This window comes from Brevibacterium renqingii, assembly GCF_017808105.1.
GTDB lineage: Bacteria > Actinomycetota > Actinomycetes > Actinomycetales > Brevibacteriaceae > Brevibacterium > Brevibacterium renqingii.
This window is the reverse complement of the sequence record NZ_JADBHF010000007.1, coordinates 115343-171661: the sequence shown is the minus strand read 5'-3', so window position 1 is coordinate 171661 and position 56319 is coordinate 115343. Positions and strand designations below refer to the sequence as shown.

Annotated in this window: 53 protein-coding genes and 1 tRNA gene (2 of these 54 only partly in view); 38 read left to right on the top strand and 16 right to left on the bottom strand. The window is 66.0% G+C overall.

Features of this window, described 5'->3' with window-relative positions; genetic code table 11:
* The 7 genes from IHE57_RS09190 to IHE57_RS09160 form a co-directional block, all read left to right on the top strand.
* Positions 1 to 663, top strand: the 3' portion of a protein-coding gene (locus tag IHE57_RS09190) for an MATE family efflux transporter (RefSeq protein ID WP_209372606.1). The gene continues 654 nt to the left of window position 1, outside the view; the window shows 663 of its 1317 coding nt (coding positions 655-1317); the start codon falls outside the window, past its left edge; its stop codon occupies positions 661 to 663.
* The gene (locus tag IHE57_RS09185) at positions 660 to 1433 is read left to right on the top strand and encodes a GNAT family N-acetyltransferase (RefSeq protein ID WP_209372603.1); all 774 of its coding nucleotides are present in this window, start codon (positions 660 to 662) and stop codon (positions 1431 to 1433) included. The genes IHE57_RS09190 and IHE57_RS09185 overlap by 4 nt, the downstream gene beginning before the upstream one ends.
* A 217-nt stretch (positions 1434 to 1650) precedes the next feature.
* Positions 1651 to 2865, top strand: a complete 1215-nt coding sequence (locus IHE57_RS09180; RefSeq protein WP_209372601.1) for a metal-dependent hydrolase family protein — start codon at positions 1651 to 1653, stop codon at positions 2863 to 2865.
* A gap of 208 nt (positions 2866 to 3073) precedes the next feature.
* On the top strand, positions 3074 to 3607 hold the full coding sequence (locus IHE57_RS09175; protein WP_209324665.1) for a DedA family protein: 534 nt from the start codon (positions 3074 to 3076) through the stop codon (positions 3605 to 3607).
* A gap of 202 nt (positions 3608 to 3809) precedes the next feature.
* On the top strand, positions 3810 to 5201 hold the full coding sequence (locus IHE57_RS09170) for a sodium:proton antiporter (protein WP_209372600.1): 1392 nt from the start codon (positions 3810 to 3812) through the stop codon (positions 5199 to 5201).
* 50 nt (positions 5202 to 5251) lie between these two features.
* The gene (locus IHE57_RS09165; RefSeq protein WP_209372696.1) at positions 5252 to 6529 is read left to right on the top strand and encodes an MFS transporter; all 1278 of its coding nucleotides are present in this window, start codon (positions 5252 to 5254) and stop codon (positions 6527 to 6529) included.
* Positions 6530 to 6789: 260 nt separating this feature from the next.
* Positions 6790 to 7572, top strand: coding sequence for a hypothetical protein (locus IHE57_RS09160; protein WP_209372598.1), 783 nt, complete (start codon positions 6790 to 6792; stop codon positions 7570 to 7572).
* Between the two features lie 83 nt (positions 7573 to 7655).
* Here IHE57_RS09160 and IHE57_RS09155 read toward each other — a convergent pair whose 3' ends face one another.
* Positions 7656 to 7859, bottom strand: a complete 204-nt coding sequence (locus tag IHE57_RS09155; protein ID WP_366933917.1) for a helix-turn-helix domain-containing protein — start codon at positions 7857 to 7859, stop codon at positions 7656 to 7658.
* A 123-nt stretch (positions 7860 to 7982) separates the two neighbouring features.
* Between IHE57_RS09155 and IHE57_RS09150 the strand changes: the two genes are divergently transcribed.
* Together IHE57_RS09150 and IHE57_RS09145 are read left to right on the top strand one after the other, a co-directional pair.
* Positions 7983 to 8873, top strand: coding sequence for a PASTA domain-containing protein (locus IHE57_RS09150; protein ID WP_209372594.1), 891 nt, complete (start codon positions 7983 to 7985; stop codon positions 8871 to 8873).
* A gap of 12 nt (positions 8874 to 8885) precedes the next feature.
* Entirely contained in the window at positions 8886 to 9578 is a 693-nt protein-coding gene (locus tag IHE57_RS09145) for a hypothetical protein (RefSeq protein WP_209372592.1), read from the top strand.
* Here IHE57_RS09145 and IHE57_RS09140 read toward each other — a convergent pair.
* The 7 genes from IHE57_RS09140 to IHE57_RS09110 all read right to left on the bottom strand — a co-directional run bounded on the left by IHE57_RS09140 (position 9551) and on the right by IHE57_RS09110 (position 17457).
* Positions 9551 to 11086: a terminase large subunit domain-containing protein gene (locus IHE57_RS09140; protein ID WP_209372589.1), complete on the bottom strand. Its 1536-nt coding sequence runs from the start codon at positions 11084 to 11086 to the stop codon at positions 9551 to 9553. The two genes, IHE57_RS09145 and IHE57_RS09140, sit on opposite strands and share 28 nt — an antisense overlap.
* A complete protein-coding gene (locus IHE57_RS09135) occupies positions 11083 to 11715 on the bottom strand; it encodes a hypothetical protein (RefSeq protein ID WP_209372581.1) in 633 nt (210 codons plus the stop codon). Before IHE57_RS09135 ends, IHE57_RS09140 begins: the two co-directional genes overlap by 4 nt.
* A gap of 105 nt (positions 11716 to 11820) precedes the next feature.
* Entirely contained in the window at positions 11821 to 12783 is a 963-nt protein-coding gene (locus IHE57_RS09130; protein WP_209372579.1) for a hypothetical protein, read from the bottom strand.
* 122 nt (positions 12784 to 12905) lie between these two features.
* Positions 12906 to 13193, bottom strand: coding sequence for a WhiB family transcriptional regulator (locus tag IHE57_RS09125; RefSeq protein WP_209372577.1), 288 nt, complete (start codon positions 13191 to 13193; stop codon positions 12906 to 12908).
* Positions 13186 to 13566, bottom strand: a complete 381-nt coding sequence (locus tag IHE57_RS09120) for a hypothetical protein (RefSeq protein WP_209372576.1) — start codon at positions 13564 to 13566, stop codon at positions 13186 to 13188. The genes IHE57_RS09125 and IHE57_RS09120 overlap by 8 nt, the downstream gene beginning before the upstream one ends.
* Positions 13567 to 14541: 975 nt before the next feature.
* On the bottom strand, positions 14542 to 16776 hold the full coding sequence (locus IHE57_RS09115) for a bifunctional DNA primase/polymerase (protein WP_209372573.1): 2235 nt from the start codon (positions 16774 to 16776) through the stop codon (positions 14542 to 14544).
* A 525-nt stretch (positions 16777 to 17301) separates the two neighbouring features.
* Positions 17302 to 17457 (bottom strand): excisionase family DNA-binding protein, encoded by a 156-nt coding sequence (locus tag IHE57_RS09110; protein ID WP_209372694.1) that lies wholly within the window; start codon positions 17455 to 17457, stop codon positions 17302 to 17304.
* A gap of 143 nt (positions 17458 to 17600) precedes the next feature.
* Here IHE57_RS09110 and IHE57_RS09105 point away from each other — a divergent pair, with 143 nt between their 5' ends.
* From IHE57_RS09105 to IHE57_RS16715, 3 genes are all read left to right on the top strand, one after another.
* Complete coding sequence (locus IHE57_RS09105; protein WP_209372571.1) at positions 17601 to 18167, top strand: hypothetical protein; 567 nt, start codon at positions 17601 to 17603, stop codon at positions 18165 to 18167.
* Between the two features lie 77 nt (positions 18168 to 18244).
* Complete coding sequence (locus tag IHE57_RS09100) at positions 18245 to 18526, top strand: hypothetical protein (RefSeq protein ID WP_209372570.1); 282 nt, start codon at positions 18245 to 18247, stop codon at positions 18524 to 18526.
* 113 nt (positions 18527 to 18639) lie between these two features.
* Positions 18640 to 19866, top strand: coding sequence for a tyrosine-type recombinase/integrase (locus tag IHE57_RS16715; RefSeq protein WP_209372568.1), 1227 nt, complete (start codon positions 18640 to 18642; stop codon positions 19864 to 19866).
* Between the two features lie 112 nt (positions 19867 to 19978).
* Here IHE57_RS16715 and IHE57_RS09090 read toward each other — a convergent pair.
* A tRNA-Pro gene (locus IHE57_RS09090) sits at positions 19979 to 20055 on the bottom strand.
* Positions 20056 to 20286: 231 nt separating this feature from the next.
* On the opposite strand from IHE57_RS09090, the gene gcvH reads away from it, so the two are divergent.
* Genes gcvH through IHE57_RS09070 form a run of 4 tightly spaced genes read left to right on the top strand, consistent with a single transcriptional unit; the run spans position 20287 to position 23614 of the window.
* On the top strand, positions 20287 to 20691 hold the full coding sequence (gcvH, locus tag IHE57_RS09085; RefSeq protein WP_209372566.1) for a glycine cleavage system protein GcvH: 405 nt from the start codon (positions 20287 to 20289) through the stop codon (positions 20689 to 20691).
* Positions 20691 to 21713 carry an FHA domain-containing protein gene (locus IHE57_RS16710; protein ID WP_209372564.1) on the top strand — a complete coding sequence of 341 codons (1023 nt, stop codon included), beginning with the start codon at positions 20691 to 20693 and terminating at the stop codon, positions 21711 to 21713. Before gcvH ends, IHE57_RS16710 begins: the two co-directional genes overlap by 1 nt.
* Before the next feature lie 10 nt (positions 21714 to 21723).
* Positions 21724 to 22209, top strand: coding sequence for a bifunctional nuclease family protein (locus tag IHE57_RS09075; RefSeq protein WP_209372562.1), 486 nt, complete (start codon positions 21724 to 21726; stop codon positions 22207 to 22209).
* A gap of 10 nt (positions 22210 to 22219) precedes the next feature.
* Positions 22220 to 23614 (top strand): class II 3-deoxy-7-phosphoheptulonate synthase, encoded by a 1395-nt coding sequence (locus IHE57_RS09070; RefSeq protein WP_436627485.1) that lies wholly within the window; start codon positions 22220 to 22222, stop codon positions 23612 to 23614.
* A 162-nt stretch (positions 23615 to 23776) separates the two neighbouring features.
* Here the strand turns inward: IHE57_RS09070 and IHE57_RS16705 are convergent, their stop codons facing one another.
* The gene (locus IHE57_RS16705; RefSeq protein ID WP_209372558.1) at positions 23777 to 25960 is read right to left on the bottom strand and encodes a protein kinase domain-containing protein; all 2184 of its coding nucleotides are present in this window, start codon (positions 25958 to 25960) and stop codon (positions 23777 to 23779) included.
* Positions 25957 to 27162, bottom strand: a complete 1206-nt coding sequence (locus IHE57_RS09060; protein ID WP_253720098.1) for a lytic transglycosylase — start codon at positions 27160 to 27162, stop codon at positions 25957 to 25959. The genes IHE57_RS16705 and IHE57_RS09060 overlap by 4 nt, the downstream gene beginning before the upstream one ends.
* A gap of 156 nt (positions 27163 to 27318) precedes the next feature.
* Between IHE57_RS09060 and IHE57_RS09055 the strand changes: the two genes are divergently transcribed.
* A complete protein-coding gene (locus IHE57_RS09055) occupies positions 27319 to 27669 on the top strand; it encodes an Rv2175c family DNA-binding protein (RefSeq protein WP_209324673.1) in 351 nt (116 codons plus the stop codon).
* Between the two features lie 129 nt (positions 27670 to 27798).
* On the opposite strand, the gene IHE57_RS09050 is transcribed toward IHE57_RS09055, so the two are convergent.
* Entirely contained in the window at positions 27799 to 28986 is a 1188-nt protein-coding gene (locus IHE57_RS09050; protein ID WP_209372554.1) for a polyprenyl synthetase family protein, read from the bottom strand.
* Entirely contained in the window at positions 28983 to 29528 is a 546-nt protein-coding gene (locus IHE57_RS09045; protein ID WP_253720096.1) for a hypothetical protein, read from the bottom strand. Before IHE57_RS09045 ends, IHE57_RS09050 begins: the two co-directional genes overlap by 4 nt.
* Before the next feature lie 58 nt (positions 29529 to 29586).
* Here IHE57_RS09045 and dinB point away from each other — a divergent pair, with 58 nt between their 5' ends.
* From dinB to IHE57_RS09030, 3 genes are all read left to right on the top strand, one after another.
* Entirely contained in the window at positions 29587 to 30825 is a 1239-nt protein-coding gene (gene dinB, locus IHE57_RS09040; RefSeq protein WP_209324675.1) for a DNA polymerase IV, read from the top strand.
* A gap of 128 nt (positions 30826 to 30953) precedes the next feature.
* Complete coding sequence (locus IHE57_RS09035; RefSeq protein ID WP_209324676.1) at positions 30954 to 31361, top strand: DUF3040 domain-containing protein; 408 nt, start codon at positions 30954 to 30956, stop codon at positions 31359 to 31361.
* 37 nt (positions 31362 to 31398) lie between these two features.
* Entirely contained in the window at positions 31399 to 32034 is a 636-nt protein-coding gene (locus IHE57_RS09030) for a YdcF family protein (protein WP_366933911.1), read from the top strand.
* 36 nt (positions 32035 to 32070) lie between these two features.
* Here the strand turns inward: IHE57_RS09030 and IHE57_RS09025 are convergent, their stop codons facing one another.
* Genes IHE57_RS09025 through IHE57_RS09015 form a run of 3 tightly spaced genes read right to left on the bottom strand, consistent with a single transcriptional unit; the run spans position 32071 to position 36741 of the window.
* The gene (locus IHE57_RS09025) at positions 32071 to 34596 is read right to left on the bottom strand and encodes a transglutaminase TgpA family protein (RefSeq protein WP_253720094.1); all 2526 of its coding nucleotides are present in this window, start codon (positions 34594 to 34596) and stop codon (positions 32071 to 32073) included.
* Entirely contained in the window at positions 34593 to 35747 is a 1155-nt protein-coding gene (locus IHE57_RS09020; protein WP_209372549.1) for a DUF58 domain-containing protein, read from the bottom strand. The genes IHE57_RS09025 and IHE57_RS09020 overlap by 4 nt, the downstream gene beginning before the upstream one ends.
* A 4-nt stretch (positions 35748 to 35751) precedes the next feature.
* Entirely contained in the window at positions 35752 to 36741 is a 990-nt protein-coding gene (locus IHE57_RS09015) for an AAA family ATPase (RefSeq protein WP_209324679.1), read from the bottom strand.
* Between the two features lie 482 nt (positions 36742 to 37223).
* On the opposite strand from IHE57_RS09015, the gene mraZ reads away from it, so the two are divergent.
* From mraZ to IHE57_RS08925, 18 genes are all read left to right on the top strand, one after another.
* On the top strand, positions 37224 to 37655 hold the full coding sequence (gene mraZ / locus IHE57_RS09010) for a division/cell wall cluster transcriptional repressor MraZ (protein WP_135809778.1): 432 nt from the start codon (positions 37224 to 37226) through the stop codon (positions 37653 to 37655).
* Positions 37656 to 37821: 166 nt separating this feature from the next.
* Positions 37822 to 38784: a 16S rRNA (cytosine(1402)-N(4))-methyltransferase RsmH gene (gene rsmH, locus IHE57_RS09005; RefSeq protein ID WP_209324680.1), complete on the top strand. Its 963-nt coding sequence runs from the start codon at positions 37822 to 37824 to the stop codon at positions 38782 to 38784.
* Positions 38781 to 39347 carry a cell division protein FtsL gene (gene ftsL / locus IHE57_RS09000; RefSeq protein WP_209324681.1) on the top strand — a complete coding sequence of 189 codons (567 nt, stop codon included), beginning with the start codon at positions 38781 to 38783 and terminating at the stop codon, positions 39345 to 39347. Before rsmH ends, ftsL begins: the two co-directional genes overlap by 4 nt.
* Before the next feature lie 81 nt (positions 39348 to 39428).
* Complete coding sequence (locus tag IHE57_RS08995) at positions 39429 to 41210, top strand: peptidoglycan D,D-transpeptidase FtsI family protein (protein WP_253720092.1); 1782 nt, start codon at positions 39429 to 39431, stop codon at positions 41208 to 41210.
* Positions 41210 to 42793 carry a UDP-N-acetylmuramoyl-L-alanyl-D-glutamate--2,6-diaminopimelate ligase gene (locus tag IHE57_RS08990; protein WP_246475823.1) on the top strand — a complete coding sequence of 528 codons (1584 nt, stop codon included), beginning with the start codon at positions 41210 to 41212 and terminating at the stop codon, positions 42791 to 42793. The genes IHE57_RS08995 and IHE57_RS08990 overlap by 1 nt, the downstream gene beginning before the upstream one ends.
* A 1-nt stretch (position 42794) precedes the next feature.
* Positions 42795 to 44261, top strand: a complete 1467-nt coding sequence (locus IHE57_RS08985) for a UDP-N-acetylmuramoyl-tripeptide--D-alanyl-D-alanine ligase (RefSeq protein WP_209324683.1) — start codon at positions 42795 to 42797, stop codon at positions 44259 to 44261.
* Positions 44258 to 45346, top strand: coding sequence for a phospho-N-acetylmuramoyl-pentapeptide-transferase (gene mraY / locus IHE57_RS08980; protein WP_209324684.1), 1089 nt, complete (start codon positions 44258 to 44260; stop codon positions 45344 to 45346). Before IHE57_RS08985 ends, mraY begins: the two co-directional genes overlap by 4 nt.
* On the top strand, positions 45318 to 46862 hold the full coding sequence (murD, locus tag IHE57_RS08975) for a UDP-N-acetylmuramoyl-L-alanine--D-glutamate ligase (RefSeq protein WP_209372547.1): 1545 nt from the start codon (positions 45318 to 45320) through the stop codon (positions 46860 to 46862). The genes mraY and murD overlap by 29 nt, the downstream gene beginning before the upstream one ends.
* A gap of 1 nt (position 46863) precedes the next feature.
* Positions 46864 to 48384 carry a putative lipid II flippase FtsW gene (ftsW, locus tag IHE57_RS08970; RefSeq protein ID WP_209372545.1) on the top strand — a complete coding sequence of 507 codons (1521 nt, stop codon included), beginning with the start codon at positions 46864 to 46866 and terminating at the stop codon, positions 48382 to 48384.
* 1 nt (position 48385) lies between these two features.
* Positions 48386 to 49486: a UDP-N-acetylglucosamine--N-acetylmuramyl-(pentapeptide) pyrophosphoryl-undecaprenol N-acetylglucosamine transferase gene (locus IHE57_RS08965; RefSeq protein WP_209372543.1), complete on the top strand. Its 1101-nt coding sequence runs from the start codon at positions 48386 to 48388 to the stop codon at positions 49484 to 49486.
* A gap of 2 nt (positions 49487 to 49488) precedes the next feature.
* A complete protein-coding gene (gene murC, locus IHE57_RS08960; RefSeq protein WP_209324688.1) occupies positions 49489 to 50889 on the top strand; it encodes a UDP-N-acetylmuramate--L-alanine ligase in 1401 nt (466 codons plus the stop codon).
* A 5-nt stretch (positions 50890 to 50894) separates the two neighbouring features.
* Positions 50895 to 51650, top strand: a complete 756-nt coding sequence (locus IHE57_RS08955; protein WP_209372540.1) for a cell division protein FtsQ/DivIB — start codon at positions 50895 to 50897, stop codon at positions 51648 to 51650.
* A gap of 217 nt (positions 51651 to 51867) precedes the next feature.
* Positions 51868 to 53055, top strand: coding sequence for a cell division protein FtsZ (gene ftsZ / locus IHE57_RS08950; RefSeq protein ID WP_209372538.1), 1188 nt, complete (start codon positions 51868 to 51870; stop codon positions 53053 to 53055).
* 1 nt (position 53056) lies between these two features.
* Positions 53057 to 53815 carry a peptidoglycan editing factor PgeF gene (pgeF, locus tag IHE57_RS08945; RefSeq protein ID WP_209372536.1) on the top strand — a complete coding sequence of 253 codons (759 nt, stop codon included), beginning with the start codon at positions 53057 to 53059 and terminating at the stop codon, positions 53813 to 53815.
* A gap of 77 nt (positions 53816 to 53892) precedes the next feature.
* Positions 53893 to 54411: a cell division protein SepF gene (locus IHE57_RS08940; RefSeq protein ID WP_209324692.1), complete on the top strand. Its 519-nt coding sequence runs from the start codon at positions 53893 to 53895 to the stop codon at positions 54409 to 54411.
* A 94-nt stretch (positions 54412 to 54505) separates the two neighbouring features.
* Positions 54506 to 54805: a YggT family protein gene (locus IHE57_RS08935; protein ID WP_209324693.1), complete on the top strand. Its 300-nt coding sequence runs from the start codon at positions 54506 to 54508 to the stop codon at positions 54803 to 54805.
* Between the two features lie 298 nt (positions 54806 to 55103).
* The gene (locus IHE57_RS08930; protein ID WP_209324694.1) at positions 55104 to 55925 is read left to right on the top strand and encodes a DivIVA domain-containing protein; all 822 of its coding nucleotides are present in this window, start codon (positions 55104 to 55106) and stop codon (positions 55923 to 55925) included.
* A 145-nt stretch (positions 55926 to 56070) separates the two neighbouring features.
* Positions 56071 to 56319, top strand: partial view of a signal peptidase II gene (locus IHE57_RS08925; RefSeq protein ID WP_209372534.1) — the start only. The gene runs 288 nt beyond the window's last position; 249 of the gene's 537 nt are visible here — the first part of the coding sequence; its start codon is at positions 56071 to 56073; the stop codon falls past the right edge of the window.

Below are 56319 nucleotides of genomic sequence, written 5' to 3'. Positions count from 1 at the left end.
GACTGGTCCGGAGTGTTCACCTCGGCGAAGACCTCCGGTTGGCTGCTCGTGCGCAATGCCTCTCTGCGCGCGGCACTGATCATCCTCGTGTTCATCGCGACCTCCTTAGGCACCACCGACCTCGCCGCGATCCAGGTCGCACAGAGCCTGTTCTTCGCCCTTGCGCTCGCCCTGGATTCGCTGGCGATCGCGGGACAGGCGATGATCGGCCTCGAACTGGGGGCAAAGAACATCGACGCGGTGGCAGCGATCAACCGTCGCCTGTGCCTATGGGGGATCGTCTTCGGAATCGTCGTCGGCATCGTCCTCTTCGCCGGATCGGGCATCATCCCGCGCGCCTTCGCCTCCGACCCCCAGGTCGTGGATGCACTCGGCGCGCTCCTGCCGGTCCTCGCGCTGAGCATGCCGATCGCCGGATACGTCTTCGTCCTCGACGGTGTCCTCATGGGAGCCGAGGACGCGCGGTACCTCGCTCTGGCACAATTGGTCGCTGTGGTCGGATACGCCGTCCTGCTCGTTCCGGTCGTTGCCATCTGGCCTGGGGCACCGGGGCTCTGGGCCGCATTCTGCATCGGATTCGTCGGTTTCCGGGCTCTGACCCTGGGGTGGCGCGTCCGCAATCGGGCGTGGATCGATCGCGCCGTAGAGAAAGGAATCTCATGAACGCTGGGCCGAACGACGCTCATGGATCGGAGCCCAAACCCGCCGAGACGGGTGCCGCCACGCTGCGCGGACGGATCCGTCCTCTGCCTGCCGAGACCGACGAAGAGACCTTCCTGCCGTTCCTCGACCTGTGCTTCAACTGGTCCATGGACAGGCCCCGCATCGAAATCGCGGAGATCCGTCAGCGCACCGATGCGGCCTTCTACTATCGCGGGTGGGGCAGGCACGGGGACATCGCCGTGGCAGCCCACGCCGAAGCCGATCCCGGATCGCCGATCATCGGATTGGCCTGGGTGCGTCTGGCCGATATCACCGACGTCGTCGGAAAGGCCGATGACGGTGTAGGCGGTGACTTCGCCGCAGCGCTGGGCAAGACCGGCGCCGAGGTGGTCCGCAGCGAGACCGTGCCCGCCGATGCATCCGGTGACGTTGCCGCTGATTCCGCCGCGAACTCGGATGACGCCGCTGCTGCCGACAGTGCTCCCGACCTCAGCGATGCCGACGAGACCCCGTTCACCGGCTACGGCTGGGTCGCCGCCGACATTCCCGAACTGTCCGTCGCGGTGCTGCCCGAGCATCAGGGGCAGGGGATCGGCGGTGTGCTCGTCGACACCGTCTGCACACTCGCACGGATGAGCGGATTCCCCGCCGTGAGCCTCTCCGTCGAAGACGGGAACGGAGCGGCGAAGCTCTACGCCGATCACGGGTTCGTCTCCGTCGGCCGCAGCGGAGACTCCGACGTTCTGGTGCGCAGCCTCGCCCGGGACTGACACACGAGCAGTCGGCCGGTCGGGTCGAGCACGGCATCTGCTCGCTCGTTCTCCGCTGGCCGCTTCAGGTGCGCAGCCGTGAGCGTCCGTGATAGATGTGGAAGACCGAATGCATCACCTCGGTCTGCGGGCCGTCGATGACGGACAGCCGCGAGGCGTCCGGGACCCGAGGCACGCGCGGTCACCCCTTTGGCTTTCAACGATGAGGAGCACGCCCATGGTCACAGTCCTTTCCCACGCCACGGTCTTCGACGGCACCCGTTTCCTGCCCGGCACTCGCGACGTCGTCATCGACGGCGGGCAGGTCGCCGCAGTGAAGGAAGGCGGTCAGGGTTCGCACCATGCCGAAGACGAGTTCATCGACTGCGCGGGGAAGACGATCATTCCGGGGGCCATCGACTGCCACGTCCATCTGACGAGTTCCGGAGCGGCGGCCACCTCGAACTTCCATGACCCCTTCTCCCTCCAGTTCTACAATTCCGTGGCCCACATGGAGGCCACCCTCAAAGGCGGAGTGACCACCGTGCGGGATGCCGGCGGCACCGACCTCGGCGCGAAGGTCGCCGTGGAGACCGGGATCGTACGCGGACCGCGTCTGTCCATCGCGGTGAACATCATGTCCCAGACCGGCGGGCACGGAGACTTCCGCCTCGTCTCCGGTGCCGAATCGCCGTTTCTGTCTCCGCACCCGGGCCGGCCCTCCGGTGTGGCCGACGGCCTCGAAGGCGTCCAGCGCAAGGTCCGCGAACTGCTGCGCGCCGGCGCCGACCACATCAAGATCTGCTCCACCGGCGGAGTGCTCTCACCGCGGGACGATCCGCGGCATTCCCAGTTCACGGAGGCAGAGATCGCCGTCATCGTCGCCGAGGCGGCCTCCCAGGGAGCACATGTGATGTCCCACGCGCAGGGAGCGCCGGGAATCAAGAACGCCGTCCGCGCCGGTGTCCGCTCGATCGAACACGGGATCTATCTCGATGACGAGGCCATCGACCTCATGCTCAAGCACGGCACGTTCCTCGTCCCGACCCTGCAGGCCCCACAAGCCGTGATCAAGGCCGCTGAGGCGGGGGCGAGCCTGCCGGTCTCGGTCGTGGACAAAGCCCACAGCGTGGTCGAGGCGCACCGGAACTCGATCGTGCGTGCGCATGAGGCAGGAGTGCCGATCGCCATGGGCACCGATGCCGGCGTCGGCCCGCATGGTGAGAACCTCGAAGAGATCAGCCTGCTCGCCGAGGTGGGGCTCTCGACCGAGGAGGCGCTCGCCGCAGGAACCTCGGTGGCCGCACGCGTGCTCGACGATGACCGCATCGGTCACCTCGGTGCAGGCGGGGTGGCCGATCTGGTCGTCGTCGACGCCGATCTGCGGACGGCCGGCGTGCGGGGGATCGAAGACCGAGTGGACGCGGTCTACCTCGCCGGCGAACTCGTCTGACCCGGCGGGGCCCGCTCAGGCGGCCGCCGGGTGGCTGGGCGGGACTCGCTCAGCCAGCTGAACGGGTGGCGCGGATCATGCGCGTGCGAGCCATGGAGTGAGGCAAGACTAACCTCATATGGCGTAGGATTGGCAGAGGAGGACGACTCCGCGCGACTCCACTCCCGAGTTCTCCGAGACGGTTCGAATCAGACGAAAGGCGGCCGCGATGAATCCACTGAATTGGTCATTCCCGGTCGCCGTCACGTGGCTCATCCTCTTCGGAATAATCCTCGCCCGTGCCGGCGGAACGTTCCTTTTGGGGCGGCTGGCGCGGTCCGGGATGCGGAAGATCGAACGAGTCGATCGGATCATGTCGGGGCCGAAGTACCGGAGGGCCGAAGCGATGATCGAACGCTACGGTGCGCCGGTGATTGCGGTGAGCTTCCTCATGATCGGAGTCCAGACGGTGCTCAACCTCGCCGCCGGGACGACCGGAATGAGCTATCGCCGGTATCTGCCTGCGCTCGCCGTCGGCGGCGCGATGTGGGCGACGATCTACTCGACGGTCGGCCTCATCGGCTTCAAGGCTCTCGCAGCCGGCTACCAGGCGGCACCGGGACTGACCGTGGGGCTGGCGGTGTGCTTCGCGCTGGCCGTCGCGGGACTGGTGATCGGCCTGAAGAAGCCGCACGATTCCTCCGAGGTGGACGTCGGAGCCGAGGCGGCGACCGATTCGAACGCGAAGTCCACTCGGTTCTGAGCCGTTCGGAACCCATAGGCCCTCATATCTGTCCGAAGTGTCCGACTCGAGTCGTGCCGACAGCCGACCCGGGTGATTCCGCGGCTGCTTCATTTCCCGCATCTCCGGTGATCAGAATCGGTGCCGGAATTCAGTAGAGTGGGAAGCTGTCAGCGTCGACATGGCGAGGGCACTCGTCGACAGCGTGAGAAGGAGAGTTCGGATGGTCGTGGCCTGGTGGAGCATCATCCCGTTCGTGCTGCTGCTCGGGTGCATCGCGGTGCTCCCGCTGATCCCGGCCACAGAGAAGATCTGGGACCGCAACCTCGTCAAACTCATCGTCGCCCTCGTCCTCGGCGTGCCGATTGCGGTGTGGTTCCTCCTCGGGGGTGAGAGCGGCACCGTCGTCCACGCGCTGCTCGAGTACTTCCAATTCATCGTCCTCATCGGCAGCCTGTTCGTGGCTTCGGGCGGCATCTTCCTCGTCGGCGACATCAAAGCGACACCGAAGAACAACACGATCTTCCTCGCCGTCGGCGGCGTCCTGGCCTCCTTCATCGGCACCACGGGCGCGGCAATGCTGCTCATCCGGCCGATCCTCAATACGAACCAGGATCGCAGGCACCGAACCCACACGGTCATCTACACGATCTTCATCGTCGCGAACTGCGGCGGGCTGCTCACGCCTCTGGGCGATCCGCCGCTGTTCCTGGGAATGCTGCGCGGTGTGCCCTTCGAATGGACCTTCGGGCTGTGGCCGTACTGGCTGTTCGTCAATGTGCTGCTGCTCATCAGCTACTTCGCCCTGGACACGAAGATGTACGCCCGAGAGCCGGAGGAGGCGCTGGCCAAGGACGCCGAGTATGTGACCAAGCTCGGTCTGCGCGGGGCCAGCGGCCTGGTCTTCCTGGCGATCATCATCCTCGCCGTCGCCTTCATCCCCTCGGTCGACACGCATGCGGTCGAAGCCGGGCACGCGACATTCGCCGACTATGTGCCCTGGCGCGAGCTCGTCATGCTCGGCTCGGCACTCACATCGTTCCTCATCGGCGACCGGGGCGCGAGATTCAACCTCAACAAGTTCACCTGGACGCCGATCCTCGAGGTCGGCGCACTCTTCATCGGCATCTTCCTGGCGATGATGCCGGCGCTGCAGTACCTCAGCCAGGTCGCGCACAAGATCCCGTTGGACGAGATCTCGCTGTTCGTCTTCACCGGCGGGCTGTCCTCGGTGCTCGACAATGCGCCGACCTATGTCACCTTCTTCGAGATGGCCGCTCAGATCCCCGGCGAACCGCGGGTAGCCGGCGTCGCCGAGCCGCTGCTCATCGCGGTGTCCCTCGGCGCCGTCATGGGCGGGGCGATCACCTACATAGGCAACGGACCGAACTTCATGGTCAAGTCCGTCGCGGACTCCGCAGACGTGGCCATGCCGAGCTTCGGCGGCTATGTGTGGTGGGCCCTCCGTCGTCTCGCGCCCATCCTCGCCTCGATGGTGCTCATCTTCATGACAGAGAGCCTGTGGCTGAGCCTGTTGGGCGTGCTCGTCGGGCTGCTCATCCTCGGCCAGGCCGGCCGCGACCTGCGCGCCGCCGCAGTTTCGAAGGCCGCCTGAATGCCGACGCACATCCAAGATCGCATCACTGATCAGCTGCCGAGGCGGCGCTGATCGGCGCACGCGGCTCCGGTCCCCGATCCGTCGCCGGAGTCGGCCTGTGGTTTGCCGGGAACGGCTCGGTCCTCGCGGGCATTCTGCCGTGGTACCCGCTGCTCGTGGACCGGCTCGACCTCAGCTCCTGGCACTTCGGACTCGTCGTCGCCTGCTTCGCGGCAGGTTCGCTGCTGTCCTCTGCGCTTCCGGCCGCGCTCATCGCCCGCTTCGGAGCGCATCGCGTCGTCATCGGCGGGACGGCGCTGCTCGGCTTGGCCGCAGCCGCGACCGCCTGGTCAGTCAACGGACTCATGATGGCGGTCTGCCTGCTCCTGCTGGGCTGCTGTGATGCGATCGTCGACGTCGCCCAGAACGTCGTCGGAATCGCCGTCCAGGAGCGTCTGAAGCGCACGATCCTCTCCTCGATGCACGCGCTGTGGAGCCTGGGCGGTCTGCTGAGTGGAGCGGCCGCCACACTGGCCGCGACCTCCGGCGTGGATATGCGCCTGTGGCTCGCAGTGGTCGCGGTGATCGCCGTGCTCGTGACGGTGCTCGGTCGGCGGCTCATCGGCGATGCCGCCTCGGCGAGGCGAGTGGCCGATTCGGATCCGGACGATTCGGGCTCGGCGGCGTCGGGCGCAGCGGTGTCGGACGAGGCAGATGATTCCCGGGAGGCCTCTGCGGTCGTTCCCGATCGCAATGGAGCATCGGCCACGGGTCGCTCGAAGCGAGCGGTTCTGGCAGCGGCCCTGCCACTGGCAATCGTCGCGATCTGCGGTGCAGCTGTCGAGGACATCGCGAACAACTGGGCGGGCCTGGCGGCCGCGCAGCTCGCCGACGTTCCGGCCGCCTCGGCGGGGATCGCCTTCAGCATCGTCATCGGCAGCCAGTGTCTGGGCCGATTCAGCGGGGACCTGTTGGTGACGCGATTCGGGGCCGACCGCATCGGACGCATCGGCGGCGGACTCATCGCCCTCGGCGGCATCGGAGCGGCCCTCGCTCAGGAGCCGGTGGTGCTGCTCCTCGGCATGGGCGCTCTCGGATTCGGTTCGGCGACTCTGGTGCCCGGCGCCCTGGGGGCGGCCGCGCAGCTGCCCGGGATCGGGCGAGCCGGGGGAGTGACGCTCGTGAATTGGCTGATGCGGGTGGGCTACCTCGGCACCAGTCCGTTGGTCGGGATCATCGCCGCCGAGGCGGGCCTGCGCTGGGGCATCGGCCTCCTCGTGCTCGTCGGCGTGCTGACGACGGTGTTCGCCCATCGACTCGACCCGGCTCGCGCCGCCGAGAGCTGAAGTCGGCGCTCCAGAGGCACTGTCCGAAGGCTGGTGAGAGACAAATAGACCCGATGTCGCGGCACTTCACAAAGTCGGGCTAGCGGGATTTGAACCCACGACCTCTTCACCCCCAGTGAAGACTAGGCGCAGTGGCTTGTGCCGTCTGCCCTTATTTCATGCGGTTCTCTCGGACTGCTGACCTTTCTTGTTGTGTCTCTTCCTGCCTCATTCCGTGCCTTCTGTGAGAGGTTTGTGAGAGGTCGACATAGACTGAGCGGATGGCTCAGAAACCCAAGCGCGACATGGACATTGCTGAGGCGGCAAACTCACTGAAGACGCTTTTCATCACTCAGAATCTTTCCCTCGTGGCGATGCTCCACCCTGGCGCGCCGATCTTGGAGTGGCATCGCGAATTGACGGGCGCTCCTCGCGACGCTGATATACCTGTGGACCTGATGAAGCAGGATACAGATGAGGGAGTCCGCTTCTCTGCTCTGCAAGCTTTCGAGTACGTGCGAGAGCTACCAAGCGCAGACGTACAAAAGGACCTACTCGCCGGGCCGATGCTCCTCGGAGCGACCAAAATCGGCAACCTACTAATTCGACATGACCTAAACAGATCAGAAAGGCCGCTCACTCAGTTCGCACGGCATTTCAGAAACGCCGCCGCCCATGGCGATAGTTGGTATTTCAAAGGCGAGGAGCCGAAAAGCCCTGCCTACACTCGCGACGTTTGCCTCGACCAGTCTCTCGACGGCTCTCGTGCCACATTCGAGACCGTCGGACCATACGAGTACGTTATGTTCTTGGATGAGATAGCCGCTTTCGCAAAACAGGTGACGCTAGAAAAGGCGATTAAGTTGGTCTATCAACGTCGAGACAGCAAAAATCCCGCAGAGATACATGTAAGTCTGCAACAGGAACTTGAGAGCAGAGGCTTCATGTGTTCCGACCAATCCGTTCAATGGCACATCGCGCAATACACTGCACAGATTTATAACGGTAAGCTCCCAGAAGTCAACGTTGCGCCCCAAAGCTATCCCTTGGAGAATTCAAACTAACCACTTCAAGCCCTTGGCGTTTGAAGATGTGTCTCAAATTGCGAATGATGCTATCGGGTATGGGCGCAGCGACCTGGCGGCAATTAGTGGCAGTCGGCAGGCCCGGTGAGTAGCGAGAGAGGCTGCACCCCTATCGTCTCTGCCAGCCGCTCGACGGTCTGAAGCGTGAGGTTGCGCTCGCCGCGTTCAACGCCACCCATGTAGGTGCGATGTACTCCGAGGCGCTCGGCAAATGCCTCTTGACTCAGCCCGAGCCGTAACCGATGGCGTCGGAGGTTCTCACCCACGACGCGCTGCAACTCACCTTCCACTCGACCAAGCGTCTACCGGTGCTACTTTTTGGTCTACAGACTTATAAGTAGCACAATGGTGGTATAGATGTAGTGAACTACAGAAGCGATGGAGCCCGAATGACTGACCGCCCCACTGGAGAAGCACCACAGGCGCGCCCGAGGCAGCGCCGAGCCTCGAAACCGTTCTATAAGAGGTGGTGGGTCTGGACGCTGGCTGCGCTGGTCGTGCTCTCCGCTACCGGGGTGTTCGGCCAGACCGAGGACGCGCCGGAAACTGTCGAGGCCAGCTCTACCGAGGAGGCAGAGCCGGTAACGGTGCCCGATCTCGTCGGAAAGGCTGGAGACGAAGCCAAAGACGAGCTCGACGACCTCGATCTGAAAGCGGACTTTGTCGACGAGAGCGATGAGGATCGTTCGGTGATTCTGAAATCCAACTGGAAGGTTGAGAGCACGTCCCCCAAGGCCGGTGCAGAAGCCGAGCCGGGTGATGCCGTCACCCTCACAGTGTCCAAGATCGACGACGATCAGGAGTCAGCAGAGGAAAAGAAGGCTGAGAAGGCCGAGGAGGACAAGAACGCCGAGAATGAGGAGAAGGTCGACGAGGAGGACAAGAAGGCCAAGGACGAAAGCTCCAAAGAGAAGGAGTCGGAGTCCGAGTCGAAGTCGACAGACGATGACAAATTCGACTTCGACTACTACCAAGGCGAGGTCACAGTCCAGTTCGAGATTGACGACAATTTCACTACCGGACTGGTGGCCACCGGCGCGAAACAAGACACCATCGCGGCGCTCCAGGCCGCAAAGGCGAAGTACCCCGACTACAAGAGCATCGTTGTGATGGGTAGCGGCCCGACCGTCGACAAGTACGGCAACAAGGACAACTCCTACCTGTTCAGCGTTCGATACACACGAGACACTGTCGAGAAGATCGATTTCGACAACAGCGCATTGATTGATATTTGGGACCTTAGGGACGCGGGCATGGTCAACCCGGACCTCGACAAATAGGACGGAGACTCCATGAAGCGAATCACAGCCACTGCTACCGCACTGGGATTTCTAACCCTTTCGGCGTGCACATCGGCGACGGACGACTCACACACGGAGTCACAAGTCGCGGAGGCGAGTCCGCAGGCTCACGGGACTCAAGATGCCGACGGCGATTACGTGCAGACTGAGGCCGACCCGCCTGCTACTGCATCAGGTGCCACCTCCTATAAGGACGATGGCACCGGCTATTTCGACTTTGGCAAGACAGCAACTTTCCCGTCCGGCATGGAGCTGACCGTCGACTACCTCGGAGAGACGAAGTTCAGCGAGCACGGGACCGCGAGCAACTGCGCCGCAGGCGATCCGGTCGCCGTGTTCAAACTGACCATTGCCAACAACACCGGCTCGACGGTCAATCCAAGCGATAGTCTCGACATCGCAGGCGTCTACTACAAAGACGGGGTTCGTGGTTCCTACGATCCGGTCCTCGTCGATGCCCCGAACGTCTTTGACGACTGGCAGGGGAAGAAACTCGATAAGGGTATGTCGATTACCGAGCTGCCCGACGATGAGTCGGTCACGGCATATGCCGGGATGTGCCGCCCGGACGCATCAAACGACGAAACCGCCGTTCACGGCACCTTCGCCGACGAAGAGGTCGTCACTCCACTATGGACCGTGCCAGGAGCCGACCCCTACGACCGCCGCCGCCCAGTTTCGTAGCCATACGGGCGAGACATTCCCGCCACCGCATAGACCCGTCTCGGTGCGCTTGTCAGCCTCTTGGCCTGTGGTGGTATCCCTCCGGTCGGAGTGACGGCTCGTCGAGCCTCTCCCGAGCGATGTGGGGTCGGGAGTCGGTGTTCGTCGGAGGGAGCGACGCTTCTGCCGGGGACGCTGATCCCGCCCATGAGCGCGGCGGGCCGCTGAGAGAGGTCGGCGACGATCATGCCGACAGCGACCACGAGGTCGTCGTGAGTTCCTGGAGGGTTCTGGAGCTTCACTGTCGAGGGGTCAGTTTCGACCATGCAGGCGCTCATGAACTCCTCCCGAGTCTCGTCATCGTCAGGCAGGCTCAGCGAGCGGTCGCGGAGTGCGCCCCATAGCGACCGTGCGAGGCGATTCGCGCCCGCCGAGGAGAACACGAACTCCTCGGTCCGCACACCTTGTCTCTGGAGGTTCGTCGTCAATTGCTCCGCCTGCATCCGGTCGAAGCGGAGCTTGGCTCCGTACTCACGACAGACGCGCAGCGAGGCAGCCTCGACCTCGCCGAGGTCGACTCGACCCCCGCTGTCCGAGGGTCTCCAGCTCATCACCTTGTCGATGATGAACACGCGGCCCGCTGCACGCTCCTCGGCGTGACCGACCGCGAGCGCCGTGAGGTCGCGTCGCGTACCTACGTCGAGCGCGGCGACATACTCACGGCGAGGGTCGGGAGCGAACACCGGGTCGCCGGGACGGATGACCGCCTCGATGTCGGCAGGCGAGGTTAGCGCGTCGTCGCCCTCGGACCATTCGCAGAGGATCAGCCGTCGCCATTCTGAGGGGGTGAGGTCGTCTTTCACTTCGGCGATGTCCTCCTCATTCCACCAGGGTGAGGGGCCAGGGTGGAGCGAGGTGTGCCAGGCGGGCGAGGTCAGGGCCTTCTGCCACCTCTTCGCCCCGATGCCAGTCGGTGACCCCGCCGTCGTGATGATGATGAGCCGAGACCCTGGCACCTTCGGCACTGCCGAGGTGATGGCTGACCACAGTGTTCGGTGGTTCGGCGTGTTCGGCCAGACTGCCAGCTCGTCGACGATTTGGAGCCATGGTCGTTTACCGAATGCTGAGGCCCCGTCCGAGGTCTCGACGGTCAGGGTGGCACCTGTCGCGGTGTTCTCGACCGTCCTGCCGAGGACCCTCGCCCTCGACCGGAGTCCGGCGCGGTCGACGAAGCCGCTCAGCGCCTCCATGGTCAGCTCGGCCTGATCCGCGTCTGAGGCGTAGACCAGTGAGGTCGAGTTCGCGGGGGCCTCGGTGAGGAGTAGCGACAAAGTAATACCGGCGATGTCGGTCGTCTTGGACATGCCGCGTCCTCGGAGGAGGAAATGTCGCCGAGGCCCCTCGGAGTCGAGCACAGCGCGAGCATCGGCCAGTTGAAACGGGTGCGCCATTTCGCCCCACCTCGCGCCGTTCTCCAGGGGAAGAGCAGCGAGGAGGTCGAGCGCGGCGGTGGTCGGTGTCCTGCTCATCGGTCGTCCTCCTCGGGAGCGGTGTGGGGCCGGAGGCCGGAGAGGGTGCCATCGGCCTTCACCCGATGGAGTGCCGCGATCACGGGGTCGGGTCCAGCGTCGAGCACCGCCCGTCCCTGCGCGACGAGCGCGTCGAGGTCGACAGCAGGGCTAGTGCCCTCACGGACAGCTTTCGCCCTGAGCAAGGACAGCTCTGCCTCAGATCGAGGGTCCAGCCCGAGGCGGTCACGGGCAGCGGTAGCGCTCTTCTCGAACCAGCGGAGCATGTTCACCAGCGAGGTGCGAGGCTGTCCGTCGTCGTCAATGATGCCGATCTCGTCCAGGTGACGACGCAGGAGCGCCGCCCTCGCCTCAGCATCCGCCCATGCCGCCAGGGCCTCGGGATAGCTCCGCAGGTCGGGCCTGTCCTCGACGATGCCCGCCACGAGGGCGGCGCTCACGGCGCTGTAGACCCTCGGCGAGCGGTAGCCGCTCTGAAGACTCACGACGTTGTTCTCGGCGTAGTCCGGGTGTTTCGGTGAGCCGCGTCCTGCTCCTTTAGCGGGGCGGTACCACGAAGGCCACTGCTCGGGCGGGAGCTTGGCGACCTCGGCGGCGGTCAGGCCCTTCTTCTTTTTTCTACCAGCCACGATGCGGTCCTTTCTCGGTCAGATGGTCAGGCCCGGCCAGCAAGTCGAACCTGTGGAGAGTCCTGTGGATATTGAGGCCCAGGCCCCTCGTCGGCGTGCTTTCGCTCATCGCCCGACCCTCCCGGTCTCGAACTTCTCCCGCAGGTCTGCGAGGTCGATGTGCGCCCAGGGGGTCGAGTTCGGTTCGATGTTCATCACGCCCCAGGCTGGAGGATCGAGGCGCACGTTCTCGATGCCGAGCTTGCGCGAGATGCCTGCCGCCTCCAACACAAGGCGCTCCATCATCGACTGCCCGTAGGCCCCGTACGCCTCAGCGGCATCGGCGCACGTCCGGCACACCGACACGCGCCGGTGTGCGGTCGAGGTGCCGCCGAGCGAGGATGGTGAGACCCTCGCCTCGGTCCACGCCGACGATGCCCGCGAGGGGAGGGCCTCGACCGAGGCGACCCCGCAGAGGTAGCACCCGCCACCAGTGGGCGCTGGGGTCGGTTGGGGGCGCTCGGTCAGGGCGCGGAGGAACGCGGCCACCGCTTGCCGGGCGCGAGCACGCCCCTCCTCGGGCACGTGTGACCATGGCAGGGCCGCGCCGGTGCTCGGGTCGGCCTCGGCCTCAGCGACGGGAGCGAACCTGCTCTCCCACACCAGGCCGAGGGCCTCGGGTGTGAGGTAGCGAATTGCCAGGCGGACCCGTCGGGCCGAGGTCAGCTTGAGGTCGTGCTCGGCCACGGCGGCGACGGCGAGCGCACGCTCGACGGCGGTGTTCGCTATCACGTCGGAGATGAGGCGACCTCGGCCCTCGGGGTGCTCCGCGTTGACCGCCACGGCCTGCTCTCGGAGGCCCTCGCAGGTCGAGCACCTTGTCATGATGGTCTCGAACTCCTGTGCCGCTTTCCTTCGCAGTGACGGCGACCCGCCCCGGTACTCCCGACCGAGAGAGGTGATGGTGTCCTGCCCGTGCTGGACGGTCGGGGCGGTCGCTACTCCGCAGACGCGGCAGCCGAGCCAGGCGTCGGCCAGGTCGACGGTGGGGCTGAACTCGGGAGCGTAGGGGTTGGTTTCGTAATACATATTGGGGCCTTTCGTTGTGATTCTTCGCCACCACTTGGTCAGGGGTGGCACGGTCGAGATGGTGTCGATGTGGGGGTGGAGCGCCGGGGGTGACGACGAGGACGAGGGCCGAGGGCGCGGGATCACAGCGGGTCACCGCCGTTGCGTCTCAGTGGTCGAGGCTCCCCACCGCGCCACTTGCCCGCCCAGAATCCCGCCTCAGGTCTGGCCGTGGTGGCGAACTCCTGGCACAGCTCCAGCAGTGGGCAGGATCGGCAGGTCTGCCTCATGTCGATGTGGTCCCTGAGACCGCCGCCCTGCCTGATGCGGTCGTCGATGAACCGCTCGTCACCTTCGCAGGCGGGGCGCTCCTCGGCCATAGCCGCGAGGAGCGGCGCGAGGGCGGCATGGGAGCGTCTGCGGTTATCCATCGCGGTCGTCTCCGCTCTGCTCGTCGTCATCGTCCGGCGCGTGCTCCTGTGCTGTCGGTGGAGCGCCTGCCGAGGCCACTGCCGACACGACGGTCGACTGTCCCGACCTCCGGTTGTCGTCGGCCAGGATCGCCGCCTCTAGCCTCATGACGTGGAGGTAGCAGTCGTCAAAGATGCGAGTGGGATAGCCGAGGTTGCCTCGGCACCAGCTACCTCGCTTCGACCGGCAGATCGGGCAGGGCGTGTTCTTCGCCGTGTCGACCAGATCGAACAGCTTCGAGCGCTTCGGGACGTGGGTCGACGGGGCCGCTTCGGCCTCATTCCCGCGAACCTGTGAGGACTCCTGTGAGAAGCCGATAGGTGATCCGGTCATCGCTCCAGGTGAGAGGGTAGGCGAGTCGTTAGACCCACTTCTCCACTCGGGAAGTGGGGCACTCTTGCGGTACTTGGTGCTCATGCCTCACACCTCCTCGCGCCTGCCTCGGCAGGTCGAGCAGGCAGACTCACCAGCTCATGCCAGCCAGTCCCGTTGCAGGCGTGCCCGCAGCGGGATGAGTTCAGCCATGCCCTCGCCTTCGTCGCGTCCGCCTCGGTGACGTACAGAGCGACCGTGAGGCCACGCCCGCAGTGGCTCAGGACGGCGTGCGGTCCGTCGCCCATCACCCACTCGGCGCGCGGCCACCGGCACCGTGCGAGCGCCCTGTGTGATCTGTGCACGCGACCGCAGGTGCGTGGAGCAGGCCGCGCGACTGTCGAGGCGAACTCGGTCGCCCTGCGGACAAGGTTGGCAAGGACAGATGTCGACTTCTCGCCCAGGTCGTGGTCTTGCGTCATTGGTGGGGGAGTGGCCGGTGCAGTGCTCACAACTGACTCAGGTGTCTTGGCGCTCATTGTGATCTCCTCGGAATGATGGACTCGCGCACGCGCGAGGACAGTAATGGTGGCGTGGCGCTCTGATCAGGGGTGGAGTTCCCTGCCCCGGGCGGTGGGCTGAAGCTCTTCAGTTGGCTTCGCGTATCAGGCCAATGAGCGGGTGATTTCATCTGTTCAAACACCCCGCTCGCGCCCAGGCTCCAGGGGGTCGCGCGCCCGCGCACCCTAAAGGGTGCGCGCGGGTGCGCGGGCACCCCCGGAAGGATGCCTCCGTGCCGAGGCCGCGCAGAACCCGCGCAGACCATTGCGCGGCTACGATCCGCTAGAAAAAGTGGCAGAAGAGGCCCAACGCAGTGACCCGCGCAAACCCGCGCATATCGACGCGCGGCCAGAATGCCCCGCGCAAGCCTGGTCTGATTCGGGTCACTATTTGCATTCTCGTGCGCGGGGAACAAACGTTCTATTTCTATTTGTATTACCACCCTTCGACCTCCTCGGCTTCCCCCGCTTCGACTGTTTCGATGATGAGGCCGCGCTCGCGCTGTACCTTCTCGACGAGGCGACCTGTCACGCCCGAGGGGAATTCCTCGCCCATCTCCTCGGCGCGTTTCTTCTCGCGCATGACGACATCGCGGGCATGGCGAGCGCCTGCGTCGGTTGGTACGTCGAGCCGGTCGAGCAAGTCGCGGATGTCTTGGGTGACGGCTCCGAATGTGCTGCGCTCGGGAATGAACGCCAGACGGCCCGTCTCGTCGAGCGACCGCCGAAAGGTGAGGGTGGACCCGTCGCCTTTGGATCGCTGCTTGGTATTGACGAGAGAGAACACCTCGCGCTCACGCTCATCTCTCTTGAGGGTCCAGCTCCCACCCACGTCGTCACGCTTGCCGCTTGATCCGCGTGCACGGTCGCCCGCCCAGCCAGTATTGTCGGTGCGGATCACGGTCAGCCCGCGCCGCTTCAGCTCAGCACTGGTGAGGTTGTACAGCCGCCTCATCGTGTCAGAACTGTTTTCCTCGCCCTCGGTCACACGCTGAGTCGAGTCCAGGATGAGAAGGTCGCCGCGTCCGATGCCGTATGCGTCGAGGATCGCTCGCAGTTGCTCAGCTCCCTTGTCGGTGTCCAAACCGCGCAGACGAGGCATTGAGAGTAACAGCAGGCGTTCAGAGACTCTCTCGACATTCTCTGGTGTCACGCCAAGGTCGGTAAGCCTCTCGGCGTGGTCGTCATCGCTGTTCTCCATGTCGACGATGAGCACGCGAGCAGACCGAGCGAACGTGAGCTGCCGACCGATGAAATCGGGCCGCTCCATGGCCAGCGCCACTGCGAGCGCTTGCACCAGCAAGCTCTTTCCTTCGCCCGCAGGGGCGATGATCGAGACCTGCTCGCCTTCGGGGACCACTCCATGCCACGCCCATGCACGCTCGGGGCGGTCAGGGTCAACAAGCGCAGCCAAGTTCGCCAGAGGATAAGCCTTTCGCACTTCCTCGGCTGGAGTGCTCGCGCGTCCAGCTTCCGCAGAGCAATTGACAGGCTCACGCACCGTCGCCTCGGCGACCTCGGGAACGATCTCTGCCTCAGCCGTGGTCGTCACGCTCTCGATCTCCTCAGTGCCTGTTCCTGTGATCTCGGCGGGGCGCTCGCCGACCCTCTCGACGGCGCTCGCCCACTTGTGCTCGACTTGCCTAGAGCCGAACCGTCGATCTTGAGGACACGCCGCGAGATACTGCTCGCGCACGTCGTCGAGCGGGTACCCTTCAGGGTCGGCATTGCTCAGCTCGACCAGGCGCACTGCCGCCGCGAATGCGCCGGTGTCCCAGCCGTGCCCGCGATCATTGCGCTGATCTTTGCCGAGCTTGCCAAGCTCGTGCAGCTCGGCGAGCACGCCCTCGACAGCCCTTCCGACGTAGGCGCTCGGAACAGTCGTTCCGGGCCTGAGGTCGGCTGTTGTCGCACTCAAGGTATGCCGCCCATATCTCTGCCCCTGAGAAGTGTCCTCGGGGCGGCTCATGAGGTCGAGAAGCACCTCCGGCACTGTGAGCGCACTGAGCATCGTCACACCCTCGTCCTCCACTACAGGGAAAAGGTCACGCACAGCGCCCGCGTCCTTCTCTGCGGCGGCGCGGTGATAGCCCAGGTCGGTAGTAATGCGGTAGAAGGCTCCCGAGACATGACGACACCCTGGGCCGACGACGTAGAAGCCAGCGCCTCGGACATCGACATGCGGGGCGACCGCACCAGAAGCCGTGAGCAGGTCCACGCCCTCGGGCACGGCTCCGTATAGGTGCACGCCTCCGTCGGGGCGTCCGGTCGTTACTTTGAGGGTCGAGCGTGCCCAGACAGAGACCTCGGCATGCCTTGCGGCCAACTCGTCGAGCCACGCTCGACCCTCGGGGCCGTCGAAATCGAGCACTGCCAGGCCACGACCACAGAGGAGGCCCCAGTTCGGTCGTTGCCCCATCGTCCGCAGGACCTCTACCTCATAGTCGAGCACCTGCTCGGCGCGGCTGAACGGTTGGGACCTTGATCCCAACCCGAGAGCGTGGGTGGGTTGCTTGCCACTAGGCACCAGGGCCACTACTGGCACGCCTGCCTCTACCGCCGTCGCCGCGTTGAGTGCCGCTGATGAGGTCAGGCTTTCATCAAGCTCGCCGACCAGGTCGTCGAGCGTTACGAAACTTGCGGAGTTTTCAGCGCGAGGTAGTGTTGGCATCGCCCCTCCGATCAGCGGTGGGGAGAAAAATTGAGCCAAGATCAGGCTTCACTCTCGGTACAGCCGTCACCGGCAGTTTCGCCCTTGGTTCCGTCGAGCGCGATCTCGATGCCCATGTGAGAAGTGCCCTCGGTGTAGTCGGGGGCACTTCGCTTTTTCGAATCATCATGTGAGTCCTTTCTGAAATGCGGAGGGCCGAGCGGCCCTTGTAGGACTGCCCGGCCCTCGCGCCAGCGGCATGTGCGATCTGGATCTTGATCGCTCAGAAGTGTTGAGAGGCAAGCGACCCGCCTCTCGACACGCGTCGCTCCCAGTCGGCGAATGCCGCCGCGATCTCGTCGGTCGAGTGTGTCGGGGTGGCCGATCGACGCTCTTTCTCGTCCCGTCGAGCTTTTTCGACTTGCCGGGCTTGCTCCTCAGCTTGTCGTCGTTGGGCTTCGACCTGTTGCCGCTCCCGCTGTCGAGCTTCGGCGGCGGCGATCATGTCCGCACGACGGAGTCTGCGACGGTGCTCATCCTGACTCATCATCGTGCGGCCCCGGCGATGAACTCTGCGAGGGCGGACTCGGGCACGCGTAGGAGTCGCCCCACTCGGATGGCCCGGAGCGCACCCTCGGCTATGACGCGATACACGGTGTCATTGATGCACTCAAGATGAGCGGCTACCTCGGACACTTTCATTACTCTCTCCAATGTTGGGGACTCGACAACTGCGGTCATGTCTTCCTCCAATTTCCAGCTTTTGCTTGTTTCATCTGATGTCTGCCGACGACTTTCACTTTAGAAGGTTGTAATTGCAGACACCAACCTATAATCTTGTAGACATGACGAAACGCAATCCAACTTGGAGAGCGAGAAGCGGTCCAGACCGCCCCGCCAACGAAAGGCAAGATAATCACTCACACCGAGAAACCTGGGTTGAAGTCGAGGACGGCAGAGGAGGCCGATGGACGGTCACGCTCGGAGACGGCGAGAGGATCACCTCACTCACGGTGCATGCCGATAACGTAAAGCAGTCTCATCTTCGAGGAGTGCCCCTTACCGAAATCCGAGCAGTGGCCTATTCCTACATGAGGCAGGTCGAACAACATTTAGATGAGGGTTTCCGGCTCGATGATGCTCTCGACGAGGCGGAGCAGCCCGACCTCATGCCCGACGGCAGAACGCCTGTCGCCGAGTTCTTGCAGGCCTATCGTGACGCCGGTCCGAGACGGCGACCAGACGGCACGATCGCCCGCACGCCTCGCCGCCAAGCCCTTTCAGAGCATTACGGCGTGACTGAGTACACCGTCGACAAATGGGTGCGCTTCCTACGAGACGAGGGACACCTTGAAGAAAGCGCCATCCAGCGCAATAAACGAGCTTCCGGCCCTGACGGGTCGGAGAAATAGAAAGCGGCCCCGGACTTCCGCCAAGAACACCCGGGACCGCCTGACTGAAACTCATATTTGAGAACGGAGAAACAGCCATGCACCAGACTACCCATCTCACTCTCGCCGAGGCCATAGAGCCGCACCTGAGCGTGATCTACAGCGAGGAGGCTCCTGTCGACCGCCTCGGTGGGGTCGATACCACCACGGGCCTCATGCTGACCAGGATCGCCGACAGTGCCGTCGTCTACCGTCTCGGCTGCGGTCAGCATCGCGACGATGACGAGATTCGGCGTATAACAGCCAAGTTCATCGCTGAGGGCGTTCTACCCATACGGGGTGGAGTAGTTCGTCTGACCTCCGAGGAGGTGGCGGCATGAGCACGGGTAGCCGCAGAGCAATCCCCGCCGACGCTCTCAAGACGTGTCCCTCGTGCGGAGAGCCCTGAGGCAACCGCCGACAAGGCTGGGGGCCGATCCACAAGGGCGATGAGGTGGTCGGCTACACCTGCCCCAATTGCCCGATGTGGGATGAGCCGATCCGTCGAGTCGAGGCGGCACGCGGCGTTCGCTTCCGCGTCGTCGTCGATGCCACGCCCCGAGGCGCGGCCAAGCGCAAGCAAGCGACCAAGACTCTCGACAGTCTCAGTGAGGCGCGCCAGTTCGTCGCTAAAGTGCGCGCTGAAGTGTCTGAGCGTGGTGGGTTGGATTCCCGGACGCTCACTGTGAAGTTGCTCGTCGAGAAGTTCGTCGCCTCGCACTCGAACGTCCGCAAGACGACGGCGGAGAACTACCTGTATCGGGCCAAGCCGATTACGGACGCCCTCGGCGATATCCCCGTCCGTGACCTCAGGCCGTCGCACGTCGACGAGTTCAAGGCTGATGCCCTGTCGGGGCAAATCGCCCGCCGGGACGGCAAGCCCTACGCTGTGACGACAGTTAGAGGTGCGATCAAGCATCTCGCCCAGGCGCTCGACTACGCGATCCGTGACGACATCATTACGCGCAACGTTGCTCGTGTCGTAGACATGCCGACGGCTCGGCAGGTTATCGGTGTCGATCTGGAACATTGGAAGACGACGGGCCGGGGGAGCGCGGCTGTGTGCGCCGACCTCGACAAGTTCCGCGCCAAGGCCGACCTTGTGCGCCTCGCCGGGGCATGGCGACTCACCTTGTGCGGACTCACCCGTGCCGACGTGATGGGACTGAGGTGGTCCGACGTGGACCTCGACACGGGCACCGTGGCGATTCGACAAGGTCGCGTGATCGCGGACAAAGGTAGCGGAGATGCTGTGGGGGAGACGAAAAGCCCTCAGCGTCGTCGCACCGTTCCGGTCGAGGAGGTCGAGCCGGGCACGCTTGACCTGTTGCGGAAGCTCAAGACTCGGCAGAGTCGAGAGAAGCTGGAGGCGGGAGCGGCCTACTCCGACACGGGCTATCTCGTGGTCGATGAGCTAGGGCACCCGATCCGGCCCGAACTCTACTCGGATCACTTCCGTGCACTCTGCAAGTTGGCCAAGGTGCCTGTAATCCACCTCCACAGCGTGCGTCACACTCTCGCGTTCCTCATGCACCGCCTCGGGGTGCCTCCCGTCGACGCCGCCGCGTTTCTCGGGCACACCGTCGAGGTCCATATCGGCACTTACCTCAAGGACGCTGGGTCAGATGGAGTCGGGCAGGCGGGCAGTACGCTCGGCGCTCGCCGTCGGAACGCGAGCTGACGCTCTCGCGGTTTGTGAGAGGCCCTGTGAGAGGTAAACAAAATGCCCCGCCACACAGTAAGTGTGGCGGGGCATTCTTCCGCTTAAATTCAAGGAAGTTGAGCGGCGGATATGGTCGGGCTAGCGGGATTTGAACCCACGACCTCTTCACCCCCAGTGAAGCGCGCTACCAAGCTGCGCCATAGCCCGTTACCGTACTCCCTCGTGGGCAACGAGAACCAGCTTATACCGATCGGGGGCCAAGTGCCAAAACCGCATACCGTGAGCTCCGAAAAACGGGTATCATCCCAGGTGGATACCGAAGAACCGAGACTGTCTCAGGCCTGCCTCGGTGAGTCGGTAACATTTCCGTTTCGTGATTGTTATGAAAGTGGTCCAGGCGGCTATGCTTGGTACACCGACAAACTAAGAGGAGTCGACATGGCAGATCTGGATTATCCAGTGTCTTTGCGGTACTCGCGCGACCATGAGTGGATTGCGACCACGGAGGACGACGCCGTTGTCCGTGTGGGTATCACTGATTTCGCCCAGGAGCAGCTGGGTGACGTCGTCTATGTCGACCTTCCTGCCGTGGGCGATTCGATCACCGCTGGGGAGTCCTGCGGCGAAGTCGAGAGCACGAAGAGCGTCTCCGACCTCATCGCACCCGTCTCCGGGACCATCACCGAGGTCAACGACTCGCTCGACGACGCGCCCGAGACCGTGAATTCGTCCCCCTTCGAAGACGGGTGGATGTATCTTGTCGAACTCAGCGAACCCGGGCAGGTCGAATCGCTGATGGACAGCGAGCAGTACAAAGAGCTCATTCAGAGCGAGGAGGCATAATGTCGCAGAATAACGATCAGAATCGACCGGCCCCCTCGCAGTCCTGGTACGACAACGGTCAGGTTCCCCAGTCGAAGAAGTTCCCTTTCGGGGCCGGCAACGGCAGTGATGAGTCGGCGACGCGGATGAACCCGCAGGTCGATCAGAATCCGCAGGGCAGCACTCCGCCCTACGGTCAGCAGCCTGCCGACGATGCGCCACAGGCACCGCAGTTCGGCAATGGCCAGAACTATGGTGCGTCACAGCCGGGCAACCAGCCGTATGCCGGCAACGGGCCGGGCAGCCAGGGCCAACAGCACCAGCCGCAGGGCTATGGTCAGCCCCAGGGGAGCCAGCCGCAGTACGGTTCGAACGGTGCGGGCCATTACGGCCAGCCTCAGGGCAGCCAGCCGCAGCCGGGCGGCTATCCGCAGCAGAGCGGTCAGCCGCAGTACGGTTCGAACGGTGCCGGTCAGTACGGTTCGAACGGCGCCGGTCATTACGGCCAGCCTCAGGGCAGCCAGCCCCAGCCGGGCGGCTATCCGCAGCAGAGCGGCCAGCCCCAGTCAGGTGGCTACGGTCAGCCGCAGGGCAGTCAGCCCCAGTCCGGTCAGCCGCAAGGCGGCCCGGGCGGTGGAAGCCGGGATCAGATGAGCGATTCGGGCCGTCAGCAGTTCCAGGGGATCCTGGATCCGCACACCGGTGAGATCCATCCGGTTCCCGACCTCGACGGTCTGCAGGAAGCCGATGCGCTCCTCGTCGTGGTCTCCGGACCCGACTCGGGCTCGCAGATCCTGCTCGACACCGATGTGGTGACCGTGGGCCGCAGCCCGAACGCGGACATCTTCCTCGACGACGTCACCGTATCCCGCAAGCATGCCGAGTTCATCCGGACGCCCAGCGGGTTCACGCTGCGGGACACGGGGTCGCTGAACGGAACCTATGTGGGCCGTCAGCTCATCGATTCCATCGAACTCCAGAACGGAGCCGATGTGCAGATCGGCAAGTTCCGAATGATCTTCCAGCAGCGTCCGCGCTCCTGACCGGGGGATAATGTCAAAAGTCGAAGTCGAGGTTGTCGGCGTCCGCATCGAAATGCCTGCCAACCAACCTATTCTCCTGCTCAAGGCCAGTGAACCCGCCTGCTATCTGCCGATCTGGGTCGGCGCGATCGAGGCCAATGCGCTGTCGATCGCGCAGCGGGGGCTGACCCCGCCGCGTCCGATGGCGCACGCCCTTCTGCTCGATGTCCTCTCCAAGTACGACGCCGAGCTCGAAGACGTGACGATCAGCGGCAAGGACGGTCAGATCTTCCTGGCCGAGCTCCACACGAATGACGGCAAATCGATCTCCGCGCGCCCCTCGGACGCGGTGACGCTGGCACTGACTGCAGAGTGCCCCGTCTACGTCGAATCCCAACTGCTCGAAGAGTCCGGAATCGAAGCCCCTGAAGCCGACGAAGAGGAAGTCGCCCAGTTCAGGGATTTCCTCGACAATGTGTCTGCCGAGGACTTCGAGACCGGAACAGAGAACCCATGAAAGTGAAACAGTGAGCCTCCACACCGATCCAGTGCTAGCCAACAGGGAAATCGCCGCTGCCGGCCATGACAATCTCCGCGGTCTCGACGACTGGCGTGAGATGGATCCGAAGCAGCAGCCGACCTATCTCGACAGCGCTGCGCTCGAAGAGGTGCTCGGTGATCTGCGGACCTCACCTCCGCTGGTGTTCGCCGGTGAGGCCGATGTGCTCAAGAAGCGCATTGCCGCCGCCTCCCGCGGAGAGGCCTTCGTCCTCGCGGGCGGCGACTGCGCCGAGTCCTTCGAGGGAGCGCAGGCGGACAAGATCCGGGCCCGGGTGCAGACGGTGCTGCAGATGGCGGCCGTGCTCACCTACGGAGGCTCGATGCCGGTGGTGAAGATCGGCCGCATGGCCGGTCAGTTCGCCAAGCCCCGTTCAGCCGACCTGGAGACTCGCGAGGGAGTCATCCTGCCTTCGTTCCGCGGGGACATCGTCAACGGCTACGAATTCACCGAGGAATCCCGTCGGCACGATCCCGAGCGCCTGCTCAAGGCCTACCACGTGTCCGCGTCGACGCTCAATCTCATCCGCGCCTTCACCCAGGGCGGATTCGCCGACTTGCGCTTCGTGCACGACTGGAACCGCGGCTTCCTCGCCTCGAACCCCGGCTACCAGCGCTACGAGCGGACGGCTGCCGAGATCGACCGCGCCATTCGCTTCATGGATGCCTGCGGAGCCGATTTCGAGGCGCTCAAGACGACCGAGTTCTATGCCGCCCACGAGGCTCTCCTGCTCGAGTACGAGCGGGCGCTGACGCGCATCGATTCGCGTACGGGTGAGGCCTACGACGTCTCCGGACACTTCCTGTGGATCGGTGAGCGCACCCGGGATATCGACGGCGCGCATGTGGACTTCCTGTCCAAGGTGCGCAACCCGATCGGTGTGAAGCTCGGCCCCACGGCCACAGCGGATGACGCCATGGCACTGGCCGAGAAGCTCGACCCGGATGCCGAGCCTGGTCGCCTCACCTTCGTCACCCGTATGGGCGCGGGCAAGATCGGTGAGACGCTGCCCGAACTGCTCGCCGGCATCGGCGATCGGCTGCCGCATGTGACCTGGGTCTGCGATCCGATGCACGGGAACACGATCACCTCGAACACCGGCTACAAGACGCGCCGCTTCGAAGACGTCATGGCTGAGGTCGAAGGCTTCTTCAACGCTCATCGCGACGCGGGCACCGTTCCCGGCGGCCTGCACATCGAGCTCACCGGCGACGATGTCACCGAGATCATGGGCGGAGCCACGGAGATCGATGACGAAGGCCTGCGTCGTCGCTACGAGACCCTCGTCGACCCCCGTCTCAATCACGACCAGTCGCTCGAGATGGCCTTCCAGGTCGCCGAATACCTCACCCGTCGGCACTGAGGCGCTCGAGGCTTCCCCGGAGCCGTTCCGGGAGACGGAATGACCAGGGACGTATGAGGACCGGCGCACCCGGACACTGAAAATGCCGGTGGCCCCGCAGTCGCACTGCGGGGCCACCGGCATTCTGCTGTGCTGAGAAGAAGCCTGTCGAGATTCTGCCGGTCAGTCCTTCTTGTCCTTGGAACTGTCCTTCTTGTCGTCCTTCGAGCTGTCTTTCTTGTCGTCCTTCGACTTCTCGTCCTTCTTGTCCTCCTTGGAGTCCTTGGAGTCCTCCTCTTTCTTCTCCTTGCCTTTGGAGACGCGGACGATGATGAGCGAGTTCGCAGGCTTGGCCTCGGTGCTCCTCGGATACTGTGAGACGACCTTGCCCTTGGGCACGTCATCGGAGAAGACTTCGTCCTTGCCGACCCGGAAGCCGCGTTTGGCCAGAGTCGCATAGGCGGCGTCGAAGGTCAGGCCCTCGACATTGGGCACGGGGATCGGCGCGACGCCCTTGGAGACGACGAGGTCGATCTTCTCGCCCTTCGACAGCTTCGCCCCGGGCTTCTCCGACGCCGAGATCACGGCGTCGTCCTTGACCGTATCGCTGTACTTCTCCTCGACCTTGCCGACGGCGAGGTGGGCCTTCTTCAGTGCGGCCTTCGCCTCATCGGAGCTCAGTCCCTCGAGTTCGGGGACGGCGAACTTCTCCTCGCCCTTCGACACGACCACTGTGACGGTCGAGTCCGGGGCCAGTTCGGAGCCGCTGACAGGCTCGGTGCCGATGACCACACCCGCGGGCACGGTGTCGTCGAAGACCTCCTTGGGTTCGGCCTCGAGATCGTTCTTCCGCAGCTGCGAGGTGACCGCCTCGACCTGCTTCCCCGCGAGTTCACCGGGCACGATGGATGTCGGGGCGGGAAGGTTGACGATGACCAGCCAGGCGATGAGCGCGAGCACGGCCACAGCCGCGACGACCGAGGTCAGAATCCGACGGCGACGGCGACTGGCAGGCACCCCCGCCGAGGCTGTGCCGGCGGCGGCCGCGACCGCGGCCTTGTCCTCATCGTCCGAATCGTCGGAATTCTGTGACTCGCTGTTCGCTGGCTCACTCGAAGAGGCAGCCGCGCCGGAGGCGGCGGTACCGGAGGCGGCGGCTTCGCCCGACTTCTCGTCGTCGGAGGACTTCGCGTCTTCGCCGTCCGACGAGTCGCCGCCCTCGTCGTCCGGCACCTCGGTCTCTTCGGGGTCCGCATCCTCGTCGGAACTCGAGGTCACCGCGGCGGTGACGCCGCCGATGCCCGCCGCTGCGGCCGCGACGCCGGCGCCGGCGGCAACCGGGCCCGCGCTGCCGCTCGCGGCGTCGCTCTCGTCCTCGGCGTCGTCCTCTTCGCCTTCGAGATACGGGATCTCGTCGGTGCGGGAGCGCTTCTCCTTCGGGAGCTCCTCGCCGAGATCGATGCTGGCGGTGAGCACGGGGGAGTGGTCCCCGGCAGCCACTTCGGGATCGCCGAGGTCCAGTTCGGCCTCACTCATCTCTGCGCGGGCCTCGGCCAGGGCCAGACGGAACTGAGCGGCGTCGGCGGGGCGGTCCTCCGGATCCTTCGACGTCGCCCACAGCACGAGCGCGTCGAGGCGCGGACTCAGACGCGGGACGACCTCGGAAGGAGGCGGCACCGTATCGTGGACATGTCGGTAGGCGACCTGGATCGGCACATCGTCGGTATAGGGCTGAGCGCCGGTGAGCATCTCGTAGAACATGATGCCGACTGTGTAGAGATCGGTCCGCGAGTCGGCTCCGGCCCTGGTGACGAGCTCGGGAGCGACATACCCGACGGTGCCGATGAGAGTCTTCGTCGTCGTCGCCGTCGTCACGGCCCGGGCGAGACCGAAGTCGGCGAGCTTCACCTGGCCATCGGTGCCCAGCAGCACATTGTCGGGCTTGAGATCCCGATGGATGATGCCGGTGGAGTGCACAGCCTCCAAGGCGGCGAGGATCGCGTCGAGGACGACGATGGCCTGCCGCGGGGTGAAGGTGCCGCGATGTTTGAGCTCGCGGCGCAGCGTCACCGAGGGCAGGTACTCCATGACGAGGTAGACGATGTCGCCGTCACGGGCCTGGTCGTGGATGGCCACGAGGTTCGGGTGGGTGAGGCGACCGGCATTGATGGCCTCGCGGCGGAAGCGTTCGACGAAGGTCTCATCTGAGATGAGGTGCTCGTGCATGACCTTGATCGCGATCTCGCGGTCCAGGCGCAGATCGGTGCCGCGATAGACCATGGCCATGCCGCCGCGGGCGACCTTGGCGTCGATGCGGTAACGGTCGTTGAGGACCGTGCCGATGAGGGGATCTCGGCGGGCGGTCACAGCGCCTCCTGCAAACGCGAACGCTGCAGCTGCACGGCGCGCACGAAGGCCTTCGTCTCGGGCAGCAGCCCGTCCGTGCGGACCGAGCGCAGGTCCTGGTAGTAGCCCGCCAGAGCCTCGTTCTCGGACTCGGCGGTCTCGATGAGCCACCCGAGGATGACGGTTCCGGCGATGATGTTGTCGCCGATGTCGAGCAGATCGAGACCGCGACCGACGATGTCGCTGGCCCAGCGGCCCGACCGCGGAGTCACCTGCATGATGCCGATGGCATTGCCGGCCGAGACAGTCGTGTGCTGGAATCCCGATTCCTGAGCCGCCACAGCCTGCATGAGTGCGGGGTCGGCGCCGAGCTCCTCGGCGATGGAGGCCACGATGAGCCGGGCCTGTGCCGGGGCCGGATGCCGGCGGTGGAGCAGGGTGTACTTGTTCAGCCGCGCCGCGTGGAGGACCGCCGGGCGGATGCCTTCGACCTGGGCGCTGGCGGCCACTCGGGGGATGTCGCGCGGCGGTTCGGGCGCCGTGCGGCGAGGGCGGGCCGTCGAGGGGCGCAGCAGAAGCAGCTCGCCGACCTTGAGGAAGGACTCCTCGCCCATGGCATTGGCCCGACGCAGGGTCGACGGCGAGATGCCGTGCCGGGCGGCGATGCCCTGCAGGGTCTCACCGGGGGCGACGACGTGGGACGGGTCCTCATCGGGCAGATCGTTCTTCTCCGGCAGCGAGAGCACCTGGCCCTGGTGGAGGTTCTGGCGCGGTGAGATCCGATTGAGTTCGGCCAGGGCCGGAACGGAGACCCCGTGCTTGCTCGCGACACCGTAGAGGGTGTCACCCTGTTTGGCTTTGTAGGTCCGGCCGCCGTGCGTGACGGGCACGGTCGCACCGGCCGTGCCTGAAGTCCACTGCGGCCCGGCGGCGGTCTCGGGTGCGGCCGCCGAGGCGGACGAGCCCTGGGGTGCGGCCTTCGAGTCCTCGGCGCTCGGATCGGCGGTGGGCCCCGCCTCGGTGGGGGAGGTCGCCGATTCGTCGGCGGAGGCATCCGCGGACGGGGTCGCCTCGGCGGGAGAGGTCGCGGATTCGTCGGTGGCAGTGTCGGCGGCATCGCCGCGCTGATCGGATTCGGGGTCGGCGCGATCGGCTCCTGGGATCGGACCGGTCGAATTCACCTTCGAGGCGGCACGGATGTCAGGAGCGGCGGTGATGGGCATCTGCTTATTCCGTCGCGGTCGTGTCATCTGTCACCTGTTGACTTCATGTCGAGTGGGGAAGCTACGATCCCCAGCCTAACGAGTGGCCGCCGCCGACCCGAGCATTCGGCTCCGCATGGCGGGGTGTTTCTGGCAAATATTGCTAGGCTTGAGGGCGTGAATACCGAAGAACTCGTCCAGGACTGGGCCCCGCTTCCCGATATCGCCGAGCTGACCGGGCTGAGCATCTCCCAGGTGCGCAGACTGCTCGAAGACGGCGCCATCTGCGGAATCAAGATCGGCAAGCCGAAGGTTCTGCAGGTGCCGTTGGCCTTCTTCATCGACGGCGAGGTCGTCAAACCGCTCAAGGGCACGCTGAACACTCTGCACGACGCAGGTTTCGACGACGAGGAAGCGATCGTGTGGCTCTTCACCCCCGATGACTCCCTGCCGGGCCGGCCCATCGATCTGCTCCGGGTGGGCAACCGCAAGGAAGTCCGGCGTCGCGCTCAGGCCCTCGCATTCTGAGCCGCACATTATTCTGAGCCAGTTCTGAACCGCGCCCGATTCTGAGTCTCACCCGGTTCTGAGCCGCGCGCCATCCTGAGCGATATCCGGCCGAGACTGCTTCCGATCCGAACCCCTCCGGAGGCGGTCTCAGCTCGTGCGGTAGCTCAGCCCCGTCGCGAACTCCCTGAGCCGGTCCTGCGCCGAGCCGCGGATGCGGATGCGGCCCGATTCGGCGGCTGCCCAGGCGTCGACGAGCCCCTGAGCCTGCGCGTGCTTGTCCGCGATGAATGACTCGACCGCTGCCAGACCTCCGGACTCGGTGATCATCTCCACGCATTCGGCCACCTCGGCGGCGGAGAGGTCCTGGTCGCCCAGACGCGCGGCCAGGACAGATCGCTGTTCGGCCGGGATCCGGGCCGCGGTCTCGGCGATGAGCACTGTTCGCTTGCCCTCGCGGATGTCATCGCCCGCGGGTTTACCGGTGGCCTCCGGGTCGCCGGCGATGCCGAGCACATCGTCGCGCAGCTGGAAGGCCTGACCGAGGGGGAGACCGAAGGCGGAGATCTCTGCGAGCACATCCTCGTCGGCCCCGGCCAAGGCCGCGCCGAGGAGGAGCGGCTGCTCGACCGAGTACTTCGCGGACTTGAAGCTCAGCACCTCCCACGCCCGGTCGGCGATGCGGGCGTCGTCGAGGTCGATCACCTCGGCGAGCACATCGAGGTATTGGCCGACCATCACATCGCGACGGACGGTGGCTCGCAGCCGGCGGGTGAGCGGGGTCCGGCCCAGCGTCTCCTCGGACCGTTCGAACAGCTCCTCGCTCAGCGCCAGGCAGATGTCGCCGATGACGATGGAGGAGGAGACGCCGAACGATGCGCCGTCGCCGCGCAGGTCGAACTGCTCGTGGCGGGCCTCGAACTGGCGATGCAGGGAGGGCTGACCGCGGCGCGTGTCCGAATTGTCGATGACATCGTCGTGGATGAGCGCCGCGGCATGCAGCAGCTCGAGCGATCCCGCGGCCTGCGCCAGCCCCGTACGGAGGTCGGCATCCTTCCCGACCGTCCCGCCGGCCAGCTGAAAGCCCCACCACAGGAGGACGGGGCGAATCCGCTTGCCGCCGCGTGTGAACGCGATGAGCGACTGACCGATCGCGGCCGCATCGGGGGAGATGGACTCGAACTCGGCGGCTTTCTCCGCCAGGAAGCCCTCGAGCTCAGCGGAGACCTCGGCGGCGATGGACTGCGGGGTGTCGAGATCGTCGACTCGCGCTGGTGTGCCCGCCCGAGGGTGCGGTTCCTGAGGTCCGCCGGGCGTCATGGGGCGATAAGAGGTCATGGAACGATGTTTCCGCCGATGGTCACGATCGATTGGTCCTTGCCGGCACCGTCATCGGCGATCGTGACGACCAGAACGCTGTCATTGTCCTTGTGCCGGAAATTCACCACCCGCGCGCTCTTCGTCTTCACCTCGTCGCCGAGCGGTTCGAAGCCGGCTTTGCCGAGCTCTTTCTCGTAGAACGCGAAGATGTTCTTCGCCTCTGCCTTCGTCTCGACGACGAGGCTGACCTGCTCGGGCTTTTTCGTGTCCTTGTCGTTGTGGGCCTTGACGATCGAGGCTGAGAGGACCTTGGAGTCCGGGTAGGGCTTGACGTATCCGGGCAGATCCCCGACATCGTTCGAGGTGTCGGGGTCCTGGCCTGTGGCCTCTGCCGAGGCCGGGGTCGAGGCGGTCGACGACTCCGCAGGCGCTGCCGCCGTCGAGGTGGTCTGCTCGGTCTGCGGGGTCGACTCGGTCTGGCCTCCCTCGGCCCCCGAACAGCCCGCGAGGGCGAGAGCGGCGGCGATGGGCAGTGTCATGACAGTGGTGCGCGATACCATGCTTCAAGAGTACCTGGACTGTTCGGCGGAGCCGAAAGGAACGAGCGAGGGGCAGGCGATGAGTCGGAAGCAGCTGGCACGGTCCGGAGGTGATCTGAGCCGACTCGGCACGGATGACTCCGGTGCCACCATGCTCCACCTCGACATGGATTCGTTCTTCGTCTCCGTCGAGCTCCTCAGCCGTCCGGAGCTCATCGGGCGACCGGTCATCGTCGGCGGGCGAAGCGGTCGGGGCGTCGTGGTCTCGGCCAGCTACGAGGCGCGCGAGTTCGGCGTCCACGCTGCTATGCCGATGTCCCGGGCGATGGATCTGTGCCCCATCGCCGAGGTGATCCCGCCCTCCCACGGCCTGTACTCCGCCTTCTCCCGACAGGTCTTCGAGCTCGTCGCCGAGGTGACCCCCGACGTCCGTCAGGTCAGCGTCGATGAAGCCTATGTCGACGTCTCCGGTGCGGTGCGCCGACTCGGCCCCCCGGTGACGATCACCTCGCAGCTGCGGGCGCAGATCAAGGAGCGGACCGGTCTGAGCGCCTCGGTGGGGATCGCCGGCAGCCAAGTCGTCGCCAAGCTCGCCTCCGCCAGAGCGAAACCCGACGGGCAGCTTCTGGTCCCTCTCGCGAAGACCCAGGCATTCCTCGATCCGATGCCGATCGAGGCGCTGCCGGGGGTGGGGGAGAAGACGCAGCAGGCGTTCTCCCGGTACGGCATCCGTCTCATCGGCGATCTCGCGGCCGTCGAGGAAGCCTGGGCCGCGCGAGTCTTCGGCGCTCATGGGCACCATCTCTGGCGCAGCGCCCACGGGTGGGACTCCGCGGGCTTCGATCGACAGGCCAAGGACCATTCGATCAGTGCGGAGAACACCTTCTCCGAGGACATCTGGGATCTCGGTATGCTCGAACACGAACTCCTGCGCCTGGCCGACAAGGTCGCCTACCGGGTCCGTGCGGAGGGGAAGGTGGCGACGACATTGGGACTGAAGTACCGGCTCGGCGATTTCACCACTCTGTCGAGGTCGGTGACGCTGTCGGCGCCGACGGACCTTGCCAGAGAGATGTACGAGGCGCTGCGGCCGGCGGTGCGGAAGCTGCGCGAACAGCGGACCCAGGGCGTGAGGCTGCTCGGAGTCAGGGCCGCGGGTCTCATCGACTTCGCGGTCACCGGACGGCAAGCGACCTTGGACGAACCGGAGCATTCGGGGCGCGAGGCCGAGGTGGCGTTGGACGAAGTGAGGCGCCGATTCGGGACCGAAGCGATCTCTCAGGCCTCACTTCTGCGCAGACGCTCGGACTCCTCCTGACCGGTGAGCTGGACCATAGTCTGAAGACCCAGTGGGAATCCGGGCCCTGAGCGACTCCCGAGATGTTTTTTCGGTGCTCAGAGACTATGATTGAGGCAAAGGCCTGAGTAGGGAAACGGGGGTTCGAGATGCCACTCTCCGATCACGAACAGCAGCTGTTGGATCAGCTGGAGAAGCAGCTGCGCAGTGAAGACCCTCGTTTCGCACGCAATATTTCGGAAACCCAAGCCGCGGCCACCGGGCCGGGGTTCTCCGCCAAGCGCTTTGTGCTCGGCATCCTCATCGCTCTGGTCGGGCTGGCCGCGACCATCCTCGCGATCTCGCTCGTGTCCAGCTCGGTGTGGTGGATCGCTCTCGGCGTCGTCGGATTCGGCCTCATGGTCACCGGGATGTACTGGGCGTTCAGCCGCCCGGGGCAAGGGCACACGAGCCGAACAAATTCGAAGAGCGCCGGCGGGAAATCCGATTCCAAGGGAAGCGCCGGATTCATGAGCCGGCTCGAAGACCGGTGGGAAAAGCGCCAGCGCGGCGAATGACCCCGGCTCGACCGAACAAGGCACTCTCATCATGAGAGTGCCTTCTTCTGTCTCCGGCCCCACGCTCACCGGCGGCGTCGCCATCGGCCTCCTCGCCGCCGTCTTCGCCTTCGGAGAGATCACCCATCTGCGATCGAGCAGACGTCGCCTGGGAACGACGAGATCCAGCACCGGAAGCGACCAGATCATCGTGGTCCTCGGCTTTCGCAACTCGGGAGTGCGGGCGAACTGGCTCAATCGTTTCCGAGTCAGGGCCGGCCTGCGCTCGATCGACCCCACGGCGCGATCGGCGGTCGTCGTCTTCTGCGGCGGCGCCGTCGGCGGACGGGTGCCCGAGGCTCGGCTGCTCGAACGCTATGCGCGTGAGGAGCTCGGCTACACCGGTCGTGTGCTGTTGGAGACCGACAGCGCAACGACATGGGAGAACATCGCCGAAGCGGTCCCGCTCATCGACGAGGTGCTGCGGCCCGATTCGACGATCAGCATCGCCTCGAACTCCCACCACGCGGAGAAGGCACGCGACCATCTCTGGCAGCTGCGGCCCGACCTCGGGCGCAGGCTCGTCGCCGGAGCCGACTACCGGTTCGGTGAGCTGCCGTTCGTCAAGCCGATCGCCGCTGCGCGCGGGCTGCTGGCACTGCGGACGCTCGACCGCGAGAAAGCTGCGCTCTAAGGCGGGACGGCCGCGGGAGCCGGCCCCGGACAGATCTCAGCGCGGGGGATCGAAGAGGCTGGCCGGCCAGATCTTCGCCGAAATCCGGCTTCCCGGTGTCGCCCGTTCGGACAGATCCGTGCCCACCTCATCGATGAGCGCCTGCACTTCGGAGGAGTCGAGCGACTCGGCCGCGGCGCCGTAGCGCTGGGCCTCGAGCGCATCGACGAACGCCGAGAGCGCGGTGTCCTCGCGCTCCTGCCCCGTCGTTCCGGCGGGGGCCGGAGCGTGCAGACGTCGCAGACGGTCGTCGACGTGGGCATATGAAGAGGTTCCGGACGGATCTGCTGCGCCGGAGGGGCCCGCGGCAGCGGACGAGCCGGCAGCCACCTCGGCGGCGGACTTGCGTGGAGGCTCGCCGGTCGCCGGGTCGATCCCCGCCGAACCCTTCGCAGCCGCAGCGGAGCCGTTGTCCGCGGCCGTGCTCTCGGCACCTGCCGCCGAGCCTCGGGCGCCGCCTTCGACCGAGGCGGCCCCGGCGAGGACGAGCTCGTTGAAGCGCAGCGTCCGACTCGGATCGAGGCTCTGGCCGTAGTCGGTGGCCAAGGCACGCACCTCGGTCCACACCGCCTCGAGGTCGTGCGGATCCTTCGTCCGGCGCGAACGCAGGATCGAACGCCAGATGGCGGGAATCGCGGCGAGCAGCAGCAGGCCGAGCACGATGACTCCGGCCCACAGATAGGTGCCGATGTTCGCGCCGGCCGGTTCGGCCGCCTCGGTGCTCGTGGCCTCGTCGCTCGGCTCATCGGATCCGTCACCAGAAGACTTCGAGGCCTTATCGGTCGGTTCCTCGCTGGGGCTCGCCGACTCCGACTCCTCGCTCGACTCATCCTGCTTCTCACCGCTGGCCAGGGTCCACTTCGGCGGATCGCCGGCAGGACCGCCGGGAGTGGGCTCGAAGCGCACCCAACCGGTGCCTTCGAAGTAGAGTTCGGGCCAGGCGTGCGAATCCTGCATGCTCACGTCATAGCCCCCGTCGGCCTTCTCTCCGCCGGCGAAGCCGACACCGATGCGCGCGGGGATCCCCATCGTCCGGGCCATGATCGTCATGGCCGAGGAGAACTGGACGCAATAGCCCTTCTTATCGTTGAGGAAGTCCGAGATCGCGTCCCCGCTGGCCCGGTCCGGGGCATCGAGTGAGTACTCGAAATCGCCGCCGCGGAAGTAAGCCTGGAGCAGGACCGCGGCCTCCCACTGGTTGTCCGCATCGGCAGTGACCTCTTCGGCGGTCTCCTTGACGCTCTTGGGCAGAGAATCGGGGATCGCGAGCTCGGTCTCGAAGTCATCCTCGTTGACCGGAGTCGCGGTTTTGAGGTCCTTGGCCGAGGGGTTGGGGGACAGATAGGTCATCGAGTACTGCAGACCGCCGGTCTTCTCACCGTTGCCCACGACCGTCAGGGTCTTCTCGTCGAAGATCCATCGTCTGTCGAGCCCGTCCGGCTGCTGCGGCGCATAGGGCGAGGGCAGGTACTGCTGGTCGTAGTCGTCGTCGATGTCGACGTCGATGGTCTCCTTCTCGAAGTTCTTGTCCCGCGGCAGACCCTCCGGCCACGGCATGCCGTCGGTCGCGATGGCGAAGGGGTCGAGGCTGAACGAACTCGGTGCCCAGTTCTCGCCGTCGAAGTCGTCGATCGAAGTGAGGCGGATCGGCTCCGATTCCGAACCCGTGGTGTCATAGCTGAACAGCCGGGCATCATCGCGTTCGCCGAGGTTCTGACGCAGATCGAGGAAGGGGTTCGTCACCGTCAGGTCGCCCTGCTTGTTCGAAGCACGATCGGGCAGGGTCGGCACCGGCGGCAGCAGCAGGGGCAGACCGATGCCGATCGCCAGGGCCAGACCACCGGCGAGAGCCGCGGTCATTCCGCCGCGCCAGCGAGTCGCGGGCAGATAGGGGCTGAGCATGAGCAGCAGGAATGCCGCGAGGATCGCGACGATATGCCACCAGCGCACCTCCTGAGGTGCGAAGTAGACGGGGATCATCCACAGCACGAGCAGGAGCACACCGCCGACCTTCGGCGCCCTGAGGTCGGAGACCAGGCCGTCGATGAGGATCGTGATGAGGGTGAAGGCGATCGTCAGCATCGCGGTGAAGCCCGGCGTGCTGGCGGCTGGGGGAGCGGTGGCATAGAGATCGTTCACGCCCTGAGAGAGCAGGTCGATGACCGTTCCGAACGACTCGCCGGTCGGGATGAAGCCGAGCAGCAGAGAGCCTTTGGCGCAGACGACGAAGACGGCGATGAGGCTGGCCACGCACTGCGCGATGACCGCGGTGCCGCTGGAGCGCAGCACCGGCACGCTGCGGAAGACGGCGCCGACGAGGACGACGAGTCCGACGGCCACGAGTACGGGGGCCAACCAGGCGAGGTCCTTGAACACCGCGGAGATGGCCACGGCCGTGAGCGTCATGGCAGCGAAGACGATGATCGCCTCGAGCCAGCCGGTCGCCGGGCGCGAGTCGTGCGCCGATGCGGAGTCCCGGGCAGGCGGTTCCTGCGAGGGGGCGGGGGAGGCGTCGAGGCTCATCGTCCCACCCGCTTCGACTCGAACGTCGTCCAGGACTCGGGCAGGTCCTCACTGAGGCCCATCATCGTCATATCGCCGATCTCGCTGAGCGTGCGCACTGTGACGGGCACGCGACGAGAGAAGTGCGAGGCGAGTTCCTGACCGCGCTGATCTCCGATGGAGCAGATGACGATGTGGTTCGGATTGTCGTGTGCCGGCAGTTCGACCCTGCCCGGCCGAACGAGAGCGGAGAGAAGGCGCAGCTTGTCGATGTCACGCGCTCCTTTGAATCTGATTTCGTGTCCGGGAGCGACGACGAAGACCTCGTAGTCGGCTCTGAGGAATGCGGTGCCGGCCGCAGCGGCTGCGGCCAGGAGGAACTCGACCTCGAGGTCGGTCGGTTCCGCGTCCGCCTCGTCGGCGGCGAGGTCGATGACGATGAGTGCGTAGAGCGTCTCCTCGTCGGCCTCGTGGCGGACCATGAGCTCACCGAACTTCGCGGTCGAGGGCCAGTGCACGTGCCGCAGGTCGTCACCGGGCACGTATTCCCGGGTGTGGAAGTCACGCGTCGTATGTCCCGACCGGATCTTCCCCTCGTCGAGACGCGCGGGACGGATGGACGAGTCCTTCGGGATGCGCGCGCCGAGCACCGGCACGGACACGGCGACCGGGAAGGCTCCGCGGACCTTCCGCTTCATCTTCACCAGGCCGAAGGGCCCGTAGACGGTGATGAGCACGGCCTCGATGCCGCTGACGCCGCGGCGGTTGGGCGTGAAGGAGGTGAGCACGGTCTGCGAAGCGCGATGGGCCAGAGGCGGCACCTCTCCGGAGGTGGAATCGCCGAAGCCCTCGGTCGCGACGAAGTCGATCGTCGACGCAGGGATCGCGAGCTGACCGATATTGGTCACCCGCGCCTCGATCTCGACCTCTTTGCCCTCGGCGGCCAGAGGGTAGCGGTCGCGGGAGCGGGACAGCGCCACCTCGGGCAGGGACGTGCTCAGCGTGATCGAGACCCGCCGGGTGCCCCAGGCGATCAGCAGAGCCGAGAGCAGGACGAGCCCGAGCAGGAGGAGACCCGCTGGGAGCAGTCCGGGCAGCGCGAAGCGGTAGGCCGCGATGATCAGCGCCGCCCCGGCGAGGACGAAGATGATTCCTGAGGTGCTCAGTCGCATGCCGTCACTGGTTCGTCGAGACGGGCACGCGTGAGAGCACACGGCCGATGAGCTCGGTCGCCAGCTCCGAGTCGTCGCCGTCGCGGGGGATGATGCGATGAGCGAGGATATAGGGGGCCAGCGCCTGCACATCGTCGGGGGTGACGAAGGTTCGACCCGACAGCGCCGCACGGGCCTTGGCCGCCCGCAGCAGGTGGACGCCTCCGCGGGGCGAGCTGCCGAGCAGGATCGCCTGATCGTCGCGGCTGGCTTGGAGGATCGCCACGATGTACTCGCGCAGCTGCCTGCTCGCCGAGACGTGGCGGACGATGCTGCGGGCCTGGGTGATCTGCTCGAGGTTCGTCACTGCGGAGGCTGACTCGAGCGGGTCGTTCTGGATCTGGTTGTCCAGCAGGTCGACCTCATCGGACGTGGCCGGGTAGCCCAGTGAGATCCGGGTGAGGAAGCGGTCGCGCTGCGCCTCGGGAAGGGCGTAGGTGCCCTCCATGTCGATCGGGTTCTGCGTGGCGACCACGATGAATGGCGTGGGCATCGGATAGGTCTGACCGTCGATTGTCGCCTGGCCCTCAGCCATGCACTCGAGCATCGCCGACTGGGTCTTCGGCGAGGCGCGGTTGATCTCATCGGCGATGACGATGTTCGCGAAGACCGGACCCTGTCGGAACTCGAAATGGCGGGTCTCCTGATTGAACAGGTTGACGCCGACGACATCGGTGGGCAGCAGGTCCGGGGTGAACTGGATGCGACGGACGGAGCCGTCGACGACCTTGCCCATCGCTCGGGCCAGCAGTGTCTTGCCGACTCCCGGGACGTCCTCGAGGAGGACGTGACCGCCGGCGAGCAGAGCGATGAGGGAGAGTCCGACCGCTTCGTCCTTGCCTTCGAGGACAGCGTTCATGGCGGTGCGTGCCCGGGAGGTCAGATGCTGGACCCATTCGATGTGCTGCGCACCGATCACGGAATTGGTCTGTGTACCTTCTTGGCTGATCGACATACCCTCCATTGTTCCCTATGCCCGGGGCTCCGGCCACACGAGGTTCTCTCAGCTTCCGAACCGCTCCGGCGGGCCCTGCGAACCCGCCTCCATCTCGCTCCCCACTTCCCTCCCCACTTCGCTCCCCGCATCCCTCCCCACTTCGCTCCCCACTTCCCTCCACGCCGACCCTCCACTTTCCTCCCCACTTCGCTCCACCTCGGTGGGGGAGAGCGGCGGGATCCGCGCCATCTTGCGGATCCCGACCCCCTCAGCCCTTCCCCGTCGAGGGTGTCCGCCCACCGTATTGACCCTCGTCCGGAGTTCCGGAGGAGCCGTTGCGACGCACCGACACGAAAAAATCCCCACTTTCCTCCACGTACCTGACCTGGGAAAACGTGGAAGTTTGCACACCGATGGGGTAAAACGCTGGAATACGTGGAGGGAAGTGGAGTACTGTGGTTGCTATCGGAGCCGATGGGTTTCGAAAGGGGTGAGACGACATGTTCTTGGGCACTCATATGCAGAAGCTCGATGACAAGGGTCGGCTCATCCTGCCCGCAAAGTTCCGCGAGGAGCTGTCGCCCGGACTCGTCCTCACTCGTGGCCAGGAGAACTGCCTCACCCTGTTCCCCACCACGGAGTTCGAAGCCGAGCACGAGCGAATCCAGAACGCGCCGAAGACGAATAAGGAAGCCCGCGATTACCAGCGTGTGTTCCTGTCGGCGGCATTTGCGGACCAACCGGACAAACAGGGGCGCATCACGGTCCCGAACATATTGCGGCAGTACGCATCACTGACACGGGAAGTCGCAGTGATCGGCATGGGCAACCGAGTCGAGATCTGGGACGCACCGACCTGGGAGGACTACCTCGTCGGCGCTCAGCAGGCCTTCGCCGAACGCGAGGAGGAGGTGATCCCCGGAGTGATCTGATTCTGCTCGGGTTTGATCCTTGCCCGCCGCGCTCGAGTTTCGGGGAACTTCCCCGTTTCCGAAGCTCGGACGTCCTGACACACTTCCCCGGTGCCAGGGCCGCGGCGGACAAGGTTCTGGCTCCAGCAGCGCACCCCATGACCACCCACGCACGAAGGAACCACGCATGACAGCTCAGCACGTACCGGTGCTCCTCGAGCGCGTGGTCGAACTCATCGGCGTCGGCGTGGAAGCCGCCCGGGCGGCCGGACTCACCCCCGTGGTCGTCGACGGCACCCTGGGCATGGGCGGCCACGCAGAGGCTGTCCTCAGCGCTTTCGACGATGTCCACCTCGTCGGCATCGACCGCGACCTCCAGGCCATCGAGATCGCCGCCGAGCGACTGGCGCCCTTCGCCGATCGCACCGACATCGTCCACGCCGTCGACGACGAGCTGCCCGAGATCCTCGAGGACCTCGGCATCGATTCCATCAGCGCGATCCTGCTCGACCTCGGCGTGTCCTCGCTGCAGCTGGACGAGGACGACCGCGGTTTCTCCTACGCCCGGCCCGCGCCGCTGGACATGCGCATGGACCGGACTCAGGAGCTCACCGCCGCCGAGGTGCTCGCCACCTACTCCGAGGCCGAGCTTCGCCGCATCCTGCGTGACTACGGCGAAGAGAAGCTGGCGGGGAAGATCGCGAAGATCATCGTCAGCGACCGCGAGCACACCCCGTGGAAGACCTCCGACCAGCTCGCGGCCATGCTCGGCCGAGTGATCCCGCAGACGAAGAAGAAGTCCCACCCCGCCAAACGCACCTTCCAGGCCCTGCGCATCGAGGTCAACGACGAACTCGGCGTGCTGCGCACAGCGCTGCCGGCCGCACTCGAAGCACTGCACATCGGGGGAGTGGCGGTCATCGAGTCCTATCAGTCGCTCGAGGACACGATCGTGAAGAAGACCTTCCGGTCAGCCACCACCTCCTCGGCGCCGCCGGACCTTCCGGTGGTCCCCGAAGAGCACCAGCCCTGGCTGGTCGAGATCATCCGCGGGGCCGAGATGGCCGATTCGGACGAAGCAGAGAACAATCCGCGGGCGGCGAGCGTCCGCCTGCGGGCCGTGCAGAAGATCAGGGAGGCACGATCGTGAGGAATTCCCAGGCGACCGCGAGTCAGACCCACTTCACCGAACGCTTCCGCCGGCTCGAGGAGACCGGCGGCGCTCCGAGCACGCCGAAGCTGCGCCTGCTCAAGTTCGAACTGCCGAAGTCGCGCCTGCCATTCTCGCTCATGTGCGTGGCGATCCTCGTGGCCACCCTCGTGGCCGTGCTGCTGCTCAACATCTTCGTGTCCCACACGTCCTACAAAGTCGACCAGCTGACGTCCGAGAAAGAGGCGCTGGCCGAGCAGAAGGACCGCCTCGTCGAGGACAATTCGTACCGGGAGTCCCCGCAGAACATCGCCGTCGCCGCCGAAGAGCTCGGCCTCGTCCGCGACTCATCGCCGGAGTTCCTCGATGCGAAGACCGGCGAGATCATCGACGCGCCGGGAATCGACGTCTCCGGTGAGAAAGAGCCCACAGTCGTGCCCGGGCCGCGCGCCGATACACGAGAAGACCTGCGGCCCAATCTACGATCGGATGAGAAGCTCCCGGTCGTCGGGGGCAGCCCGAGCAACGACGTTGCGGCTCCGAGCCAGGAGTCCCCGAAGTAGTTCGAGCTCACCGGGAACAGGGAACGGCCTGATCGCCCGCGGAACCATTCGCCGACAGAGCTAAGGACCAAGGACAGTGCAATGGGCCCAGCCAAGATCCGACTGAAGAAGAAGCGCACAGGCACCGGGCCCAACCTGCGCCTGCGGATGGGCATCATCGCCGCGCTGTCGATCCTCGCCCTCCTCATCACCTCCGTGCGGCTCGTGTCCATTCAGGGCATGGACTCGATGAAGCTCGCCGAGAAGGCTCTGTCCAATCGCCTCGTCACCCGCACCCTGCCGGCCGACCGCGGACAGATCGTGGCCTCCGACGGCACCGTGCTCGCCGACAGCGTCTCCCGCTATCAGCTCGTCGTCGATCAGCAGAACGTCGCCCAGTACGAGGTCGACGGCAAGCTCGTCGGCGCCTGGGGCGCGGCCGAGGCGCTGGCGAAGCCGCTCAACACCGACCCGGGCCTGCTCTACCCGAAACTCGTCGGCGACAAACGCTGGAACCCCGTGGCCAAAGGGCTGACCTCCGAGACCTGGCGTGCGGTGGAGAAGCTCGACGTCCTCGGCGTCTCCGCCGAAGAGTACGCGGTGCGCTCCTATCCCGCCGGCGGAGTCGCCGGCAACCTCGTCGGCTTCCTCAGCTCCGACGGCACCGCTCAGGCTGGCCTCGAGATGGCCTATGACGACGAACTGTCCGGCACCGACGGACAGCAGCAGTACGAGCGCGGCGCCCGCGGCGAGATCATCCCGCTCGGCGACAACAACATCAAGGACGCCGTCGACGGAAAAGGGCTGCAGACGACCATCGACCCGGACCTGCAGTACTACGCGCAGCAGGCCATCGAGGAGCAGCGCCAGAAGCACAAGGCCGAATCCGCCTCGATCGTGATCAAGGAGGTCGATTCCGGTCGGATCCTCACCGCCGCCGACGCCCCCACGGTCGACCCGAACTCACCGGGCAAGGTCGACGGGGACGATCGCGGCTCCCGGATCTTCACCGATATGTTCGAACCCGGATCGACTGCGAAGATGGTCACCGCGGCCGCTCTGCTCGACCAGGGCCTCGTCACCCCGGAGCAGGAATTCACAGTGCCCGACAAGTGGAAGGCGCCGAACGGCGAGGAGTTCCGCGACTCCCATGACCACCCCGACGAGAAGCTCACCTTCGCCGGCATCCTCGCGCAGTCGTCCAACACCGGCACGATCCTCGCCGGCCAGAAGCTCAGCGAGGCCCAGCGCTACGAATACATGAAGAAGTTCGGCTTCGGCTCCACCTCGGGCATCGGCTTTCCGGCCGAGACCGGAGGCATCCTCCACCCGTACAGGGATTGGGACGGGCGCACGAAGTACACAGTGATGTTCGGCCAAGGTGTGGCCGCGAACGCGCTGCAGACCACCGACGTCATCGCGACCATCGCGAACGGGGGAGTGCACGTGCCCTCCAGGCTGGTCGACGGCATGATCTCACCGAACGGCCAGACCCTCTCGACCCCTCCGGGAGAGACGCAGCGGGTCGTGAGCGAGAAGGCCGCCGACCAGACGCTGCGGATGCTCGAGGGCGTCGTCGCCGAAGGCACCGGCAAGTCCGCCCAGGTCTCCGGCTACCGGGTGGCCGGCAAGACCGGTACGGCACAGGCACCCGCCGCCGAGGGCGGAGGCTATGACGGCTACACAGCCTCGTTCGTGGGCGTGCTGCCGGCCGAGGACCCGCAGCTGGCGATCTCCGTGACTTTGCAGAGGCCCAGAAAGGGCTACTACGGTGGACAGGCCGCAGCCCCCGTGTTCTCCGATGTCGCGGGCTTCGCGATGCGGCACCTGAAGATCCCCCCGTCGACTGAGAAGCCCGACCTGCCTGCTCGAGAATGGAAATGATGCGTCTTTCACAGCTGCTGCCGATCGCTCCCGGCACCCTCCACGGCGATCCCGACACGGAGGTCACGGGAGTCTCCCACGACTCGCGCGCGGTCTCACCCGGTCAGCTCTACGCTGCGCTGCCGGGAGCGAACGTGCACGGTGCGAAATTCGCCCCCCAGCTCATCCGCTCCGGCGTCGACGCGGTCCTCACCGACGCCGCCGGCTGGGACCTCATCACCGAGGCCCTGTCCGGCAGCGAGGAGGACCGGACCCGGCTGGCCGAAATGTCCGCGCTCATCGTCGAAGCACCGCGCGCGGTGCTCGGGTTCGTCTCGGCCGCCGTCTACGGCACGACTTCGGTGCCCGAACTCATCGGCGTCACCGGCACGAACGGGAAGACGACGACGACCTACCTCGCCGACGGGATGCTCGCGGCTCTCGGCCATCGCACCGCCGTCATCGGCACTGTGGCCATCCTCATCGCCGGAGACACCGTGCCGAGCGTGCGGACCACGCCCGAGGCCCCCGAGCTGCACGCCCTGTTTCAGAAGATGCGGGCTGCCGAAGTCGACACCTGCTCGATGGAGGTCTCCTCGCATGCGCTGAGCCAGCACCGGGTCGACGGAGCCCGCTTCTCAGTCGCCGGCTTCACCAACCTGTCCCAGGACCACCTCGACTTCCACAACACGATGGAAGAGTACTTCGAGGCCAAGGCACAGCTGTTCACCCGCACCTTCTCCGACCGCGCAGTCATCGTCGTCGAAGACGAGTGGGGTGAGCGGATGGTCGCGGCCGCGCAGGTGCCGGTGCGCACGCTCGGCCGGGACGAGCGCAGCCAGTGGCGCATCGAGCACACACCGGGACAGGCGGAGTTCACGCTCCACCTCGGCGCTCCGGGCGAGGACACGACCGCGGTCCGGCTCCGCTCGCCGCTGCCGGGCGACTTCAACGTCACGAACACCGCCCTGGCCGCAGCCATGCTCATCGAATCCGGTGTCAGTCCTGCGGAGATCGACGCCATCGGCGCAAGCTTCGCGGCCACGGTCCCCGGCCGGATGGAGATCATCGACGTGTCCGGCCCGCGCGCGCTCGAACAGTCCCACCCCGAACTCCTGCCGCGGGCCATCGTCGACTATTCGCACACTCCCGACGCGATCGCGAAGGCGCTGGCGACTCTCCACGCCGACAGCGAGGAGCTCGTCATCGTCTTCGGCGCCGGCGGTGACCGCGATCGGGGCAAGCGGTTCGGCATGGGACAGGCGGCGGCGCGCGAGGCGGATGTGATCGTTCTCACCGACGACAATCCCCGCACCGAGGATCCTGCCGCGATCCGTGCGGCGATCAGGGAGGGCATCGACGCCGAGATCGCAGATGGACGCGCGCGTGTGAAAAAGATCATCGAGGTCCCCGATCGGGGGCGCGCCATCGACGAGGCGATCGCCTTCGCGGACCCGTCATCCACCGTGATCATCGCGGGCAAGGGGCATGAAACCGGCCAGACGGTCGGCACCACCGTGACCGACTTCGACGACCGGGCGAGGACACGCTCGGCGCTGTCCATGCGGCTGGGCGGCGAACAACCAGGTAAAGTTCACAGATGATATGAAGCGACTGACTGCAGCCGAGATCGCAACCGCCCTGAACGGTGAGTTGTACGGCATCGACCCCGAGACCCCTCTGACCGCCGGTGTGGTGACCGATTCGAGAGAAGTCGGACCCGGCGACATCTACATTGCCCGCCGAGGCGAGAGCTTCGACGGCATCGAATTCGCCGCGGCCGCCATCGAGGCGGGTGCGGCACTCGTCATCGGCGAATCCGTCCCCACCGTCGACGACGAAGCCCTGCCCACCGTCGTCGTGGCCGATGCCACCGAGGCGCTGGGCCAGCTGGCCAAACACAGCATCGAGGGCCTGCGCTCCGATGGTGAACTCACCGTCATCGCGATCACCGGCTCCGTGGGCAAGACCACCGTCAAGGACCTCGCCGCCGACCTGCTGGCGGGCGCAGCCGAGACGGTGTGGCCGCCGAACTCATACAACAACGAAGTCGGCGTGCCGCTGACGGCGCTGCGAGCCGGGGAGTCCACTCGCTTCCTCGTCCTCGAGATGGGGGCCCGCTCCATCGGCAACCTCGCTTACCTGACGAGCCTGATCCGACCCGACATCGCCGTCGAGCTCGCCGTCGGCACCGCCCACTCCGGTGTGTTCGGCTCGATCGAGAACACGGCCCGGGCCAAGGCCGAACTCGTCGAATCGCTGACGGCCGGCTCGACCGCGATCCTCAACGCCGATGACTCCCGTGTGGCCGGAATGCGCGAGGTGCTCGCCCCCGAGGTCGAGACCCTGTGGTTCTCCCAGCGCGAATCGCTGCCGGAATGGGTGGGCGAGGACGATGCGGTGGTCCGCAGCACCGCGATGACCACGGACGCCTCCGGCCATCCGACCTTCACCTTGACCCTGCCCGGGGAGGAACCGCAGGAGGTGCGCCTGGCGCTGATCGGCGAACACCACGTCGGCAACGCCCTGGCCGCGGCCGCCATCGCCCACGCCTGCGGCGTCGGGACCAAATCGATCGTGACCACGCTGTCGACCTCCTCGGCTGCCAGTCGGTGGCGGATGGAGCTCATCGACTCGCCCTCGGGCGTGACCGTGCTCAACGACGCCTACAATGCGAACCCCGAATCCATGCGCGCCTCTCTGAAGACCCTGGCCTCGATGGGCCGCGGGGACGAGGAGAGCCGTCCGCGCCGCACCTTCGCCGTGCTCGGCGAGATGCTCGAACTCGGCGAGGAGTCCGTGGCCGCGCATTCGGCGATCGGCGAACTCGTGGTCCGCCTCAACATCACCCGCACCATCGTCGTAGGCGAAGGCGCGAAGCCGATCTTCAACGCCGCGAACCTCGAAGGCTCCTGGGGCAACGAGGCGACCTGGGTCGCCACCGCCGCCGAAGCGAAGGATCTGCTGGGCGCGGAACTCGCGCCCGGAGACATCGTCCTGTTCAAATCCTCGCGAGACGCCGGTCTGCGCTACCTCGGGGATGAAATCGCCGGTGTATCGGGGGCCCAATGATCGCCGTACTGCTCGCAGCCTGCCTGGCTCTCATCCTGGCGCTGGTCGGCACTCCGCTGTTCATCCGCGTGCTCGTCAAGCAGGGATACGGCCAGTTCGTCCGTGACGACGGTCCGACCTCGCACGCCACGAAGCGCGGCACCCCGACCATGGGCGGAGTCGTCATCATCGGCGCCGCCGTGCTCGCCTACCTCCTCGGGCACCTGTTCACCGGCTCGGTGCCCACGGCCTCGGGACTGCTCGTGCTGTGGCTGGCCGGGGGGCTCGGCGTCGTCGGTTTCCTCGACGACTTCATCAAGATCAAGAAGCAGCGGTCACTGGGTCTGCGGCCGGTGCCCAAACTCATCGGCCAGGGCTTCGTCGGAATCTCGTTCGCGGTGCTCGCACTGCAGTTCCCGAATTCCTTCGGCGAGACCCCGGCCTCGACGAAGATCTCGTTCATCCGGGACACGAACCTCGACCTCGCCTTCGGTTCGGCGCTGCTCGGGCTCATCCTGTTCGTCATCTGGGCGAACCTCATCGTCACAGCGGTCTCGAACGCGGTCAACCTCACCGACGGCCTCGACGGACTCGCCGCCGGCGCCTCGGTGGTCGTGTTCGCCGCCTACGTCGTCATCGGCACCTGGCAGTCGACCCAGAACTGCAACCTCATGTCCGAGGCCACGAACGCCTGCTACTACATGCGCGACCCCCGTGACCTCGCCATGGTCGCCGGAGCCATGGCGGCCGCCTGCTTCGGCTTCCTGTGGTTCAACACCTCGCCCGCGAAGATCTTCATGGGCGATACCGGCTCACTGGCGCTCGGCGGAGCCTTCGCGGGGCTGGCGATCATGTCGCGCACCGAACTGCTCCTCATCGTCCTCGGCGGGCTCTTCGTCCTCATCACCCTGTCGGTGATCATCCAGGTCGCTTCCTTCAAGACCACCGGCAAACGTGTGTTCAGGATGGCGCCGCTGCAGCACCACTTCGAGCTCAAGGGCTGGGCGGAAGTGACGATCGTGGTCAGGTTCTGGATTATCGCCGCGCTCTTCGTCATCGCCGGCATCTGCCTCTTCTATGCCGAATGGGTGTCCCGAGTTGGCTGAGAACCGTCCCACCGACGCCGAGATCCCGGCCGCGCTCAGCGGGCCGAGCTCCTCCCTGGACGGCCTGCGCATCCTGGTCACGGGGCTGGGAGTCACGGGCTTCCCCGCGGCCGTCCACCTCGGCGAACGCGGAGCCGATGTCATCGTCATCGACGGCGACGACACCTCGGACGTCAGCGAGAAGACGCAGATCCTCGAGGTCTTCGATGTCGACATCCGCCGCGGCCCCGAACACGTCGAGGCACTGCCCGAGGGACGGATCGACCTCGTCGTGACCTCACCGGGATGGCGCCCGGACCAGCCGGTCCTCGCCGCGGCCGCCGCAGCCGGCGTCCCGGTCATCGGGGAGGTCGAACTCGCCTGGCGGATCCGCGGCACCAACGACGCGAAATGGCTGGCGATCACCGGCACGAACGGCAAGACGACGACCACAACGATGCTCGAATCGATGCTGATCGCGGCCGGGCTCAACGCCAAGGCCTGCGGCAACATCGGCACCCCTCTGCTCGAAGCCGTGCTCGAACCCGGACTCGAGGTGCTCGCGATCGAGCTCTCGAGCTTCCAGCTGCACTGGCAGGAGTCGATGAGCGCCGACGCCGCGGCCGTGCTCAACATCGCCCCCGACCATCTCGACTGGCACGGCAGCGCCGAGGCCTATGCTGCCGACAAGGCGAAGATCTATCACAACGCCAAACTCGCCTGTGTCTACAACTGCGCCGATGAGGCGACCCTGCATATGGTCGAGGATGCCGACGTCATCGAGGGAGCCAAGGCCATCGGCTTCACCACCGGGGTGCCCCGTCCCGGCGAACTCGGCGTCGTCGAGGACCTGCTCGTCGATCGGGCATTCATCCCGCAGCGCTACTCCTCGGCCGCGGAGCTCGCCGCCGTCTCCGACGTCGCGATCGCCACGGGCGTCGAGGGCAGCGAGCCCGCCGCCCATCAGGTGGCCAACGCTCTGGCCGCGGCCTGCCTCGCCCGGGCCATCGACGTGCCGGGCCAGGCGATCTCCGCGGGACTGCGCAAGCATTCGCTCGGCGCCCATCGCATGGTCACCGTGGCCGAGGCCGACGGGATCCGCTGGGTGGATGACTCGAAGGCGACGAACACTCATGCCGCCGATGCATCCCTGGCCAGCTTCGACAGGATCATCTGGATCGCCGGCGGACTGCCCAAGGGAGCCGACTTCACCTCGCTGTTCAACGACCACGGCGATCGGATCAAGGCACTGGTGCTCATCGGCGCAGACGATTCGGCTTTCCGTGAGGCGATCGCCGCGACCGTGCCCGACCTCGAGGTGATCCGGATCGAACCGGCCCTGGCCGTCGACTCCGGCGTCCCCAAGCGCCGCGGCGAGGCCGTGGCCGCAGCCGCCGTGGCCGTGGCCGCTGACTGCGCCGAGGCCGGCGACACCGTGCTGCTGGCCCCGGCGGCGGCGAGCATGGACCAGTTCCTCAACTACAACACGCGCGGCGAGCTGTTCGCCGAGGCCGTCCACAACCGCCTGGGGTGCTGAGATGGGCCGGCAGACCACCGCGAAGGCGGATGCACGCCGCCGCCGGAAGACAGCGAAGAAGTCCAAGGCGACTTCTGCGCCCGGTGCGACGAAGACGGCCGGAGCGAAGACGGCTGCCTCCCGCGGATCTGCCGCCGCGACGACCACGGCCACGAAGCCGGCCACGGCCACGGCCACGAAGACGACCACGGCCACGAAGCCGGGCGCGAAGAAGCCCGCCGTGAAGAAGCCCGCTGCGAGCAGACCGACCGCTGCGAAGGAGCGAGGCGCGAGGAACGCCTCGGTCCTCAGGCACGCCTGGACGACTCTGCGGGAGGACTTCGCCCGTGTCTCCGCCTATCCGCTGACGACCTACTACCTCATCCTCGTCTCGGTGCTCGCACTGACCGGCCTGGGACTGGTCATGGTGCTCTCGGCATCCTCGATCACCTCCTACGACGGAGGAGAGGGCTCCTCCTTCGCCTACTTCAACAAGCAGGCGATGTTCGCCGGGGTCGGCATCGCGCTCATGTTCGCGGCCAGCCTCATGCCGCTGGTCGTGTGGCGGAGCATCGCATGGTGGGCGATGCTCGGCGGCATCGTCCTGCAGGCCTGCGTCTTCGTTCCCGGTTTCGGGAAGTCCACCAAGGGCAATGCGAACTGGATCGGCTTCGGCGGCTTCCAGATCCAGCCCTCCGAATTCCTCAAGGTCGCCCTGGCCCTGTGGCTCGGCCTCATCCTCGCCCAGAAGTTCGGCAAGATGACGACCTTCGGCCACGCCATGATCCCTGTCGTGCCCGGTGTGCTCGTCGCCGTCGGGCTCGTCGTCGGCGGCAATGACCTCGGCACCGGCCTCGTCCTCATGGCCATGGCCGTCGTCTGCCTGTTCATCGGCGGCTTCCCGACTAAGTACTTCTTTCTGCTGGGCAGCATCCTGACCGCCGCCGTCGTGTTCTTCGTCCTCAGCTCCGAGAACCGGCTCAAGCGCATCCAGGCCATGCTCACCGGTCATGCCGACCAGTCCGCGGCCGACACCATGGGGCAGGCCTGGCAGTCCAACCACGGACTGTTCTCCTTGGCCTCCGGCGGCTGGCTCGGGGTCGGACTCGGCGCCAGCCGGGAGAAATGGTCCTGGCTTCCCGAAGCCCACAACGACTTCATCTTCGCGATCATCGGCGAAGAGCTCGGCCTCATCGGCAGCCTCATCGTCGTCTTCGTCTTCGGCGTTCTCGGCTACGGGATGATCCGTGTGGTCATGCGATCGCAGAACCTCATGGTCCAGGTCGCCACCGCCGGCTACTTCGCCCTGCTCATCGGACAGGCCGCCATCAACATCGGCGTCGTGACCGGGCTGCTGCCGGTGATCGGGCTGCCCCTGCCCTTCGTGTCCTACGGCGGTTCGTCGATCATCGCCTCGCTGCTGGCCGTGGGTGTGCTGCTGTCGTTCGCCCGCAGCGAACCGGGCGCCGAGGCGGCCATCGCCGTCCACCGGGATCGCCTGCGATCCTCGTTCGCCGTGCTTGCCCGCAAGAGAAGGAAATGAGATGACGAGTATCCTCCTGGCCGGCGGAGGCACCACCGGCCATATCTCGCCGATGCTGGCGATCGGTCGCCGGCTGCGCGAGAAGCACCCGGACTGGGACATCGTGGCGCTCGGCACCGCCGACGGCCTCGAAGCCGAAATCGTGCCGCGAGCAGGGTTCGAACTGCTCACCATCGACAAGGTGCCCATGCCCCGGACGATCAGCCCCGCACTGCTCAAGTTCCCCGGCCGCTTCGCCGCCAACGTCTCCGAGGTCAAGAGGATCATCTCCGCCCGGAACGTCGCGGCCGTCGTGGGCGTCGGGGGCTATGTCTGCCCGCCGGCGTTCCTCGCCGCCAGACAGGCGAAGATCCCGCTCATCGTCCACGAAGCGAACGCGAAGCCGGGAATGGCCAACCGCCTCGGCGCGATGCTCACCACGGACGGGCGGGTCGGCATCACCTTCCCCGATACGAAGCTGCGCGGCGCCACCCTCGTCGGCATGCCAATGCCGAGTGAGATCACCGGACTCGATCGCGGCGACGAAGCACAGCGGGCGGACTTCCGAGCCGACCTCGGTCTGCGCGATGACCGCCCGGTCCTCGTCGTCACCGGCGGGTCCTCGGGCGCCCAGAAGATCAACGAGGCCTTCCTCGACTCCGCAGCCCGCTGTCAGGAGAAGGGAGTGCAGGTCCTCCACATCACCGGCGCCGGCAAGGGCGAGGCCCTGCGTGAAGCCACCCGGGAGCTGCCGGACTACCACGTCGTCGACTATGTCGACGGCATGCACCGGGCCTATGCCGTGGCCGATCTGCTCGTCGCCCGCTCGGGAGCGGCCACGGTCTCCGAGGCCACTGTCGCGGGCGTCCCGGCAGTCTATGTGCCCCTGGCCATCGGCAACGGCGAACAGCGGCTGAATGCGGCAGGAAGCGTCCGAGCCGGCGCCTCGCTCATGGTCGACAACTCCGACTTCTCCCGGACCACCGTCGAGGAGACGATTCTGCCGCTCGTCACCGACCGGACGCGGCTGGGGCAGATGAGCCGCGCCGCCCTCGCCCTGAACTATCCCACCGACGCCGCGGCCAGAATGGCCGCCATCGTCACTTGCGCGCTGGAAGGCTGAACATGACCGCTGCGAACATCGTCCCCGTAGGCGAACTCGGCACCGTCCACTTCATCGGCATCGGCGGTTCGGGCATGTCCGGAATCGCCCGGATCATGGTGATGAACGGAGTCACGGTCTCGGGCTCGGACGCAAAGGAGTCCTCCGCCGTCGAGGTGCTCAGGACCTTGGGCGCCAGGGTCACGATCGGACACTCTGCCGACAACCTCGGCGATGCCGACACCCTCGTCATCTCCTCGGCCATCCGCAAGGACAACCCCGAGCTCGTCGAGGCGCAGCGTCGCGGACTGCGCATCCTCCACCGTTCGGGAGCGCTGGCCTCGCTCATGGTCGACCGCCGAGCCGTGGCAGTGGCCGGCACGCACGGCAAGACCACGACCACCTCGATGGCCACCGTGGCCCTGCAGGCCTGCGGCCTCGACCCTTCCTTCGTCATCGGGGGAGTGCTGTCGACGACGGGCACGAATGCGCATTCGGGCACCGGTGACGTCTTCGTCGCCGAGGCGGACGAGTCCGACGGCTCCTTCCTCCTCTACGAACCGGCAGTCGGAATACTGACGAACGTCGAGGCCGATCACCTCGACCACTACGGCACACCCGAGAAGGTGCGCGAGGCGTTCATCGAATTCTGCAGCGGCATCCAGTCCCGCGGCGGCACGATCATCGCCTGCGCCGACGATCCCGGCTCCCACGACGTGGCCGCGCACGCTCGCTCCCAAGGCGCCGAGGTCGTTCTCTACGGCACCGGCCCCGACGCCGATATCGTCCTGCGCGACCTCGACTCCGGCGTCGGCTCGCGCTTCGTCCTCGACCTGCCCGGCCGCGATGAGCCGCTGCAGGTCGAGCTGCGGCAGCCGGGGCTGCACAATGCGCTCAATGCCACCGCCTCGATCGCCGTCGCGCACAGCCTCGGCGCCGATGTCGAACGCGCCGCCCAGGGACTGTCCGGCTACGGGGGCACACGGCGCCGGTTCGAGGAGCGCGGCATCGCCGCCGGCGTGCGCGTCATCGACGACTACGCCCACCACCCGACTGAGCTGCGGGCCGTGCTGGGCGCCGCACGCGGAATGGTCACCGATCAGGGGCGCGTGTGGGCGATCTTCCAACCCCACCTGTATTCGCGGACGATGGAGTTCCGGGAGGAATTCGGTCAGGCTCTGGGGCTGGCCGACGAGGTCGTCGTCCTCGACGTCTTCCCGGCCCGCGAGGACCCGGTGCCCGGAGTCACCGGAGCACTCATCGCCGACCGAGTCCCGCACGATCATGTCACCTTCGAAGAGTCCTTCGCCGAGGCCGTCCCGTTCGTCGCCGAACGCGTTCGACCCGGTGACCTCGTGCTCACGCTCGGAGCCGGGGACGTGACGATCCTCGGACCCGAGCTGCTGAGCGCACTGGAGCGCTGAGAGCGATGGCGCCGCTTCCCCCAGCCCGCACCGGCGACGACTCCACCGCCGACCTCACCGGAGTAATCCGCGCCCGCCGGAGGCAGCTGTGGCGCCCCCGGATCATCGGGCTCGGCATCGTCGCGGCCCTCATCGCTCTCGCGGCCGTCGCCTGGTTCTCACCGCTGCTGGCACTGCAGAAAGTGACCGTGACCGGAGGCGAACTCGTCGACCACGACGAGGTGAGCAGCTTCGTCCTCGACTCCGAGCGCGGGACCCCGCTGCCGCAGGTCCGGCCGGGCACGGTCGAGGAGTCCGTCCTCGAGGAGTTCCCGAAAGCCGCCGAGGCCGCCGTCCACTACTCCGGCCCGCGGACACTGAAGATCGAGATCACCGACCGGACTCCCGTGCTCGCGATCGACGGCTCTGCCGGCTACCGGCTCTATGACGCCCACGCTGTCGATCTCGGCGTGGTCGACAAGGCGCCGAAGAACGTGACCGTGCTCGGCAGCTCGGGCGGAGAGCCCGACCGGGAGACCGTGGCCGCGGTGGTCCGCTTCATGGGCAGTCTGCGCCCCGAACTGCGCAAGCAGCTGACGACGATCGAGGCGAAGGACCCGATGAGCCTGCAGGGCCGACTCGACACGGGCAAGCACCAGGCCACGGTCGTGTTCGGGGACGCGAGCGACCCGAGCCTCAAGGTGCGGACAGCGGCTCAGCTCGCCGCAGCCGGACGCACGGAGATCGACGTGTCCGTGCCGTCGGTGCCCGTGACGAACTGAGTCGGCGAGCCGGGACCGTGCCCGCATCCGCGCCCGGTGCCGCCGAATGCCCGCGTTTGGCTCCGACACACCGAGTCTGAAGTTTGGCCGAAGTCCGACACTCCGGGGAGAATGGTTGCAGTGCTGTTGCGTGGCCCAATAGCCTCAAGGCAGAGAACACAGACCGAATGCGCACGCAGACCTTGCGTGGCTGAAGCGCTTGAGACGAGGAACCGACTTGGCTGAATTCCCACAATCCGGAGCGGATATCAAGGTTGCCGGAACCGGCGGCGGCGGTGTCAACGCTGTTCAGAGGATGATCGACGTCGGCCTGCGCGGCGTGGAGTTCATCGCAATCAACACCGACGCCCAGGCGCTTGTCCTCTCCGACGCCGATGTCAAGCTCGAGATCGGTCGCGACCAGACCCGCGGACTCGGCGCCGGAGCCGATCCCGAGATCGGTCGCAAAGCCGCGGACTCTTCGGAAGAGGCCATCCGCGACGCCCTCGAAGGCGCCGATATGGTCTTCGTCACCGCAGGTGAGGGCGGCGGGACCGGAACCGGTGCAGCCCCCGTGGTCGCCCGTGTCGCCCGGTCGCTCGGCGCTCTGACCATCGGTGTCGTCACCCGCCCGTTCACCTTCGAAGGACGACGCCGCTCCGCGCAGGCCGAAGCCGGCATCGCCGCCCTGCGCGAAGAGGTCGACACCCTCATCGTCATCCCCAATGACCGACTGCTCTCGATCTCCGACCGCAGCGTCTCCGTCGTCGAGGCCTTCCGCTCGGCCGACGAGGTGCTGCGCTCCGGTGTGCAGGGCATCACGGACCTCATCTCGGTGCCCGGCCTGATCAACCTCGACTTCGCCGACGTCAAGTCGGTCATGCAGGACGCGGGCACCGCGCTCATGGGCATCGGCGCCGCCACCGGCGACGACCGCGCCGTGCAGGCGGCGGAGTCGGCCATCGCCTCACCGCTGCTGGAAGCCAGCATCGACGGCGCCCACGGTGTCCTCTTCTGCATCACCGGCGGCGGCGACCTCGGCCTGTTCGAGGTCAACGAGGCGGCCCGTCTCGTCCAGGAAGCCGCCCACCCCGAGGCGAACATCATCTTCGGCGCCGTCATCGACGACAACATCGGCGACGAATGCCGCGTGACCGTCATCGCCGCCGGCTTCGACAACACCTCGCCGAATGCAGAGACGGCCGGAGTCGAACCGATCCCGGCAGCGGTCCCCGCCGCGGCGAGCGAGAGCGAGCCCGAGATCGAACCCGCCATGGCCTCGGAGTCCGAGACCGAGGACGCCGAACCCAGCGAGTCCGCGGCACCGCGTCGCAGCGAGGAGCATCAGATTCCGGCGACACTGCCGAACGAGCGCAGCACCTCGAACTTCGACAGCGACCTCGATATCCCGGACTTCCTCAAGTAATATGCTGCGCTCGAGGTTCGTCATCCCCGGCAGGCGGACCGCCCACGTCGCCTTCACGGATCGACACGGCGGGTACTCGAGCGGGGACTTCGCCTCGTTCAACCTCGCCCGCCATGTCGGCGACGATGACGAACTCGTTGCGGCCAACCGTGCATCCCTCGCTCAGGTCCTGAGCCTGAGCGGGGAGCGGCTGGCCTTCGTGTCCCAGGTCCACGGCACCGCAGTGAGAACGATCGACGACGAGACCGAACTGCCGCCGCTCCCCGTCGAAGCCGATGCGCAGATGACGCGGCTGTCGGGTATCGGTCTGACGATCATGGTCGCCGACTGCACTCCCGTCATGCTCGCCGACCCCGAGGCCGGGATCATCGCCGCCGTCCACGCGGGCAGGCAGGGCATGGCGGCTGGCGTCGTCCAGGGCACCATCGCCCAGATGCGACAGGCCGGGGCGGAGAAGCTCCATGCGGTGATCGGGCCCTCGGTCTGCCCGCGCTGCTACGAAGTCTCCGCCGAGCTGCGCAGCGAAATCGAGGCGATCGAACCGACGGCCGCCTCGGTGTCGGTGTCGGGCACGCCCGCGCTCGACGTCGCCGGCGCCGTCGCCGAACAGCTGAGCCGCGAGGGAGTGATCATCGATCACTTCTCACGGACCTGCACGAAGGAATCCGAGGATCTGTTCTCCTACCGCAGGCAGCGCAGAACGGGTCGGTTCGCCGGCATCATCTGGCTGCAGGAAGAAAAGACCACGACACACCCATAGGACTCACCCGCCCGCACACTCGCGTGCGATAGTTTGGGCGACAGGTGAGCAAGTGCCGAAGGCCGAGGAGCTAAGACATGTCAGCAATCAAGAAGACGCTGGAATACCTGGGTTTCGTCGAAGAGGAGGACGAGACCGTCGACCGTACCGACCGTCGCGAACCCACCTATCGTGAGCGTGAGGTCGTCGAGCCCTATGACGAGGTCGAACAGTATGAAGAGCCCGAACCGGCAGAGGATCGGTCGCCGGCCCCGGTGACGCCGATCCACCCGTCACCGATTCGTCCCGTTGACACCCCGGCTCCAGGAACCTCAATGAATCGCATCAGGACCATCCACCCCCGCAGCTACAATGACGCCATGGTCATCGGCTCCGCCTTCCGTGAGGGCACTCCCGTGATCATGAACCTCTCGGAGATGGACGAGAACAACTCGAAGCGCCTCGTCGACTTCTCCGCTGGTCTGATCTTCGGTCTGCACGGTTCGATCGAACGCGTGACGAACAAGGTCTTCCTGCTCACTCCCGAGAACATCGAGGTCTCGGGCGAGAACGAGGCCGACTCGGACACGCAGGCCAGCTTCTTCAACCAGAGCTGAACGAGTCGGGAATTCCTCTCAACTCCTCCTCAGCTCGAGCCGTTAGGCTGGGGCGTCGACACTCAAGCAGCAACGAAAGGCGCGGGGGAACCACGTGGCCATCATCTTCTACATCCTCGGCACGGCGCTGAGCCTCTATGTCTACGTACTCCTGGCCCGCGTCGTCCTCGACCTCGTCCAAGTCTTCTCGCGCGACTGGAAGCCGGCCGGCTTCTTCCTCGTTCTCGCGGAGATCGTGTACACGCTCACCGATCCGCCGCTGAAGCTGCTGCGCAAGGTGATCCCGCCGCTGCGCCTGGGCCAGGTGTCGCTCGACCTCGGGTTCATCGTCCTGCTCATCGGCATCCAGATCATCGCGTCGGTGTTCTTCAACCTCTCCCACGCCTCGGCCTGAGGCACGGACCCGGTCGTACTTCCCGTGGCGTCGATGCCGTGGTGAGTCTCCACCAGGGCCGGCGGAGGCCTGCCAGAGCGGCAGTTCGGTGAATATCAGGGGTGCAGACGGGTGAATGCAGTCACGGAATTGGCGGTCGGGGTCCGCGGCTTGTTAGCCTCAGGATGGAAAATATCGTTATCGAATGCGTGACACGCCATTACTGCGGGACAGAACTGCAGGTGTTACGCTAATGTGACGTTGAAGCCGTCCTTCCGGGCGGCAGCGTAATGATTGTAGATCGACCGAAGGTGACCTCATGGCGCTCACGCCTGAAGACGTAGTAAACAAGCGGTTCCAGCATGTGAAGTTCCGCGACGGGTACGACCAGGACGAAGTCGACGATTTCCTCGACGAGGTCGTCGTTGAGATCCGCCGTCTCTACCAGGAGAACGACGAGCTGCGTCAGAAGCTCTCCACCGCCGAACAGCGTGTGAAGGAACTCGAAGCCGGCGGTGCTTCCGCCGCACCGGCGGAGGACGCCGACGCTACTCAGGCGATGCCGGCCGCCGTGCCCGCTCCCGAGGAGCAGGCCGAGGCTCCGGCGGTGACGGAAACACAGGAACCTGCCGCTCCGGCACCGGTCGACGACACTCAGGCCTCCGCTCCGGTGGTCAAGGAAGCCGCTCCGGCTCCGCAGGAGGGCCCCGCTTCGAGCTCTGCCGCGCCTGCCATGGCCGCGGGAGCTGCCGGTGGCGCAGCAGGCGTCGGACTCGGTGCAGCCGGCGGCGACGGGGACGCTCATGGTCTCATCGCTCTGGCTCAGCGCGTCCACGACGAGCACGTGGCCGAAGGTGAGCGCAAGCGCGACGAACTCATCAAGGGCGCCGAGCAGGAAGCTGCCGACATCGTCGGCAAGGCCGAGTCCAAGCGGGACGAGACCCTGTCGACTCTCGAATCGCAGAAGTCGACGCTCGAACGGTCGATCGATCAGCTCTCGAACTTCGAGCGCCAGTACCGCACCCGTCTCAAGAGCTACCTCAACGATCAGCTGCGTGACCTCGAGAACTCCACGAGCCTGGCTCCGGAGACCCTCGACGGAAACAACCCGCTGGGCGGATCGTCGAATCACAAGCTCTGATCCGATACCGGCGACGACCGAGGTCCGGGGACTCCTGCGAGTCCCCGGACCTCCGTCATGTGCGCACCCCGCGGACGCCCCAGTGACAGGCGTGACCGGCCGTCCCCGGACGCCAGAGCGCGGACGGTGGGCTAGAATGATCCGAATGAACGATCCTGCCTCACGGGTGAAGAGACCTCGCGCCGCCATGCTGGCTCTGCTGTTCGGAATCGCGACGTTCGTGCTCGTGATCGATCAGTTCACGAAGTTCCTCGCCGTGGGTCTGCTCGAGGATCGTCCGCCGGTGCCCGTCATCGGCTCGCTGGCCGGCTTCACCTTCTACCGCAACCCCGGCGCCGCCCTCGGCCTCGGTTCGAATGTGACCTGGGTCTTCCCGCTCATCGCCGTCGCGGTA

What these genes read in the sequence shown, in the direction of transcription:
- IHE57_RS09185 (WP_209372603.1), top strand. Translation starts at nt 660, where the DNA reads ATGAACGCTGGGCCGAACGACGCTCATGGATCGGAGCCCAAACCCGCC.
- IHE57_RS09180 (WP_209372601.1), top strand. Translation starts at nt 1,651, where the DNA reads ATGGTCACAGTCCTTTCCCACGCCACGGTCTTCGACGGCACCCGTTTC.
- IHE57_RS09175 (WP_209324665.1), top strand. Translation starts at nt 3,074, where the DNA reads ATGAATCCACTGAATTGGTCATTCCCGGTCGCCGTCACGTGGCTCATC.
- IHE57_RS09170 (WP_209372600.1), top strand. Translation starts at nt 3,810, where the DNA reads ATGGTCGTGGCCTGGTGGAGCATCATCCCGTTCGTGCTGCTGCTCGGG.
- IHE57_RS09160 (WP_209372598.1), top strand. Translation starts at nt 6,790, where the DNA reads ATGGCTCAGAAACCCAAGCGCGACATGGACATTGCTGAGGCGGCAAAC.
- IHE57_RS09150 (WP_209372594.1), top strand. Translation starts at nt 7,983, where the DNA reads ATGACTGACCGCCCCACTGGAGAAGCACCACAGGCGCGCCCGAGGCAG.
- IHE57_RS09145 (WP_209372592.1), top strand. Translation starts at nt 8,886, where the DNA reads ATGAAGCGAATCACAGCCACTGCTACCGCACTGGGATTTCTAACCCTT.
- IHE57_RS09140 (WP_209372589.1), bottom strand. Translation starts at nt 11,086, where the DNA reads ATGAGCAGGACACCGACCACCGCCGCGCTCGACCTCCTCGCTGCTCTT.
- IHE57_RS09130 (WP_209372579.1), bottom strand. Translation starts at nt 12,783, where the DNA reads ATGTATTACGAAACCAACCCCTACGCTCCCGAGTTCAGCCCCACCGTC.
- IHE57_RS09125 (WP_209372577.1), bottom strand. Translation starts at nt 13,193, where the DNA reads ATGGATAACCGCAGACGCTCCCATGCCGCCCTCGCGCCGCTCCTCGCG.
- IHE57_RS09120 (WP_209372576.1), bottom strand. Translation starts at nt 13,566, where the DNA reads ATGACCGGATCACCTATCGGCTTCTCACAGGAGTCCTCACAGGTTCGC.
- IHE57_RS09115 (WP_209372573.1), bottom strand. Translation starts at nt 16,776, where the DNA reads ATGCCAACACTACCTCGCGCTGAAAACTCCGCAAGTTTCGTAACGCTC.
- IHE57_RS09110 (WP_209372694.1), bottom strand. Translation starts at nt 17,457, where the DNA reads ATGAAAGTGTCCGAGGTAGCCGCTCATCTTGAGTGCATCAATGACACC.
- IHE57_RS09105 (WP_209372571.1), top strand. Translation starts at nt 17,601, where the DNA reads ATGACGAAACGCAATCCAACTTGGAGAGCGAGAAGCGGTCCAGACCGC.
- IHE57_RS09100 (WP_209372570.1), top strand. Translation starts at nt 18,245, where the DNA reads ATGCACCAGACTACCCATCTCACTCTCGCCGAGGCCATAGAGCCGCAC.
- gcvH (WP_209372566.1), top strand. Translation starts at nt 20,287, where the DNA reads ATGGCAGATCTGGATTATCCAGTGTCTTTGCGGTACTCGCGCGACCAT.
- IHE57_RS16710 (WP_209372564.1), top strand. Translation starts at nt 20,691, where the DNA reads ATGTCGCAGAATAACGATCAGAATCGACCGGCCCCCTCGCAGTCCTGG.
- IHE57_RS09075 (WP_209372562.1), top strand. Translation starts at nt 21,724, where the DNA reads ATGTCAAAAGTCGAAGTCGAGGTTGTCGGCGTCCGCATCGAAATGCCT.
- IHE57_RS09060 (WP_253720098.1), bottom strand. Translation starts at nt 27,162, where the DNA reads ATGCCCATCACCGCCGCTCCTGACATCCGTGCCGCCTCGAAGGTGAAT.
- IHE57_RS09050 (WP_209372554.1), bottom strand. Translation starts at nt 28,986, where the DNA reads ATGACCTCTTATCGCCCCATGACGCCCGGCGGACCTCAGGAACCGCAC.
- IHE57_RS09045 (WP_253720096.1), bottom strand. Translation starts at nt 29,528, where the DNA reads ATGGTATCGCGCACCACTGTCATGACACTGCCCATCGCCGCCGCTCTC.
- dinB (WP_209324675.1), top strand. Translation starts at nt 29,587, where the DNA reads ATGAGTCGGAAGCAGCTGGCACGGTCCGGAGGTGATCTGAGCCGACTC.
- IHE57_RS09035 (WP_209324676.1), top strand. Translation starts at nt 30,954, where the DNA reads ATGCCACTCTCCGATCACGAACAGCAGCTGTTGGATCAGCTGGAGAAG.
- IHE57_RS09025 (WP_253720094.1), bottom strand. Translation starts at nt 34,596, where the DNA reads ATGAGCCTCGACGCCTCCCCCGCCCCCTCGCAGGAACCGCCTGCCCGG.
- IHE57_RS09020 (WP_209372549.1), bottom strand. Translation starts at nt 35,747, where the DNA reads ATGCGACTGAGCACCTCAGGAATCATCTTCGTCCTCGCCGGGGCGGCG.
- IHE57_RS09015 (WP_209324679.1), bottom strand. Translation starts at nt 36,741, where the DNA reads ATGTCGATCAGCCAAGAAGGTACACAGACCAATTCCGTGATCGGTGCG.
- mraZ (WP_135809778.1), top strand. Translation starts at nt 37,224, where the DNA reads ATGTTCTTGGGCACTCATATGCAGAAGCTCGATGACAAGGGTCGGCTC.
- rsmH (WP_209324680.1), top strand. Translation starts at nt 37,822, where the DNA reads ATGACAGCTCAGCACGTACCGGTGCTCCTCGAGCGCGTGGTCGAACTC.
- IHE57_RS08995 (WP_253720092.1), top strand. Translation starts at nt 39,429, where the DNA reads ATGGGCCCAGCCAAGATCCGACTGAAGAAGAAGCGCACAGGCACCGGG.
- IHE57_RS08990 (WP_246475823.1), top strand. Translation starts at nt 41,210, where the DNA reads ATGCGTCTTTCACAGCTGCTGCCGATCGCTCCCGGCACCCTCCACGGC.
- IHE57_RS08985 (WP_209324683.1), top strand. Translation starts at nt 42,795, where the DNA reads ATGAAGCGACTGACTGCAGCCGAGATCGCAACCGCCCTGAACGGTGAG.
- mraY (WP_209324684.1), top strand. Translation starts at nt 44,258, where the DNA reads ATGATCGCCGTACTGCTCGCAGCCTGCCTGGCTCTCATCCTGGCGCTG.
- murD (WP_209372547.1), top strand. Translation starts at nt 45,318, where the DNA reads ATGCCGAATGGGTGTCCCGAGTTGGCTGAGAACCGTCCCACCGACGCC.
- ftsW (WP_209372545.1), top strand. Translation starts at nt 46,864, where the DNA reads ATGGGCCGGCAGACCACCGCGAAGGCGGATGCACGCCGCCGCCGGAAG.
- IHE57_RS08965 (WP_209372543.1), top strand. Translation starts at nt 48,386, where the DNA reads ATGACGAGTATCCTCCTGGCCGGCGGAGGCACCACCGGCCATATCTCG.
- murC (WP_209324688.1), top strand. Translation starts at nt 49,489, where the DNA reads ATGACCGCTGCGAACATCGTCCCCGTAGGCGAACTCGGCACCGTCCAC.
- IHE57_RS08955 (WP_209372540.1), top strand. Translation starts at nt 50,895, where the DNA reads ATGGCGCCGCTTCCCCCAGCCCGCACCGGCGACGACTCCACCGCCGAC.
- pgeF (WP_209372536.1), top strand. Translation starts at nt 53,057, where the DNA reads ATGCTGCGCTCGAGGTTCGTCATCCCCGGCAGGCGGACCGCCCACGTC.
- IHE57_RS08940 (WP_209324692.1), top strand. Translation starts at nt 53,893, where the DNA reads ATGTCAGCAATCAAGAAGACGCTGGAATACCTGGGTTTCGTCGAAGAG.
- IHE57_RS08930 (WP_209324694.1), top strand. Translation starts at nt 55,104, where the DNA reads ATGGCGCTCACGCCTGAAGACGTAGTAAACAAGCGGTTCCAGCATGTG.